Source organism: Bacillus sp. N3378-2at (assembly GCF_033412715.1).
Taxonomy (GTDB): Bacteria; Bacillota; Bacilli; order Bacillales; family Bacillaceae; genus Bacillus; species Bacillus subtilis.
On the sequence record NZ_CP117986.1, the window covers coordinates 3905930 to 3963600 of the forward strand.

General features: G+C 45.2%; 46 protein-coding genes, 22 tRNA genes, 3 rRNA genes, 1 pseudogene and 2 riboswitches (2 of these 74 running past the window's edge). Of the genes and pseudogenes, 58 read left to right on the forward strand and 14 right to left on the reverse strand.

What is annotated here, in order from left to right:
- The 5 genes in view from PUN35_RS20885 to rhaA are tightly spaced (at most 57 nt apart) and all read left to right on the forward strand, a layout consistent with a single transcriptional unit that may run on beyond the window.
- On the forward strand, positions 1-597 hold the 3' portion of the coding sequence (locus tag PUN35_RS20885) for a bifunctional rhamnulose-1-phosphate aldolase/short-chain dehydrogenase (protein WP_014480667.1). 1473 nt of this gene lie to the left of the window's left edge; 597 of the gene's 2070 nt are visible here — the last part of the coding sequence; its start codon lies beyond the left edge, outside the window; its stop codon occupies positions 595-597.
- A 57-nt stretch (positions 598-654) separates the two neighbouring features.
- A complete protein-coding gene (rhaR, locus tag PUN35_RS20890) occupies positions 655-1431 on the forward strand; it encodes a rhamnose catabolism operon transcriptional regulator RhaR (protein WP_009968057.1) in 777 nt (258 codons plus the stop codon).
- A 4-nt stretch (positions 1432-1435) separates the two neighbouring features.
- Positions 1436-2893 (forward strand): rhamnulokinase, encoded by a 1458-nt coding sequence (gene rhaB / locus PUN35_RS20895; RefSeq protein ID WP_003228920.1) that lies wholly within the window; start codon positions 1436-1438, stop codon positions 2891-2893.
- 17 nt (positions 2894-2910) lie between these two features.
- The gene (rhaM, locus tag PUN35_RS20900) at positions 2911-3225 is read left to right on the forward strand and encodes an L-rhamnose mutarotase (protein ID WP_014480666.1); all 315 of its coding nucleotides are present in this window, start codon (positions 2911-2913) and stop codon (positions 3223-3225) included.
- Between the two features lie 25 nt (positions 3226-3250).
- Positions 3251-4525 carry an L-rhamnose isomerase gene (rhaA, locus tag PUN35_RS20905; RefSeq protein ID WP_003228924.1) on the forward strand — a complete coding sequence of 425 codons (1275 nt, stop codon included), beginning with the start codon at positions 3251-3253 and terminating at the stop codon, positions 4523-4525.
- Positions 4526-4565: 40 nt separating this feature from the next.
- Here rhaA and iolU read toward each other — a convergent pair whose 3' ends face one another.
- On the reverse strand, positions 4566-5552 hold the full coding sequence (iolU, locus tag PUN35_RS20910; protein WP_003228926.1) for a scyllo-inositol 2-dehydrogenase: 987 nt from the start codon (positions 5550-5552) through the stop codon (positions 4566-4568).
- Between the two features lie 181 nt (positions 5553-5733).
- Here iolU and PUN35_RS20915 point away from each other — a divergent pair, with 181 nt between their 5' ends.
- The 3 genes from PUN35_RS20915 (at position 5734) to PUN35_RS20925 (ending at position 8002) form a co-directional block, all read left to right on the forward strand.
- Positions 5734-6900, forward strand: coding sequence for an AI-2E family transporter (locus PUN35_RS20915; RefSeq protein WP_014480665.1), 1167 nt, complete (start codon positions 5734-5736; stop codon positions 6898-6900).
- 92 nt (positions 6901-6992) lie between these two features.
- Entirely contained in the window at positions 6993-7823 is an 831-nt protein-coding gene (locus PUN35_RS20920) for an undecaprenyl-diphosphate phosphatase (protein WP_014477785.1), read from the forward strand.
- Positions 7824-7929: 106 nt separating this feature from the next.
- Positions 7930-8002: transfer RNA gene (locus PUN35_RS20925), tRNA-Ala, on the forward strand.
- A gap of 105 nt (positions 8003-8107) precedes the next feature.
- Here PUN35_RS20925 and cdoA read toward each other — a convergent pair.
- Positions 8108-8593 (reverse strand): cysteine dioxygenase, encoded by a 486-nt coding sequence (cdoA, locus tag PUN35_RS20930; protein ID WP_014480664.1) that lies wholly within the window; start codon positions 8591-8593, stop codon positions 8108-8110.
- A gap of 501 nt (positions 8594-9094) precedes the next feature.
- Here cdoA and PUN35_RS20935 point away from each other — a divergent pair.
- The 3 genes from PUN35_RS20935 (at position 9095) to PUN35_RS20945 (ending at position 12011) form a co-directional block, all read left to right on the forward strand.
- Positions 9095-10630, forward strand: a complete 1536-nt coding sequence (locus PUN35_RS20935; RefSeq protein ID WP_014480663.1) for an MFS transporter — start codon at positions 9095-9097, stop codon at positions 10628-10630.
- Between the two features lie 160 nt (positions 10631-10790).
- Positions 10791-11639 carry an exo-glucosaminidase LytG gene (lytG, locus tag PUN35_RS20940; protein ID WP_003228938.1) on the forward strand — a complete coding sequence of 283 codons (849 nt, stop codon included), beginning with the start codon at positions 10791-10793 and terminating at the stop codon, positions 11637-11639.
- A 108-nt stretch (positions 11640-11747) separates the two neighbouring features.
- Entirely contained in the window at positions 11748-12011 is a 264-nt protein-coding gene (locus tag PUN35_RS20945; RefSeq protein ID WP_003222348.1) for a YiaA/YiaB family inner membrane protein, read from the forward strand.
- A 36-nt stretch (positions 12012-12047) separates the two neighbouring features.
- Here the strand turns inward: PUN35_RS20945 and ktrB are convergent, their stop codons facing one another.
- The 4 genes from ktrB to gbsR all read right to left on the reverse strand — a co-directional run bounded on the left by ktrB (position 12048) and on the right by gbsR (position 15711).
- On the reverse strand, positions 12048-13385 hold the full coding sequence (ktrB, locus tag PUN35_RS20950; RefSeq protein ID WP_014480662.1) for a Ktr system potassium transporter KtrB: 1338 nt from the start codon (positions 13383-13385) through the stop codon (positions 12048-12050).
- Positions 13386-13391: 6 nt separating this feature from the next.
- Entirely contained in the window at positions 13392-14060 is a 669-nt protein-coding gene (ktrA, locus tag PUN35_RS20955; RefSeq protein ID WP_003228942.1) for a potassium uptake protein KtrA, read from the reverse strand.
- 73 nt (positions 14061-14133) lie between these two features.
- Positions 14134-14282, reverse strand: a riboswitch (cyclic di-AMP (ydaO/yuaA leader).
- A 144-nt stretch (positions 14283-14426) separates the two neighbouring features.
- Entirely contained in the window at positions 14427-14972 is a 546-nt protein-coding gene (gene bslA / locus PUN35_RS20960) for a biofilm surface layer hydrophobin BslA (RefSeq protein WP_003243556.1), read from the reverse strand.
- A 196-nt stretch (positions 14973-15168) separates the two neighbouring features.
- Positions 15169-15711, reverse strand: coding sequence for a transcriptional regulator GbsR (gbsR, locus tag PUN35_RS20965; RefSeq protein WP_014480661.1), 543 nt, complete (start codon positions 15709-15711; stop codon positions 15169-15171).
- A 198-nt stretch (positions 15712-15909) separates the two neighbouring features.
- On the opposite strand from gbsR, the gene betB reads away from it, so the two are divergent.
- From betB to PUN35_RS20980, 3 genes are all read left to right on the forward strand, one after another.
- Positions 15910-17382: a betaine-aldehyde dehydrogenase gene (gene betB, locus PUN35_RS20970; RefSeq protein WP_014480660.1), complete on the forward strand. Its 1473-nt coding sequence runs from the start codon at positions 15910-15912 to the stop codon at positions 17380-17382.
- 16 nt (positions 17383-17398) lie between these two features.
- Positions 17399-18607 (forward strand): choline dehydrogenase, encoded by a 1209-nt coding sequence (gbsB, locus tag PUN35_RS20975; RefSeq protein ID WP_003243227.1) that lies wholly within the window; start codon positions 17399-17401, stop codon positions 18605-18607.
- 87 nt (positions 18608-18694) lie between these two features.
- The gene (locus tag PUN35_RS20980) at positions 18695-19273 is read left to right on the forward strand and encodes an MOSC domain-containing protein (RefSeq protein WP_014480659.1); all 579 of its coding nucleotides are present in this window, start codon (positions 18695-18697) and stop codon (positions 19271-19273) included.
- Positions 19274-19278: 5 nt separating this feature from the next.
- On the opposite strand, the gene PUN35_RS20985 is transcribed toward PUN35_RS20980, so the two are convergent.
- On the reverse strand, positions 19279-19767 hold the full coding sequence (locus tag PUN35_RS20985) for a DinB family protein (RefSeq protein ID WP_033881498.1): 489 nt from the start codon (positions 19765-19767) through the stop codon (positions 19279-19281).
- Positions 19768-19934: 167 nt separating this feature from the next.
- Between PUN35_RS20985 and PUN35_RS20990 the strand changes: the two genes are divergently transcribed.
- From PUN35_RS20990 to PUN35_RS21000, 3 genes are read left to right on the forward strand one after another with little or no spacing between them, the layout of a single operon-like run.
- Positions 19935-20459 (forward strand): NfeD family membrane protein, encoded by a 525-nt coding sequence (locus PUN35_RS20990; RefSeq protein ID WP_032727091.1) that lies wholly within the window; start codon positions 19935-19937, stop codon positions 20457-20459.
- A 20-nt stretch (positions 20460-20479) separates the two neighbouring features.
- The gene (gene floT / locus PUN35_RS20995; protein ID WP_014480656.1) at positions 20480-22009 is read left to right on the forward strand and encodes a flotillin lipid rafts scaffold protein FloT; all 1530 of its coding nucleotides are present in this window, start codon (positions 20480-20482) and stop codon (positions 22007-22009) included.
- Between the two features lie 17 nt (positions 22010-22026).
- Positions 22027-22548: a GNAT family N-acetyltransferase gene (locus tag PUN35_RS21000; RefSeq protein ID WP_014480655.1), complete on the forward strand. Its 522-nt coding sequence runs from the start codon at positions 22027-22029 to the stop codon at positions 22546-22548.
- Positions 22549-22589: 41 nt separating this feature from the next.
- On the opposite strand, the gene thiT is transcribed toward PUN35_RS21000, so the two are convergent.
- Positions 22590-23168 carry an energy-coupled thiamine transporter ThiT gene (gene thiT / locus PUN35_RS21005; protein ID WP_003228966.1) on the reverse strand — a complete coding sequence of 193 codons (579 nt, stop codon included), beginning with the start codon at positions 23166-23168 and terminating at the stop codon, positions 22590-22592.
- A gap of 99 nt (positions 23169-23267) precedes the next feature.
- A riboswitch (TPP riboswitch) is annotated at positions 23268-23369 on the reverse strand.
- A gap of 466 nt (positions 23370-23835) precedes the next feature.
- Between thiT and PUN35_RS21010 the strand changes: the two genes are divergently transcribed.
- The 29 genes from PUN35_RS21010 (at position 23836) to glgP (ending at position 38747) form a co-directional block, all read left to right on the forward strand.
- Positions 23836-25385 (forward strand): 16S ribosomal RNA (locus PUN35_RS21010).
- Between the two features lie 170 nt (positions 25386-25555).
- Positions 25556-28483: ribosomal RNA gene (locus PUN35_RS21015) — 23S ribosomal RNA — on the forward strand.
- Positions 28484-28537: 54 nt separating this feature from the next.
- A 5S ribosomal RNA gene (gene rrf / locus PUN35_RS21020) occupies positions 28538-28653 on the forward strand.
- Together the 16S, 23S and 5S rRNA genes with 21 tRNA genes alongside form the textbook arrangement of a ribosomal RNA operon.
- A gap of 22 nt (positions 28654-28675) precedes the next feature.
- A tRNA-Val gene (locus PUN35_RS21025) sits at positions 28676-28751 on the forward strand.
- 32 nt (positions 28752-28783) lie between these two features.
- A tRNA-Thr gene (locus PUN35_RS21030) sits at positions 28784-28859 on the forward strand.
- 37 nt (positions 28860-28896) lie between these two features.
- Positions 28897-28972 (forward strand) — tRNA-Lys (locus tag PUN35_RS21035).
- A 10-nt stretch (positions 28973-28982) separates the two neighbouring features.
- Positions 28983-29069 (forward strand) — tRNA-Leu (locus tag PUN35_RS21040).
- A 5-nt stretch (positions 29070-29074) separates the two neighbouring features.
- Positions 29075-29149, forward strand: a tRNA-Gly gene (locus PUN35_RS21045).
- Positions 29150-29163: 14 nt separating this feature from the next.
- Positions 29164-29249 (forward strand) — tRNA-Leu (locus tag PUN35_RS21050).
- Between the two features lie 9 nt (positions 29250-29258).
- A tRNA-Arg gene (locus PUN35_RS21055) sits at positions 29259-29335 on the forward strand.
- 15 nt (positions 29336-29350) lie between these two features.
- Positions 29351-29427 (forward strand) — tRNA-Pro (locus PUN35_RS21060).
- Between the two features lie 5 nt (positions 29428-29432).
- Positions 29433-29505: transfer RNA gene (locus PUN35_RS21065), tRNA-Ala, on the forward strand.
- A gap of 19 nt (positions 29506-29524) precedes the next feature.
- A tRNA-Met gene (locus PUN35_RS21070) sits at positions 29525-29601 on the forward strand.
- A 2-nt stretch (positions 29602-29603) separates the two neighbouring features.
- Positions 29604-29680, forward strand: a tRNA-Ile gene (locus tag PUN35_RS21075).
- A gap of 6 nt (positions 29681-29686) precedes the next feature.
- Positions 29687-29779: transfer RNA gene (locus PUN35_RS21080), tRNA-Ser, on the forward strand.
- 17 nt (positions 29780-29796) lie between these two features.
- Positions 29797-29873, forward strand: a tRNA-Met gene (locus PUN35_RS21085).
- Positions 29874-29884: 11 nt separating this feature from the next.
- A tRNA-Asp gene (locus tag PUN35_RS21090) sits at positions 29885-29961 on the forward strand.
- Positions 29962-29973: 12 nt separating this feature from the next.
- Positions 29974-30049 (forward strand) — tRNA-Phe (locus PUN35_RS21095).
- 25 nt (positions 30050-30074) lie between these two features.
- Positions 30075-30150: transfer RNA gene (locus PUN35_RS21100), tRNA-His, on the forward strand.
- Between the two features lie 10 nt (positions 30151-30160).
- A tRNA-Gly gene (locus tag PUN35_RS21105) sits at positions 30161-30234 on the forward strand.
- A gap of 15 nt (positions 30235-30249) precedes the next feature.
- Positions 30250-30326: transfer RNA gene (locus PUN35_RS21110), tRNA-Ile, on the forward strand.
- A 12-nt stretch (positions 30327-30338) separates the two neighbouring features.
- Positions 30339-30413: transfer RNA gene (locus PUN35_RS21115), tRNA-Asn, on the forward strand.
- Between the two features lie 3 nt (positions 30414-30416).
- Positions 30417-30507, forward strand: a tRNA-Ser gene (locus PUN35_RS21120).
- Between the two features lie 25 nt (positions 30508-30532).
- Positions 30533-30604: transfer RNA gene (locus PUN35_RS21125), tRNA-Glu, on the forward strand.
- Between the two features lie 231 nt (positions 30605-30835).
- On the forward strand, positions 30836-32719 hold the full coding sequence (gene glgB, locus PUN35_RS21130) for a 1,4-alpha-glucan branching enzyme (RefSeq protein WP_014480654.1): 1884 nt from the start codon (positions 30836-30838) through the stop codon (positions 32717-32719).
- On the forward strand, positions 32716-33858 hold the full coding sequence (locus tag PUN35_RS21135; RefSeq protein ID WP_003229018.1) for a glucose-1-phosphate adenylyltransferase: 1143 nt from the start codon (positions 32716-32718) through the stop codon (positions 33856-33858). Before glgB ends, PUN35_RS21135 begins: the two co-directional genes overlap by 4 nt.
- A gap of 23 nt (positions 33859-33881) precedes the next feature.
- Positions 33882-34913: a glucose-1-phosphate adenylyltransferase subunit GlgD gene (glgD, locus tag PUN35_RS21140; RefSeq protein WP_004398841.1), complete on the forward strand. Its 1032-nt coding sequence runs from the start codon at positions 33882-33884 to the stop codon at positions 34911-34913.
- Positions 34910-36364, forward strand: coding sequence for a glycogen synthase GlgA (gene glgA / locus PUN35_RS21145; RefSeq protein WP_014480653.1), 1455 nt, complete (start codon positions 34910-34912; stop codon positions 36362-36364). Before glgD ends, glgA begins: the two co-directional genes overlap by 4 nt.
- Positions 36351-38747, forward strand: coding sequence for a glycogen phosphorylase GlgP (glgP, locus tag PUN35_RS21150; protein WP_014480652.1), 2397 nt, complete (start codon positions 36351-36353; stop codon positions 38745-38747). Before glgA ends, glgP begins: the two co-directional genes overlap by 14 nt.
- Positions 38748-38777: 30 nt before the next feature.
- Here glgP and PUN35_RS21155 read toward each other — a convergent pair whose 3' ends face one another.
- Positions 38778-39245, reverse strand: a complete 468-nt coding sequence (locus PUN35_RS21155) for a TspO/MBR family protein (protein WP_014480651.1) — start codon at positions 39243-39245, stop codon at positions 38778-38780.
- Positions 39246-39324: 79 nt separating this feature from the next.
- Complete coding sequence (gene cotI / locus PUN35_RS21160) at positions 39325-40398, reverse strand: spore coat kinase CotI (RefSeq protein WP_072592554.1); 1074 nt, start codon at positions 40396-40398, stop codon at positions 39325-39327.
- Positions 40399-40587: 189 nt separating this feature from the next.
- On the opposite strand from cotI, the gene cotSA reads away from it, so the two are divergent.
- From cotSA to PUN35_RS21175, 3 genes are read left to right on the forward strand one after another with little or no spacing between them, the layout of a single operon-like run.
- The gene (gene cotSA / locus PUN35_RS21165; RefSeq protein ID WP_014480649.1) at positions 40588-41721 is read left to right on the forward strand and encodes a spore coat protein CotSA; all 1134 of its coding nucleotides are present in this window, start codon (positions 40588-40590) and stop codon (positions 41719-41721) included.
- A 14-nt stretch (positions 41722-41735) separates the two neighbouring features.
- Positions 41736-42791 carry a spore coat putative kinase CotS gene (gene cotS, locus PUN35_RS21170; RefSeq protein ID WP_014480648.1) on the forward strand — a complete coding sequence of 352 codons (1056 nt, stop codon included), beginning with the start codon at positions 41736-41738 and terminating at the stop codon, positions 42789-42791.
- 1 nt (position 42792) lies between these two features.
- Positions 42793-43221, forward strand: coding sequence for a hypothetical protein (locus PUN35_RS21175; RefSeq protein WP_014480647.1), 429 nt, complete (start codon positions 42793-42795; stop codon positions 43219-43221).
- A gap of 73 nt (positions 43222-43294) precedes the next feature.
- Here the strand turns inward: PUN35_RS21175 and PUN35_RS21180 are convergent.
- The 3 genes and pseudogenes from PUN35_RS21180 to PUN35_RS21190 all read right to left on the reverse strand — a co-directional run bounded on the left by PUN35_RS21180 (position 43295) and on the right by PUN35_RS21190 (position 46753).
- Positions 43295-44517, reverse strand: a pseudogene (locus PUN35_RS21180) (glycosyltransferase family 4 protein).
- A 2-nt stretch (positions 44518-44519) separates the two neighbouring features.
- Positions 44520-45470, reverse strand: coding sequence for an NAD-dependent epimerase/dehydratase family protein (locus PUN35_RS21185; protein ID WP_014480645.1), 951 nt, complete (start codon positions 45468-45470; stop codon positions 44520-44522).
- Positions 45467-46753, reverse strand: coding sequence for a UDP-glucose dehydrogenase family protein (locus PUN35_RS21190; protein WP_014480644.1), 1287 nt, complete (start codon positions 46751-46753; stop codon positions 45467-45469). The genes PUN35_RS21185 and PUN35_RS21190 overlap by 4 nt, the downstream gene beginning before the upstream one ends.
- Positions 46754-46924: 171 nt before the next feature.
- Here PUN35_RS21190 and PUN35_RS21195 point away from each other — a divergent pair, with 171 nt between their 5' ends.
- Entirely contained in the window at positions 46925-47743 is an 819-nt protein-coding gene (locus tag PUN35_RS21195) for a UTP--glucose-1-phosphate uridylyltransferase (protein ID WP_014480643.1), read from the forward strand.
- 8 nt (positions 47744-47751) lie between these two features.
- On the opposite strand, the gene PUN35_RS21200 is transcribed toward PUN35_RS21195, so the two are convergent.
- Positions 47752-48471, reverse strand: a complete 720-nt coding sequence (locus PUN35_RS21200; protein WP_003229046.1) for a yteA family sporulation protein — start codon at positions 48469-48471, stop codon at positions 47752-47754.
- A gap of 289 nt (positions 48472-48760) precedes the next feature.
- Between PUN35_RS21200 and PUN35_RS21205 the strand changes: the two genes are divergently transcribed.
- The 8 genes from PUN35_RS21205 to mntB form a co-directional block, all read left to right on the forward strand.
- Complete coding sequence (locus PUN35_RS21205) at positions 48761-50176, forward strand: isochorismate synthase (protein WP_015251378.1); 1416 nt, start codon at positions 48761-48763, stop codon at positions 50174-50176.
- Positions 50173-51912 carry a 2-succinyl-5-enolpyruvyl-6-hydroxy-3-cyclohexene-1-carboxylic-acid synthase gene (gene menD, locus PUN35_RS21210; protein ID WP_014480640.1) on the forward strand — a complete coding sequence of 580 codons (1740 nt, stop codon included), beginning with the start codon at positions 50173-50175 and terminating at the stop codon, positions 51910-51912. The genes PUN35_RS21205 and menD overlap by 4 nt, the downstream gene beginning before the upstream one ends.
- Positions 51900-52724, forward strand: coding sequence for a 2-succinyl-6-hydroxy-2,4-cyclohexadiene-1-carboxylate synthase (gene menH, locus PUN35_RS21215; protein WP_014480639.1), 825 nt, complete (start codon positions 51900-51902; stop codon positions 52722-52724). Before menD ends, menH begins: the two co-directional genes overlap by 13 nt.
- Before the next feature lie 34 nt (positions 52725-52758).
- Entirely contained in the window at positions 52759-53574 is an 816-nt protein-coding gene (gene menB, locus PUN35_RS21220; protein ID WP_003229054.1) for a 1,4-dihydroxy-2-naphthoyl-CoA synthase, read from the forward strand.
- Between the two features lie 90 nt (positions 53575-53664).
- Entirely contained in the window at positions 53665-55125 is a 1461-nt protein-coding gene (locus PUN35_RS21225; RefSeq protein WP_014480638.1) for an o-succinylbenzoate--CoA ligase, read from the forward strand.
- Positions 55122-56237 carry an o-succinylbenzoate synthase gene (gene menC, locus PUN35_RS21230; RefSeq protein WP_014480637.1) on the forward strand — a complete coding sequence of 372 codons (1116 nt, stop codon included), beginning with the start codon at positions 55122-55124 and terminating at the stop codon, positions 56235-56237. Before PUN35_RS21225 ends, menC begins: the two co-directional genes overlap by 4 nt.
- A gap of 279 nt (positions 56238-56516) precedes the next feature.
- Positions 56517-57437 carry a manganese ABC transporter substrate-binding protein/adhesin MntA gene (mntA, locus tag PUN35_RS21235; protein WP_014480636.1) on the forward strand — a complete coding sequence of 307 codons (921 nt, stop codon included), beginning with the start codon at positions 56517-56519 and terminating at the stop codon, positions 57435-57437.
- Positions 57438-57455: 18 nt separating this feature from the next.
- A protein-coding gene (gene mntB / locus PUN35_RS21240; protein ID WP_014480635.1) for a manganese ABC transporter ATP-binding protein MntB crosses the window boundary here: on the forward strand, positions 57456-57671 show its 5' portion. Its footprint extends 537 nt past the window's final position; only the first 216 of its 753 coding nucleotides appear in the window; its start codon is at positions 57456-57458; its stop codon lies off the right edge, out of view.

Consider the following 57671-nt stretch of genomic DNA (forward strand, 5'->3'; position numbering starts at 1 on the left):
GACGTACAATCAGCTTTTGAACGAGCGGCGCTTGCTTACGGCGGCATTGATATCGTCGTCAATAATGCCGGGCTGGCCACATCAAGCCCATTTGACGAAACAAGTCTAAAAGAATGGAATCTTAATATGAATGTTTTAGGAACAGGCTATTTCCTTGTAGCCCGTGAAGCGTTTAAACAGATGAAACACCAAAATAGAGGCGGAAGCATGGTATTTGTCGGATCGAAAAATTCGGTTTATGCGGGCAAAAACGCCTCTGCCTACAGCTCGGTTAAGGCGCTTGAAACCCATTTAGCAAGATGCATTGCTGCAGAAGGTGGAGAATTCGGCATTAGGGTCAACTCTGTTTTGCCTGATGCGGTTCTTCAAGGATCGGCAATCTGGGGTTCAAGCTGGCGGGAGGAACGAGCCGCGGCGTACGGGATTGAACCAGATCAGCTGGAGGAACATTACCGGAAACGGACAGCATTGCTCGTCAATATTTACCCGGAGGATATTGCCGAAGCCATTGCATTCTTCGCTTCTTCTAAAGCCGAAAAAACAACGGGCTGCATGATCACGGTAGACGGCGGCGTCCCTGCTGCTTTTACGCGTTAGAAATATGCTATGATAAAAAATAAAAGACGGACTACGATATGAGGAAGGGCGTTACCGATGCTAGTAGCAGAACGGCAGCAAAAAATAGTGGAAATAGTAAATATGCGTTCAAGCATCCGCGTTTCCGAATTAAGTGACATATTTTCAGTCACAGAGGAAACCATTCGGCGTGATCTTGAAAAGCTTGAAAAAGAACATAAACTGAGCCGGAGCCACGGAGGAGCGGTCAGTATTCAGCAGAAGGAATCAGAAATTCATTTTTCTGAACGGGAAATCACGAATGTCATCGAAAAAAAAGCCATCGCTCACGAAGCGGCCAAATATGTAAAAAGCGGAGACCGAATTATTCTCGATGCAAGCACAACTGCCTGGTACATGGCGAAAATACTCCCTGACATTGAGCTCACCGTGATTACAAACTCAATGAAAGCAGCTATTGAACTCAGCAATAAAGAAAACATATCAGTCATTTCAACAGGCGGCATTTTGCTGGAAAAATCATTATCGTTTGCCGGCCCGTTAGCAGAGCGTTCACTTGAGACCTATCATGTCAATAAAACCTTTCTGTCATGTAAGGGATTTGACGTACACAACGGGATGAGTGATTCAAATGAGTGGCAGGCGCTGCTCAAAAAACGGATGATCGAAAGGTCGGACCAGACCATTTTGATGGCCGATTCAAGCAAATGGGGGAACCGCGAGTTTTCACATATTGCCTCGCTGCAAGATGTCAGCCGCCTTATTACGGATTCTGGACTTGATCCGGCATCGGTAAAAGCTCTTGAGGACAAAAAGGTGAAGGTGACAGCTGTTCCTCTTTCGAAGAGAGGGTGAAAGGATGATTTATACTGCCATTGATATAGGCGCATCAAGCGGGAGAATCATGGTAGGTGAACTGAATGAAGGGAAGCTTGACATACAAGAGATTCACAGGTTCGCTAACGGTTTCAGTCAAAGAGACGGGCATTGCTTTTGGGATATTGATCATTTGCTAAAACAAATCCTGCAAGGACTGCAAAAAGTAAAGACGCTTGGGTATGAACACTGCACCGTAGGCATTGATACATGGGCAGTTGATTATGTCTTACTGGACGAAAAAGGCGATCGGTTGCGGGAAGCAATCTCCTACCGTGATAGAAGAACAGATCACACAATAGACAAACTGGAACATACCCTCTCAAAAGCCGCAATTTATCAAAAAACAGGAATACAATTTCAGCCTTTCAACACGATCTATCAATTGTATGAGGAAGACCGTGAGCTGCTGATAAAGACAGACAAAATTATGATGATTCCTGATTATTTAGGCTATTGTTTAACCGGAAAAGCTGTAACGGAAATCACAAATGCGTCCACAACACAGCTTTTAAACGCCTCAACGGGAAATCTTGATCCTGAATTGCTTGAAGCCGTGTCCGTTCAGGAACAGCAATTTGCCCCGCTGACTGAACCGGGGTGTGAACTCGGGAAGCTAAGAAATGAGTGGTTCCCGGATTATGATCTCCCGGCGTGCAAGGTGATGACAGTCGCAACACATGATACGGCCTCGGCCGTCATTGCAGCGCCAGGAATAAATGATGGCTGGGCGTATATCAGCAGCGGAACATGGTCGTTAATCGGGGTTGAAAACAAAACACCGATAATAACTGATCTTGCTTTAGAAAACAACTATACAAATGAACGCGGCGCAAACAACACCATTCGCTTTCTCAAAAACATTATCGGCATGTGGGTGATACAAGAAGTCAGACAACAGTTACAAGCAGATTACTCTTTCCAGCAGCTTGCAGAAGAAGCCAAAAAAACAGAACCATTCCAGCAATTTATAAACTTAAATGATAAACGTTTCCTGAATCCAGAAAACATGATAAAGGAAATACAACATTATTGCAGACAAACCCGCCAAAAGACTCCTCGCACTGCAGGCGAACTTGCCTGCTGCATCTACAGCAATTTAGCCATCATCTATGCGATAGCCATCAAAGAGCTCGAAACAATCACAGAAAAACCGATCGAGCAATTTCATATCATCGGCGGCGGAGCCCGGAATGATTTCTTAAATCAATTAACGGCAGACATGAGTGGAAAAGCGGTATATGCAGGGCCGATAGAGGCAACTGCCACCGGAAATCTTTTGATGCAAATGATTGCTGCCAAAGAAGTCAAAGACATAAAAGAAGCCCGGCAAGTCGTCAGAAATTCCTTTCCGATCAAAGTGTTTACACCTAAAGACATTGACAGAAGCACGATCATTCAGTCATTTCAGCAAACTGTTTTGAAAGCGCTATCTAAATGATGAAGAGGTGAAAAGGTTTGAAAAGAAAAGCCAGTATCATGTTTGTCCATCAAGACAAGTACGAAGAATACAAACAGCGGCATGATGACATTTGGCCTGAGATGGCAGAAGCACTCAAAGCTCATGGAGCACACCATTATTCCATTTTTCTAGACGAGGAAACAGGCAGGCTTTTTGCATATTTAGAAATAGAGGATGAAGAGAAATGGAGAAAGATGGCGGACACGGAAGTTTGCCGAAGATGGTGGAAATCGATGGCGCCATTAATGAAAACAAATTCGGATTTCAGTCCTGTTTCGATAGATCTAAAGGAAGTTTTTTATTTGGATTAAAAAACTGATAAAGGGAGAGAGCCGTATGACCATAAAAGCCAATTATGACAGTGCAAAACAGGCATATGAAAAATGGGGAATTGATGTTGAAGAGGCGCTTCGGCAATTAGAGCAAGTGCCCATTTCGATCCATTGCTGGCAGGGTGACGACATTGAAGGCTTTGAAGTAAATAAGGGCGAGCTTTCAGGCGGAATTGACGTGACTGGCAATTATCCCGGAAAAGCGCAAACTCCTGAAGAATTAAGAAGAGATTTGGAGAAGGCTCTTTCTCTCATTCCTGGAAAGCACCGCGTAAACCTGCATGCGATATACGCAGAAACAAACAGGGAAGCGGTAGAACGTGACGAATTGAAGCCGCAGCATTTTGAAAACTGGGTGAAATGGGCAAAAAACCTTGGTCTCGGTTTAGATTTTAATCCAACCTTGTTTTCGCATGAGAAAGCGGCTGACGGACTCACCCTTTCACACCCTGATCCCGACATCAGAGAATTTTGGATCAGGCATTGCATCGCTTGCCGCCGTATCGGGGAATACTTCGGGAAAGAATTAGGAACACCTTGCTTGACGAATATTTGGATTCCCGACGGCTATAAGGATATCCCGAGTGATAGGCTGACACCGCGTAAAAGACTAAAAGAATCACTGGATCGGATCTTCGCAGAGGAGATCAGTGAACATCACAATCTTGATTCAATCGAGAGCAAGCTGTTCGGGCTTGGCTCCGAATCATATGTTGTCGGATCTCATGAATTTTATTTAGCTTATGCTTTGACGAATCATAAGCTTTGTTTACTTGATACAGGCCATTTCCATCCGACTGAGACGGTATCAAACAAGATCTCGTCCATGCTGCTTTACACAGACAAGCTTGCCTTGCACGTATCGCGGCCTGTTCGTTGGGATAGCGACCATGTAGTGGTTTTGGATGATGAATTGAGAGAAATCGCTCTTGAAATTGTACGAAATCATGCTCTTGAGAAGGTCGCCATCGGTCTGGATTTTTTCGATGCCAGCATTAACCGTGTAGCCGCCTGGACCATCGGAACGAGAAATATGATCAAAGCTTTATTGTATGCCCTGCTTCTCCCGAACGGATATTTAAAACAATTGCAGGAAGAGGGCCGCTATACAGAAAGGCTGGCCCTGATGGAGGAATTCAAAACATATCCTTTCGGAGCCATCTGGGATTCCTACTGTGAGCAAATGGGCGTTCCGGTAAAAGAGGCATGGCTTCATGACATCAAAGAATATGAGCAACAGGTGCTTTTAAAAAGGAAGGCATCTTCTCCGATTGCCTAATAAAAAATCCGCCGCGGCATTTGCACGCGGGCGGATTTTTTTAAGCTTGATCAGCAGGGTATACAATCCCCATTTGCTTTCTTGCTTCTTCCATAATCTTTGCGGTGGTCAAAGACCGTTCAAATGTATTTTCTTCAGATTCCAGCTTATTCTCTTTTATGAGCGTGACAAATTCTTCTGCTTCATAGAACATCGCTGGTTTAGGATCAGGGATCGCGATGTTTTCAAGGCGGCCGTCCCGGTAGCGGATTTCAACACGTTCAGGCCGGTGAATCGTATCGATTACAATCGTCCCGTCTTCACCCTGGATTTCAGCCGGGGCATAGGAAGTAGAGATTTTGGAATGCATCAGAACAGCTTCGAACCCGTCGTAAGACAGAATGACAGTTCCTTCTCCGTCCACTCCGGAGGATAAAGCATATCCGTTTGCTTTTACATCCTTCGGCGCGCCAAACAACACAACAGCCGGATAAATACAATAGACGCCAATATCCATTAATGACCCATTGGAAAGCTCAGGCTGAAACGCATTCAAAACAGTTCCGCTTCTGAACGCGTCATATCGTGAGGAATACTGGCAGTAGCTTGCGGTAAATCTGCGGACAGTGCCGATTTTATGCAGGTGTTTTTTCAGCTCTTTGAAATTCGGCAGGAAAGTGGTCTTCATTGCTTCCATGAGAACAACGCCGTTTGCCTTAGCCGCTGAGATCATCTCTTCTGTTTCTTTTGTATTCGAAGCAAACGGCTTCTCACAAAGCACATGCTTGCCATGGTTCATAAAGAGAACGGCTTGTTCCTTGTGAAGAGCGTTCGGGCTCGCTATGTATACGGCATCAAAGCAATCGCTCGCCGCCATTTCCTGAAGGTCTGAGAAGGCATGCGCAGCGTTGTGTTTAGCAGCAAACTCGCCAGCGCGTTCAGCCGATCTTGAATAAACAGCAGTCAGCTGAAAATCTTCGATATCCGCTGCTGACTCAAGAAAGCGGTCTGTAATCCAGTTGGTTCCTATTATTGCAAAACGTATCACTCGTATCGCTCCTTTTGCATGATATAGCTAAATTATAGCTTAAAAAGAACAAAATCACATGATAGATATAAATAGAATGTTAAAACCGTGAAAGCTTTTCCAGCAATTAACGGTTTTTATTTTTCATTATAGGGACGATAGTGTACAATTTAATTAAACTATGTATGACGGAGGAACGATAGTGGAGACGTTGCAAACATGGAGCGGCAGATTCAAGCGATTCTTCTTGGACAATAAGTTTGTTTTATTTTTGCTTGTGCTGCTGCTGATTGGTTTAAATATTCTAGTATTTACAAAAACATCATTTATTTTCACCCCGATTATTGTTCTTCTCAAAACGATATCACTTCCGATTATTTTGACAGGCATTGTTTTTTATCTGTTAAACCCGGTCGTCGATTTCCTTGAGAGAAGAAGAATAAGAAGAATCTATTCTATATTGCTGCTATATCTATTGGTTATCGGGCTGATCACGATCACAATCGTGTCGATCATTCCCTTCTTAAAAGAACAAATTATGAGTTTAATCGACAACATCCCAAGATATGTGGATATCGTTGAAAATCAGACGAAACAGCTGATCGGCAGCAACTTCGTCAATCAGGCCCAGCAAACGACGAACATCAATATATCTGATCTCGCAACAAAGGTTTCAGATCAGGCAGCGACAATTGTGAACAGTACCTTTACCGGCGTTGGGAATTTTATCGGCGCCCTGACTGAGATTATCATTTCAATCGTTACGGTTCCGTTTATCCTTTTCTATTTGTTAAAGGACGGAAAAAAATTGCCGGTCTACATACTGAAGTTTGTTCCGACGCAATTGAAAGAACAGACATACACAGTCTTAAGCGAAATGAATCATCGGTTAAGCTCTTATATCAGAGGCCAGATCATTGTCAGCTTCTGTATCGGGTTTTTGCTGTTTATCGGTTATTTGATTATCGGGCTGGATTATGCTTCATTGCTTGCAGTCATTGCGGCTTGCACAAGCATCGTTCCATATTTAGGGCCAACGATTGCCATTACGCCTGCGATTATCATTGCCATAGTGACATCGCCGCTCATGCTGCTTAAGCTGGTGATCGTTTGGACGATTGTTCAGCTGATTGAAGGGAAGCTGATCTCTCCGCAAATTATGGGAAAAAACCTTCACATCCATCCGATTACGATTATTTTTCTGCTGTTAACAGCCGGCAAGCTGTTCGGCGTTGTTGGAATCATTCTTGCGATTCCCGGCTATGCGGTTGCCAAAGTCATTACGACACATTTATTTGACTGGTTTAAAATGCGGTCACATTTATACGATGAAGAAAAAAATGAAAATACGCCGGGGCATAAAGTGTGATTTTCGTTTATAGTTATATAAGACGGGCTTTCCATTTATGGGAAGCTCCCGTTATGTAAAAAAATAAATGTCTAATGGGGAGAATCAAAATCATGACTCTATGGGAATTGTTTGTAGCCGCCATTTTAGGAATCGTAGAAGGATTAACAGAGTACGCGCCGGTTTCTTCGACAGGACATATGATTATAGTAGACGACATCTGGCTTAAATCAAGTAATCTGATGTCAGAAGAAGCTGCTAACTCATTCAAGGTGGTTATTCAGCTAGGCTCCATTTTAGCAGTAGCTATCGTGTTTAAAGACCGAATTTTAAATTTACTGGGCTTGAAAAAAAATATTACAAGCGACCAGGAGCAGGGACATAAATTAAGCATTGCCCAAATTGCCGTCGGACTCGTGCCTGCAGCTGTTCTCGGCTTTTTGTTTGAAGATTACATTGATGAATATTTATTTTCCGTTAAAACTGTGGCCATCGGTTTAATTGCCGGGGCAATCCTCATGCTTTTTGCTGACTGGGTCAATAAACGGAAAACAGCGACAGACACACTCGACCGCATTTCCTATAAACAGGCGATAGCCGTCGGCTTATTCCAATGTCTTGCCCTTTGGCCGGGTTTCTCGCGTTCTGGTTCAACCATATCCGGAGGTGTTATTCTCGGATTAAACCACCGAGCTGCAGCCGACTTTACGTTTATTATGGCGATGCCGATCATGATGGGAGCCAGCTTTCTAAGCCTCGTGAAGCATTGGGACAGCTTAAGCTCGGATCTGATGCCATTTTTCATCGTCGGCTTTATCTGTGCCTTTGTTGTCGCACTGTTTGTCGTCCGTTTCTTCTTAAGGCTGATTAACAAAATCAAACTTGTCCCATTTGCAATCTATCGAATTATTCTCGGTGTGATTTTACTTTTGATCATGATGTAAGTCGAAAATAAGGCTCTTTTACGAGCCTTATTTTTTCTGTCAATTCAAGAGGAAACAGCTTGTTTTTCAAAATAAAATCATCTATAATAAACATGACATTACATACGGGGCCATAGCTCAGCTGGGAGAGCGCTACGCTGGCAGCGTAGAGGTCAGGGGTTCGAGCCCCCTTGGCTCCATACCTGTAAACCCTTATTCTATAAGGGTTTTTTTGTTTTGAGGAAAAGATTCATTCTCTGAATCCTCCAGTTGAGCGAAGTCAAAGTGAGCAGTTTATCTGTCAATCATGAATTTTCCAATACCTCCTTTTGTTCCTCAAAGACCGTCATGTCTTCCAAAGGAGGGGAGTAGACATGAAGAGACACCATTCGTTCGGATGTGGGATTAGACATTTTGTGAATTAAACCTTTGGTTGAAATAAGGCATTCTCCTTCGTGGACAAAGTATGAATTGGAGAGTTCTGCGTGTTCGCCGGCTGAGCGATAAATAGAATTAAGAAGCTTTCCTTCTAACACCATTGCACAACCAATGGATTGACCATGATCGTGGACTGTTGTCTCCTTGTTTGGCGGAATGTTAATCACGATAATTTCCAATTCATTATTTCGATAGATGGTATTTCGGCCGTAAGCGTACTGGTCTGGTTCCTTAATATACGGTTGACTCAATTTTGCTGCGTTTGGAATTTGTTTTAAAGACGTTGCTAAATCTTTAACCGGTGGATTTTTCAAGCCGCTAAAAATGTCTTGGATACACTCATACAGTTCCATTCGTTTTGCCTCCCGGAATATTTAGAATTTCCTTACATTGGTATTTCATAGGTTAATTCATGGTATTTACCCATATACAATTTAGAGGCGGCAAATGCCCAGTGAACACAAAAAAATGTGCGGCCAAAATGTTGTCTTATCACCAACTTATTCGAGTTTATTAGTTGGAATAGTGGGTTGAAAGGATTAAAACGGCCTGATTTAATTCGCTTGAGGGAACGAGCAGGGATTCATAAGTGCAGTTCTAGACACAATATCGGGGAAAAGCTTTCAAGCTTTCTATGTTGTGCTTGAAATTTACTCCATTGACAAAACACAATCGATTTGAAATAATATTTGATTATATGCTCATTTATTCACATAATTATAATAAAATAATATCATTTCCCCTGAAAGGGATAATATTAGAATGAAAGCTAATGGTATGCAAAATCTATTAGCTTCTTTTGTTTTCAAAAAATGATGTGTTTCGCATGGATTCATATAGGAAGGAATGACAACATGAAGACAAAACACTATTGGGTGATTTCTTTGCTCGCCGTCTTAGCGGTCGGGCCGGGATTGATGTCTAACACGGCATTGTCGTCAGTTCAAGGCCTTGTTCAGAAAGCGGTTGGAACAAGTGTCTTCACATCAGTAAATCCGATATTGATCGGCAATATGGCCTTTGCCTTGTTAGTTCCGGCAGGACCGCTGCTGAGGAAAAAATTCGGTGCGCGTCCCGTCTATCTGGCTTCATTACCTGTCTTTATACTAGGCTCACTGCTCATCGCATGTTCAGGCGATATTGCATGGATGGCGGCAGGGCGCTTTTTACAGGGGGCGGCAACAGGCGTCATGCTGATGATTATGATTCCAATGCTTGTACTGTCATTCCCGATTGAACGCAGGAACTATGCACTGCTTGTGCTGATCGGGGGATTCTATGGTTCTGTTATCATCGGCACAATCCTCGGAACCATTGCAACAAGCTGCGGGCATTGGAGATGGCTGTTTTTCATCTTTGGCACCTTGTCCCTGATCGGTGTCGCGGTGAGCTATTTCTTTCTTCATGACGAGCATCACGGGGCGTCGGATCAAGAACAGCCGCTTGATCATGCGGAAATTCTTTTATCTGTTTTCCTTGCCGCAGCCTCAGCGGTTTCATTCATTTTTCTGCAAAAATGGGGGCTGTCATCGGGTTATGTATGGATTGGTTTCGGGGTGACGTTATGTTTGCTCATTGGTCTATTGATTGTGGAATATAAAGTGAAAAACCCATTCATATCTATTAAACTGATGCTGCTGCCAAAACCGGTGCTTGGCTTATTGATCATAGCTGCAGGGACGATAACGGTAGCTGTCAGCCTGTCTGCTTTTCAAGGCTTGCTCCGTCAAATGTATGATATTTCTCAGGAGCATCTCATTCTTTTACACTTGACTCTTTTAATCGGAGTGGCGATCGCGGCCATTTTGAGCGCTCTGTTTTATGATAAAGTCGGACCAGGGATGCTCGGTATTATCGGCGGACTCATTCTCGTCTTTGTGAATTTTCAATGGCTGCATATGCAGGATCGATCATCTCTTTATATGTTCGCGGCACTGTTTATCATGCTTGCAGCGGGAACAGGCCTGACAGTCGCCGCAGGGCTGATGGGAGCTGCCATGGGAGGCCCGCTGCCTGATTTGGTCAAGAGAATGACAGCTGTTCAGTTTTTAAGATTGTTTGTCTATATGGGAGTTCCTATTCTCATCGGCTTTTTCACGAAAAAAGATGCTGCCAGACAAAGCGGTTCGGTACAGGATTCTATGATGACTGCTTATCATGATCTCTTCTTCATTTCTTTTATCCTTAGCGTGCTGCTCGTCTGCCTGTCATTTTGTATGAATGCCACTGGAATGGGGCACAAGCTGGCACATAAACCACATGATAAAGCGAAAACAGCTTCGGAAAAACCGGCCGTTTCAGCAGAAGGTTTGTCGAAGGCAACTGTCAAATCTTATAAAGTAATAAATGATACGGAATATCGTAATGCACTCAGAAATTTACAAAAATAGAAACATGGTAAAAACCTTTTCATTGAGCGAAAAGGTTTTTATTTTGCAATCTTTTCCCAACTTTATCCCTAAAGAATTGAAAAATATTAGAAGTGCAAGTAAAATTCTAAAAGGTAGATTCTTTTACATTCGTAATCTTTTAATTCGAAGGAAGGTTTTCATGGCCCGTAAAAAACTTAAAAAACGTAAACTCTTGATTTCACTATTTTTCCTTGTATCGATTCCGCTAGCTCTGTTTGTTTTAGCGACAACTTTATCAAAACCGATTGAAATATCCAAAGAAACTGAAGAAATCGATGAACAGCAAGTATTTATAGACAGTCTGTCCGGACATGCCCAAATTTTGTATGAAAAATACCATGTTCTCCCCAGCATCACAATTGCTCAGGCCATTCTCGAATCGGACTGGGGGAACAGTGAACTGGCTGCTAAGGCCAACAACCTTTTTGGCGTAAAAGGGAATTATAAAGGCCATCATGTCACGATGGAAACGGACGAAGTTGAAAAAGGGAAAAGAAAAACCATTCGCGCGAAGTTTCGAAAATACAGCACGTTTTTTGAATCTATGGATGATCACGCCCAATTGTTCGTCCGTGGCACATCGTGGAATAAAAAGAAGTATAAACCGGTGCTTGAGGCAGGGAATTATAAGGAAGCGGCAACCGCCCTGCAAACATCAGGATATGCTACAGACCCTGACTACGCTGACAAAATCAGCGCTATTGTGGAAAAATACGATTTAGATGAGTACGATGAGGTAAATCCATCCCTCAAATCTGTGGATTTAAACGCCTCTATTAAAGACAGTGCCGTTCAAGACGTATGGTCCAAGCCCTCTACTGATGATCGGTCCATAAGGCTTACCTCTGCCCAATCTTACGTCGGCAAAGACATAAAGGTTGTGTCTAAAAAACAGAAAGGCCAGTCTGTATGGTACCAATTCCAAATCAATGATAAACTTATCGGCTGGATTGATGATTCAGCTGTTGAAATAAAGGAGGCAACCTAAGCCCTTTTTACTGGTATTTTTAATTCTTTGTTCCATTACGGGGAATTTGAGGTATAATATTCCACGGAAGTTATCACTTTTTAACTATGCTTTCGGGAGGGAACAAAGGTGCAGAAATATAGACGCAGAAACACGGTTGCCTTTACAGTATTAGCTTATTTTACTTTTTTTGCGGGAGTATTTTTGTTTAGTATCGGACTCTATAATGCTGATAACCTGGAACTCAATGAAAAAGGTTATTACATCGCTGTTATGATACTTGTAGCAGTTGGTGCGATTCTTACACAAAAAGTGACCCGTGATAATGCGGAGGATAACGAAATCATCGCGGAACAGGAAAAAAGACAAAATCAATCTCATATCGAATCATAAAAAAATCCGGCGACTGCACGCCGGATTTTTTTGATATCACCCTGTAAACACTTCGCCATCAGGGTAACGGATATTTGATTGCTCTGTTTTTGCGAATGAAAACACGAACGTTAAAGGACCAATTCTTCCGATAAACATGATGACAATAATGATACACTTGCCAGCTGTTGTCAGTTCAGGAGTAAGCCCCATCGTAAGGCCGACAGTTCCGAATGCGGAAAAGGTTTCAAACACAATTTGAAGAAATGGCGCTTGTTCTGTGATCGTCAGGGCGAAAATCCCTAAAAACACGATGAACAAACTGGTGACGCTCACAGCTAAAGCTTTAATGATAATCGGATATTTGATAGAACGGCGGAAAATAACCGTTTCTTTTTTACCTCTCAAGTAAGCAATAACAGATGTTAAAATCACGATGAACGTAGTCAGCTTAATGCCGCTCGCCGTTGATGCGCTTCCTGCTCCGATAAACATCAATAATAAAGTAAATACAATTGTTCCTTCTCTCATGCTTCCAAAATCTAGAGAATTGAAGCCTGCGGTTCTCGGCGTCACTGCCTGAAAATAGGACGCCCACAGTTTATCCACTATATGCAGGTGGCCGAGCGTCCCAGGGTTGCTGTATTCTAAAATAAAGACCGTAAGCATAGCAATCGCATTCAACATCAGCGTTCCTGTAAGCATGAGCTTTGTATGTAAAGAAAAAGCTTTAAAACGCCGATTTTTCATCACATCAAACAGAACCGTAAATCCGATCCCTCCTGTAACAAATAAGAAAGTAATCACGAGGTTTACTGTAGGATCGCCAACGTAGCTCATCAAATTATCAGGCCACAACGAAAACCCGGCATTGTTAAAAGCAGATATTGCGTGAAACAAACTTGCAAACAAGCCGGATGACCAGCCGTACTGAGGTACAAGCCGGATGGATAAAATGAGTGCTGCTATCAATTCAATACTGATCGAAAACAGAAATAGGACTTTGACAAGGCCAATGACACCGCCGATTGTCGGCTGGTTTAAGGCTTCCTGGACGAGCATTCGTTCTTTTAATCCGATTTTTTTTCCTAATATCATGACGATCAAGACCGCAAACGTCATAAATCCAAGCCCGCCAATCTGAATCAGCCCCATAATAACTGTTTGCCCGAATACCGTAAATTGAGTACCGGTATCGACAACAGCAAGCCCTGTAACAGTTGTAGCGGAAGCCGCAGTAAAAAGAGCATCTATCCATGACAATGGCTTCGTAGTGGAAATCGGAAGCATTAATAGGACAGCCCCGATGATAATGGTAAGGAAAAAACCAATGGCAAGCACTTGAGGCGGTGTAAACCGAACCCATTTGATCACTTTATCCTTTTGAAGTGTCACCTTTGTCTACATCCCTTCGTTTTCAAAACGTTTAATATCCTTTTTGTGGCCCATGATCACCAGGCAATCTTGCTCGTGAATGATGTCTTCAGGCGCGGGGGAAAGACAGATATCTCCATGATGTTTAATGGCCAGGATCGTGCAGCCGTACTTTGCTCTTACATTCAGGTCAATAATCGATTTTGAATCAAGCTTGCGCGTAGCCAGCAGCTCGACAATACTGTATTCATCAGATAGATCAATGTAATTCAAAACATTTTCGTCTGAAAGGCTTTGTGCGATTTTAACTCCCATATCTTTTTCAGGATGAATAATCCGGTCAGCGCCGATTTTTTCAAGCACCTTGTGATGATAATAGTTTTGAGCCTTCACCCAAATATTTGGAATATCAAGCTCCTTTAATAATAGGGTGGTCAGCGTACTCGCTTGAATATTTGCTCCGATGGCAACAATCACATATTCAAAATTGCGTATTCCTAATGAAAGCAATTCGTTTTCTTCGGTGGCGTTGGCAATTACCGCATGAGTGGCGTAAGAAGCATATGCATTGACCTTTTCTTCGTTGATATCAACCGCAAGGACCTCATGCCCCATTCTATGAAGTTCTTTACAAATGCTGCCGCCAAACCGGCCCAGACCGATCACGGCAAATTGCTTATTTTTAATTCTTCCCAATGTTCATATCTCCCTTAGTGAATTAACGTTTCTGAAGCAAAAAAGACCATTGCAAAGAATGGCCAAATAATAGACCTCCTCTCTGTATACGCCTACGAGGTTAGCTGTCGGATTAGGGATTCAGAGTACCCCCTCTTACTTAGTAAGATTCACCCCAAGGCTGTTAATAAAACAGCCAATCGTTGGTTCCCCCGTTCGTGTTTGATTAAGCGGTAAAAGAGACTGTATGAAATTGAACACTCAAGAATTTACTCCTGTTTCTAGTGTTTGTCAATTTAAATTTTAAACCAGAAAAAAGATAACGGGGATTAGAGAAAAAGGGGAGGGTAAAACGCAAAAAAGACCGGCGTTAACCGGTCTTTTACATTAGTTGCAACCGCAAGGCTGAGTCGGAGGAGTGCTGCGCTTAGCCACGTCAATGCTGGCTTCTGCGTAAAATTTATTTCCGATGCTTAATGATTTATTCTCTGCACGGAAAGTGTATGTACCAGCGGCAGGAAGTGTTTTGTTATTCAGTTTTAATTTAAATTCGCCAGCTCCTAACAAATCAAGTGCCAAAGGAACTCTTACTGTTTTCCCGTTATTGAGGATCTGTGTTGTACGCAAGGCATTTCCGTTCAGTGTGTCTTTCGTGTTTGCAGTAAATCCGCTTGGCAATGTAAACTCCATAACGCCAAGGCTGAGAAGCGTGTTTGGACGGTAAGTCAATTCGATATCTGAGAAAGACCATTCCGTTTTGCTGGCGCCAGTGATTGTTGCGAACAATGAAGCTGTAGACTGTGTTCTCATAGTAGATTCAGTATGAGCTTTAGTTGATGTAGATTCAGCCGCGAAAGAAGCTGTAGGTGCAGAAACGAGTAACCCGAGACTTAATGCACTAATTGCCAAAGAAGATAATAATTTGCGTTTCATAACAAAATTCCCCCTAAAAAATGATAAATTAAACAGGCCTGCCCGCTTTTCACCTCCTCTGAAGGCCAAATACAAATTTTACCTACATAAAATTACCATCAAATATTTTGGAAGTAAATGGGGCGTTTTTCCCGTATTTTTCAAATTTGTAGTAGTTACATCAAAAAAACGCCTGGTTTCCCAGGCGTTTTCTGCTTTACTTTGTTTCGATCGGTATAAATTTAAAAATTTCTCCGGTCTGCACCGATTCAGCAAGCCGTTTCAGCCAGTCATAGTAAGCTTTAGAGCTTTCCAGCTGATCATATAACTGCAGTGCTTCATTTTTGATATCCTCATCGAGATCTTCCTTGCATAAAACCTTTTGTAAATCAGCTTGAGCTTCCTCGATCGCTGCTACATTCACTTGAACCTCCCGCTCCCATTTAGGTGGAAAGAAATTTGTGAAAAATTTAAAGAAATCCTTCTCAGCCACAAATGTATGCTTACGGATGCCCCGGTGAAATGTTTTTTTCACTACATTTAAGTCTTGAAGCTTTTTGACGCCTGTGCTCATGCTTGGTTTGCTCATTTGCAACTCCTCACGCATTTCGTCAAGCGTCATCTCATCCCTCATATACATCGTCCCATATAAAATCCCGACACTGCGGGTAATTCCGTAAAGATCCATCGTTTCAGCAATGGAGTCAATAACAAGATCCCGAGCCTGTTCTATAGCTGCAAATTCTGGATTTTCATCCATACTGACCCTCTTTTCCTTTAGAAAATTAAATTCGTTAAGTTATTTCTTTATGTTCTTTATCTTAACGAAACATGAGGAAAAGTCAAAAAGAAAAATCAAAATGGGACTTTGACAGTTTAAAAACCATATGTTAGATTAAGGTTGTTAAAAACATTAAATTTTTATTTAACAAACTTTATTTACGTCAAGGAGGCTTATATGAGTCAAACATTATTCATTGACGGAGAATGGATCAGTGCCGAAAAAGAACAGATCCGCAGTATTATCAACCCATTTAATCAAGAAGAAATTGCAACTGTAAGCGAGGGAGGGCGAGAGGACGCCATCAAAGCAATCGCAGCCGCACGCAGAGCATTTGACAAAGGAGAATGGTCATCGCTATCCGGGCTTGAACGCGGAAAAATTGTTCTGAAAATTGCGGAATTAATCAGACGTGATCTTGAGGAGCTGGCTGAGCTTGAATCTCTTGATACAGGAAAAACACTCGAAGAAAGCAAGGCCGATATGGACGATATCGCCAATGTTTTTCAATATTACGCCGGCTTGGCAGACAAAGATGGCGGAGAGATCGTTTCATCTCCGATTCCTGATTCAGAAAGCAAAATTATTAGAGAGCCAATCGGGGTTTGCGGCCAGATCACTCCATGGAATTATCCGCTCCTTCAAGCGAGCTGGAAAATCGCCCCTGCACTGGCTGCAGGAAACACAATCGTCATGAAGCCGAGTGAGATTACGCCGCTGACGACAATCAAAGTCTTTAAGCTGATGGAAGAAGCCGGTGTACCAAAAGGTGTCGCAAATCTTGTCCTTGGACCGGGAGCCACAGTGGGCGACGAGCTTGCCGTAAACAAAGACGTCGATTTGATTTCGTTTACGGGCGGAATTGAAACAGGCAAAAAAATCATGCGGGCGGCAAGCGGAAACGTCAAAAAAATCGCCCTTGAACTTGGCGGGAAAAACCCAAATATTGTTTTCAAGGACGCGGATTTAGAAGTTGCGGTTGATCAGGCCTTAAACGCTGTATTTTTCCACGCCGGCCAAGTATGCTCTGCAGGTTCCCGCTTGCTTGTTGAGGATGCCATTCATGATCAATTTTTGGCGGAGCTGGTCAAACGGGCAAAACGCATAAAACTCGGAAACGGTTTTCATGCTGAGACAGAAAGCGGTCCGCTTATTTCGGCGGAGCACAGGGCAAAGGTAGAAAAATATGTAGAGATCGGAATAGAGGAAGGCGCGAAGCTGGAGACAGGAGGCAAACGCCCGGAAGACCCTGCGCTTCAAAACGGCTTTTTCTATGAACCTACTATTTTCTCAAACTGTAATTCTGACATGAGAATCGTTCAGGAAGAGGTTTTCGGTCCGGTATTGACAGTCGAAACCTTCAGCTCTGAAGAAGAGGTAATCGAGCTTGCGAATGATACCATCTATGGCTTGGCTGGAGCGGTATGGTCAAAAGACATTGAAAAGTGCGAACGGGTAGCAGCCCGCTTGAGAATGGGAACCGTTTGGATCAACGATTTTCATCCGTACTTTGCACAAGCGCCATGGGGCGGATATAAGCAATCCGGGTTCGGACGCGAGCTTGGAAAAATAGGCCTTGAAGAATACACAGAAGTCAAACATGTATACCGCAATACAAAACCGGCAGCGGTTAACTGGTTCAATTCATAAGAGGGGGAGATTGATGATGACATTAAATATGAAGGTAGAAAGCATGCAGAAATTCCACACATTTGAAATTCCGACTGTGATTAAGCATGGAATCGGAGCCATCAAGCATACGGGTGAGGAAGTAGCTGCACTGGGCGTTTCAAAAGCGCTCCTTGTCACAGACCCAGGGATTTATAAAGCCGGTGTTGCTGATCCTGTAATCGAATCACTTAAAGAAGCAGGCATTGAAGTGGTGCTCTTTAATAAAGTTGAGCCAAACCCGCCTGTCCGTCTGGTGAATGAAGGATCTGAGCTTTACAAAAAAGAGAACTGTAATGGTTTGGTGGCAGTCGGAGGCGGAAGCTCCATGGATACAGCAAAAGCAATCGGAGTAGAAGCGACTCACGAAGGAAGCGTGCTTGATTATGAAGCGGCAGATGGGAAAAAACCGCTGGAAAACCGCATTCCTCCGCTGACGACAATTCCCACTACAGCTGGAACAGGATCAGAAGTAACCCAATGGGCGGTTATCACAGATGAAGAAAGAGAATTCAAATTCAACACGGGCGGTCCGCTGATTGCAGCGCACTTGACCATCATTGATCCTGAGCTTCATGTTTCAATGCCTCCGCATGTAACAGCTATGACGGGAATTGATGCGCTCGCCCATGCCATTGAGTGCTATACAATGAAATTTGCACAGCCAATCACGGATGCGGTTGCCTTAATGGCGATTGAGTATGCCGCTCATTACATTAAGAGGGCATTTGCTGACGGAGAGGATCTGGAAGCAAGGTACGGAATGGCGCAGGCTGCGATGCTTGCCGGTCTTTCTTACGGAAGTGAATCAGCGGGCGCGGCTCATGCGATGAGCCAAACGCTTGGCGGTATTATCCCAGTCGCTCACGGCCAATGTGTAGCGGCGATGATGGGCCCTGTCATGGAATACAACTGGAAGGGCTATCCTGAGAAGTTTGCGCGTATTGCGAAAGCGTTCGGTATTGATACAAGCAAGATGACAACAGAAGAAGCTGCGAAAGCATCTGTCAATTGGATGTATGATCTGGTCGAAGATTTAGAAGTGCCGACTTTAGAAGAGCAGGGAGTATCACCTGATATGATCGAACGCTTGTCTAAAGAAGCTATGAAAGATCCGCAAACCTTCGGAAACCCTAGAGATTTAAATGAAAAAGCATACAACTGGATCTACAAGCGCTGCTTTAACCTTACGCCTAAAACGGTATAATCAAAATCCCGCTCCTTTACAGAGCGGGATTTTTTGGGATAATGAAGCATAGGTGGAAATTTTAGATAAGAAGGAAGGTGCCAGCTGATGTGGAAGCGGATGACTGCAAAAGCGGAAGGCTTATATATCGCAGAAACAGAAAGCTTCGTAACAAAGCAAATGGACAAGCTTGATTTTGATTATGGCGGCATCCCCGGCGACTTGCATTTTGGCCTGACCAAAAAAGCGGGAGCCAGAGAACCAATGTTTTCAAGAGGGACTGAAATTTTCAACCGCAGACAAATTTCAATTGTTTCAATAGAGGAATGCAACGAAATCGCTTTAAAAATGGGAGTGCCGAGAATTTTGCCGGAATGGCTCGGGGCGAATGTGGCAGTCAGCGGTATGCCAGATCTTACTTCATTAAAAGAAGGAAGCCGGATTATTTTTCCGAGCGGAGCGGCTCTGCTGTGTGAGGGCGAAAATGATCCGTGTATCCAGCCGGGAGAAGTCATTCAGTCCTATTATCCGGACAAGCCGAAGCTGACGCCGGCTTTCGTCCGCCACGCACTGGGCATTAGAGGGATTGTCTGTATTGTGGAGAGACCTGGTGCTGTTTACACAGGTGATGAAATAGAAGTTCATTCCTATCAGCGAAAAGTCAAACGAAAAGCAGAAAGGGTCTGATGAAATCAGGCCCTTTCTATCTTTTCTTTAATTTCTTTCATTTGGCTGAGGTGCCGTTTTTCATGATGGCCGATAAAATCGATCCACTGTCTGACAGTCAGCTCTTGAAACACAGGATGCGGAAGCACTCTTTCAAAATCTTCTTCTTTCAGAGAGGCAATCGCAGCAGTCAGCTGCTCTCTTACCACATCAAGCTCACGTTTCATTTGGCTGCCTGAAATAAAATCATGCGCAGGCTCAAGATGACTCGGGGCTTTCCGTTTATTATTTCTGTCCTGTGCGACCTCAAGCGATTTTTCTTCAATTTCTTTAATCGGAGCGTCCTTTACACGTTCCTTCAACATTTTTTGTGCGGTCATATCGATTTTTTTCAAATGGTCAAGAACTTCCCGTATGCTCCATTCTTCAGCAGAAGGCTTTTGATTCAGCTTTTCGTCAGAAAGTCCTTTCAATTCGTTCCACGTTTCTAATCTGGCTTCATTAAAGATACTCATCATATCTCCTCCTAAAATGACATTACCATATATATAAGCAATTATCATTTATAAAGCACTTCAAATAGGTTATTTGTCTTAAAATTTTGAAACCTTTCCCGTGGTGTCTCGTATAAATGGTAACGGCGGCCGTTCATCAATGCATTGATGAAGAAAGGATGAGGAAATTGGAGTTATTTGGAGTACCTATACAAACAATTTATCTTTATACGCTTATTATTGCGGGCAGCCTTACGCTGTTATTCCTGTTTTTCGGAGATGTATTTGCAGGGCTGTCAGAAGGCATTCCGTTTCTTAATCCGACATTAGTGCTCTCATTTTTCACATGTTTTTCAGCGGGCGGATATATAGGTGAACTCGTATTGCCTCTGTCAAGCTTGCTGATTGCGCTTTTATCTTGCATCCTTTCGATCATGCTGGTGGTATTGCTTCACATCTTTGTGCTGGTGCCATTATCATCTGCAGAAGAATCATTGGCATATAGAGAAGATGATCTCAGAGGAAGACTCGGTAAAGTGATTACAGCTGTGCCGGTTGACGGATTTGGTGAAGTGGTCATAGAAGGGATAGGCGGGACCATTTCAAAGTCAGCGGTCAGTTTTGATAATCAGCAGATCAGTTACGGGACAACGGTGTTAGTCGTAGATATTAACAACGGAGTTCTTTCGGTTACTCCGCATGAACCCATTTAATATACAAGGAGGAATTTGATATGACAATGCCGATTATAATGATCATCGGAGTTGTATTCTTTTTATTAATTGCACTAATAGCTGTGTTTATTACGAAGTATCGTACAGCAGGGCCTGATGAAGCGTTAATTGTAACGGGGAGCTATCTGGGCAATAAAAATGTTCATGTCGATGAAGGCGGCAACCGTATTAAAATCGTCCGCGGCGGAGGAACCTTTGTCCTTCCCGTCTTCCAGCAGGCAGAGCCGCTAAGCCTATTATCAAGCAAACTCGATGTTTCGACACCTGAAGTCTATACAGAACAAGGAGTGCCAGTAATGGCCGATGGAACTGCGATTATTAAAATCGGCGGTTCTATAGGAGAAATCGCTACAGCGGCCGAACAATTTTTAGGGAAATCAAAAGACGACCGTGAGCAGGAAGCGCGGGAGGTTTTAGAAGGCCACCTTCGTTCCATTCTCGGCTCAATGACAGTAGAAGAAATCTATAAAAACAGAGAAAAATTCTCTCAAGAGGTGCAGCGTGTCGCTTCACAGGATCTCGCGAAAATGGGGCTGGTAATCGTCTCGTTTACCATTAAAGATGTTCGTGATAAAAACGGTTATCTTGAATCATTAGGGAAACCGAGAATTGCCCAAGTAAAACGCGATGCTGATATCGCAACAGCAGAGGCTGATAAAGAAACCCGAATTAAGCGGGCAGAAGCCGATAAAGACGCAAAAAAATCAGAACTTGAACGGGCGACGGAAATCGCTGAAGCTGAAAAACTCAATCAGCTCAAAATGGCTGAATTCCGCAGAGAACAAGATACGGCAAAAGCGAATGCCGACCAAGCATATGATTTAGAGACTGCCAGAGCGCGCCAGCAAGTCACAGAGCAGGAAATGCAGGTTAAAATTATCGAACGCCAAAAACAAATAGAGCTAGAAGAAAAAGAAATTCTTCGCCGTGAACGTCAATACGACTCAGAGGTAAAGAAAAAAGCCGATGCAGACCGTTATTCTGTTGAGCAGTCCGCAGCAGCTGAGAAAGCCAAACAGCTCGCGGAAGCCGATGCCAAGAAGTACAGTATTGAAGCAATGGCAAAGGCTGAGGCGGAAAAAGTAAGAATTGACGGGCTAGCAAAAGCAGAAGCGGAAAAAGCGAAAGGAGAGACAGAGGCAGAGGTTATCCGCCTGAAAGGTCTTGCAGAAGCGGAAGCAAAAGAGAAAATTGCGGCTGCCTTTGAACAGTACGGGCAGGCGGCGATTTTCGATATGATTGTCAAAATGCTTCCGGAATACGCGAAACAAGCAGCGGCGCCTCTTTCAAATATTGATAAAATCACCGTTGTCGATACAGGAGGAAGCGGTGAATCAAGCGGAGCAAACAAAGTAACCAGCTATGCGACGAACTTAATGTCAAGTCTGCAAGAAAGTTTAAAAGCATCCTCAGGAATTGATGTAAAAGAAATGCTTGAGAACTTTTCAGGAAAAGGAAACGTAAAACAAAGCATTAATGAATTAACAAATGAAATCAAAGAAGCCAAAACGGTCCAAAAATCAGAGTAAGGAAAGGGCAGAACCGTATGGTAACTGTACGTGAAGCGAAGTTAGAGGATATAAAGGACATTGCAAAAGTGCATGTAGACAGCTGGAGGACAACATACCACGAAATTATCCCGATTGATTATTTAAACAGCCTGAACTATAAGGAATTTGAAGACAAATGGAAAAGTCGCTCGTTAAAAGGAGTATTTGTTGCTCAGGACGAAATGGATTCAGTATTCGGCTTTGCTTCATTTGGACCTATTCGCTCTGAACAAGAAGGCTATGACGGCGAGTTATACGCTATTTATCTTCTGGAAGAGCGCCAGCGGCAAGGTGCAGGCAGGGCGCTCTTAGCAAAAGGAGCGGAGTATTTGCTTCAACATGGCTTTTCAAGTATGTTTGTTTGGGTTATTGAGCAGAATCCCTCGATTATATTTTATCAGGCCTATTCACCTGAAAGAGTAGCGGAGGACAACTTTGAAATTGCCGGAGTAAGGCTGAAAGAAGTAGGTCTTGGCTGGCCGGATCTTTCAGCTTTAAAAACACTTCTTAACAGATAACGAACAATCCCCCAGCGGAATTCGCTGGGGGATTGTTACTTTTACGCTTTGTCACTTTTAAGCAGACGGGGTGCTGTCATAAATAATAAACATAGGACAATTGCACAAATAATGAATGAAGGAACCATGTAAGTCGCATTATAAGTTAAAGAATAAATCCATACCGGTGTTCCTTTTGGAGCAAAGCTGCCGAAAAACACAGCTCCTGAAATGACATGCGCGGCATAGCGCAGCAAACTGCCGATAAAAACTGCGCTGACCACTGAAACAATCAATTTCCCTTTTGTTTTTGATACAGCGGCTTTACGGACAGAAGAAGCGAAACAGCCGCTTATGCCGATTGCTGCGAAAGCGACAATGTAATCTAACAATAGCTGTACAGGATGTTGAGCAAACAAGTTTCCGATTGCTATTTGTACTAGACCTGTCAACAAACCTGTAGTAAGACCTGCTTTGACACCCCAGCGAAACGAAATTAAAAAGATCGGAATCATCATGATGGAGACCGAGCCTCCTTGAGGCATGCTAAGAAACATTCCTGAGACAATGTCTAAAATAACGGCTGCCGCTGTCATAATGGCAATTTCAATAAGGCGAACCAGTTGCTTAGATTGATTCATATCTATCTCCTTCCATTGACAGACAACCAAAAGGACAACAAAAAAGCAGCACGCGGAAGGATGAGAAAAGTTCCACGCACTGCTTTACGATCTGCAATTCATTTGACTTTGCCACATCCCTACGCCAGCGTTAACTAACAGGTTCAAAGGGTCAGAACGAAACCGCTCACTCTCAGCTTTAATGCTCCCCTTGTGGTCATCAGTATTTAGTTCGTTTCTACTATACAAGAAAACGAAAAAAACAACAAGATCACATGACTGATGTATATGTTCTTTTAAGAAACTTATATGATACACACGCTTTAGAAATCATGGCGAGGATTATAGTTTATTTGTTTTATAGATTTTTTTAAAAAAACTATTGCAATAAATAAATACAGGTGTTATATTATTAAACGTCGCTGATGCACAGCGGACACAAACTAGATGCTTCAAAACAACTTGAAAAAAGTTGTTGACAAAAAAGAAGCTGAATGTTATATTAGTAAAGCTGCTTCATTGAGAAGTAACGAAATGATCTTTGAAAACTAAACAAGACAAAACGTACCTGTTAATTCAGTTTTTAAAAATCGCACTGCGATGTGCGTAGTCAGTCAAACTAGGGCCTGCACGACGCAGGTCACACAGGTGTCGCCGCAGGATGCGGTGAACTTAACCTGTGATCCATTTATCGGAGAGTTTGATCCTGGCTCAGGACGAACGCTGGCGGCGTGCCTAATACATGCAAGTCGAGCGGACAGATGGGAGCTTGCTCCCTGATGTTAGCGGCGGACGGGTGAGTAACACGTGGGTAACCTGCCTGTAAGACTGGGATAACTCCGGGAAACCGGGGCTAATACCGGATGGTTGTTTGAACCGCATGGTTCAAACATAAAAGGTGGCTTCGGCTACCACTTACAGATGGACCCGCGGCGCATTAGCTAGTTGGTGAGGTAACGGCTCACCAAGGCAACGATGCGTAGCCGACCTGAGAGGGTGATCGGCCACACTGGGACTGAGACACGGCCCAGACTCCTACGGGAGGCAGCAGTAGGGAATCTTCCGCAATGGACGAAAGTCTGACGGAGCAACGCCGCGTGAGTGATGAAGGTTTTCGGATCGTAAAGCTCTGTTGTTAGGGAAGAACAAGTACCGTTCGAACAGGGCGGTACCTTGACGGTACCTAACCAGAAAGCCACGGCTAACTACGTGCCAGCAGCCGCGGTAATACGTAGGTGGCAAGTGTTGTCCGGAATTATTGGGCGTAAAGGGCTCGCGGGCGGTTTCTTAAGTCTGATGTGAAAGCCCCCGGCTCAACCGGGGAGGGTCATTGGAAACTGGGGAACTTGAGTGCAGAAGAGGAGAGTGGAATTCCACGTGTAGCGGTGAAATGCGTAGAGATGTGGAGGAACACCAGTGGCGAAGGCGACTCTCTGGTCTGTAACTGACGCTGAGGAGCGAAAGCGTGGGGAGCGAACAGGATTAGATACCCTGGTAGTCCACGCCGTAAACGATGAGTGCTAAGTGTTAGGGGGTTTCCGCCCCTTAGTGCTGCAGCTAACGCATTAAGCACTCCGCCTGGGGAGTACGGTCGCAAGACTGAAACTCAAAGGAATTGACGGGGGCCCGCACAAGCGGTGGAGCATGTGGTTTAATTCGAAGCAACGCGAAGAACCTTACCAGGTCTTGACATCCTCTGACAATCCTAGAGATAGGACGTCCCCTTCGGGGGCAGAGTGACAGGTGGTGCATGGTTGTCGTCAGCTCGTGTCGTGAGATGTTGGGTTAAGTCCCGCAACGAGCGCAACCCTTGATCTTAGTTGCCAGCATTCAGTTGGGCACTCTAAGGTGACTGCCGGTGACAAACCGGAGGAAGGTGGGGATGACGTCAAATCATCATGCCCCTTATGACCTGGGCTACACACGTGCTACAATGGACAGAACAAAGGGCAGCGAAACCGCGAGGTTAAGCCAATCCCACAAATCTGTTCTCAGTTCGGATCGCAGTCTGCAACTCGACTGCGTGAAGCTGGAATCGCTAGTAATCGCGGATCAGCATGCCGCGGTGAATACGTTCCCGGGCCTTGTACACACCGCCCGTCACACCACGAGAGTTTGTAACACCCGAAGTCGGTGAGGTAACCTTTTAGGAGCCAGCCGCCGAAGGTGGGACAGATGATTGGGGTGAAGTCGTAACAAGGTAGCCGTATCGGAAGGTGCGGCTGGATCACCTCCTTTCTAAGGATATTATACGGAATATAAGACCTTGGGTCTTATAAACAGAACGTTCCCTGTCTTGTTTAGTTTTGAAGGATCATTCCTTCGAAACGTGTTCTTTGAAAACTAGATAACAGTAGACATCACATTCAATTAGTAACACAAGATATCACATAGTGATTCTTTTTAACGGTTAAGTTAGAAAGGGCGCACGGTGGATGCCTTGGCACTAGGAGCCGATGAAGGACGGGACGAACACCGATATGCTTCGGGGAGCTGTAAGCAAGCTTTGATCCGGAGATTTCCGAATGGGGAAACCCACCACTCGTAATGGAGTGGTATCCATATCTGAATTCATAGGATATGAGAAGGCAGACCCGGGGAACTGAAACATCTAAGTACCCGGAGGAAGAGAAAGCAAATGCGATTCCCTGAGTAGCGGCGAGCGAAACGGGATTAGCCCAAACCAAGAGGCTTGCCTCTTGGGGTTGTAGGACACTCTGTACGGAGTTACAAAGGAACGAGGTAGATGAAGAGGTCTGGAAAGGCCCGCCATAGGAGGTAACAGCCCTGTAGTCAAAACTTCGTTCTCTCCTGAGTGGATCCTGAGTACGGCGGAACACGTGAAATTCCGTCGGAATCCGGGAGGACCATCTCCCAAGGCTAAATACTCCCTAGTGACCGATAGTGAACCAGTACCGTGAGGGAAAGGTGAAAAGCACCCCGGAAGGGGAGTGAAAGAGATCCTGAAACCGTGTGCCTACAAGTAGTCAGAGCCCGTTAACGGGTGATGGCGTGCCTTTTGTAGAATGAACCGGCGAGTTACGATCCCGTGCAAGGTTAAGCAGAAGATGCGGAGCCGCAGCGAAAGCGAGTCTGAATAGGGCGCATGAGTACGTGGTCGTAGACCCGAAACCAGGTGATCTACCCATGTCCAGGGTGAAGTTCAGGTAACACTGAATGGAGGCCCGAACCCACGCACGTTGAAAAGTGCGGGGATGAGGTGTGGGTAGGGGTGAAATGCCAATCGAACCTGGAGATAGCTGGTTCTCTCCGAAATAGCTTTAGGGCTAGCCTCAAGGTAAGAGTCTTGGAGGTAGAGCACTGATTGGACTAGGGGCCCCTACCGGGTTACCGAATTCAGTCAAACTCCGAATGCCAATGACTTATCCTTGGGAGTCAGACTGCGAGTGATAAGATCCGTAGTCGAAAGGGAAACAGCCCAGACCGCCAGCTAAGGTCCCAAAGTATACGTTAAGTGGAAAAGGATGTGGAGTTGCTTAGACAACCAGGATGTTGGCTTAGAAGCAGCCACCATTTAAAGAGTGCGTAATAGCTCACTGGTCGAGTGACTCTGCGCCGAAAATGTACCGGGGCTAAACGTATCACCGAAGCTGCGGACTGTTCTTCGAACAGTGGTAGGAGAGCGTTCTAAGGGCTGTGAAGCCAGACCGGAAGGACTGGTGGAGCGCTTAGAAGTGAGAATGCCGGTATGAGTAGCGAAAGAGGGGTGAGAATCCCCTCCACCGAATGCCTAAGGTTTCCTGAGGAAGGCTCGTCCGCTCAGGGTTAGTCGGGACCTAAGCCGAGGCCGAAAGGCGTAGGCGATGGACAACAGGTTGATATTCCTGTACCACCTCCTCACCATTTGAGCAATGGGGGGACGCAGGAGGATAGGGTAAGCGCGGTATTGGATATCCGCGTCCAAGCAGTTAGGCTGGGAAATAGGCAAATCCGTTTCCCATAAGGCTGAGCTGTGATGGCGAGCGAAATATAGTAGCGAAGTTCCTGATTCCACACTGCCAAGAAAAGCCTCTAGCGAGGTGAGAGGTGCCCGTACCGCAAACCGACACAGGTAGGCGAGGAGAGAATCCTAAGGTGATCGAGAGAACTCTCGTTAAGGAACTCGGCAAAATGACCCCGTAACTTCGGGAGAAGGGGTGCTCTGTTAGGGTGCAAGCCCGAGAGAGCCGCAGTGAATAGGCCCAGGCGACTGTTTAGCAAAAACACAGGTCTCTGCGAAGCCGTAAGGCGAAGTATAGGGGCTGACGCCTGCCCGGTGCTGGAAGGTTAAGAGGAGCGCTTAGCGTAAGCGAAGGTGCGAATTGAAGCCCCAGTAAACGGCGGCCGTAACTATAACGGTCCTAAGGTAGCGAAATTCCTTGTCGGGTAAGTTCCGACCCGCACGAAAGGCGCAACGATCTGGGCACTGTCTCAACGAGAGACTCGGTGAAATTATAGTACCTGTGAAGATGCAGGTTACCCGCGACAGGACGGAAAGACCCCGTGGAGCTTTACTGCAGCCTGATATTGAATGTTGGTACAGCTTGTACAGGATAGGTAGGAGCCTTGGAAACCGGAGCGCCAGCTTCGGTGGAGGCATCGGTGGGATACTACCCTGGCTGTATTGACCTTCTAACCCGCCGCCCTTATCGGGCGGGGAGACAGTGTCAGGTGGGCAGTTTGACTGGGGCGGTCGCCTCCTAAAAGGTAACGGAGGCGCCCAAAGGTTCCCTCAGAATGGTTGGAAATCATTCGCAGAGTGTAAAGGCACAAGGGAGCTTGACTGCGAGACCTACAAGTCGAGCAGGGACGAAAGTCGGGCTTAGTGATCCGGTGGTTCCGCATGGAAGGGCCATCGCTCAACGGATAAAAGCTACCCCGGGGATAACAGGCTTATCTCCCCCAAGAGTCCACATCGACGGGGAGGTTTGGCACCTCGATGTCGGCTCATCGCATCCTGGGGCTGTAGTCGGTCCCAAGGGTTGGGCTGTTCGCCCATTAAAGCGGTACGCGAGCTGGGTTCAGAACGTCGTGAGACAGTTCGGTCCCTATCCGTCGCGGGCGCAGGAAATTTGAGAGGAGCTGTCCTTAGTACGAGAGGACCGGGATGGACGCACCGCTGGTGTACCAGTTGTTCTGCCAAGGGCATCGCTGGGTAGCTATGTGCGGACGGGATAAGTGCTGAAAGCATCTAAGCATGAAGCCCCCCTCAAGATGAGATTTCCCATTTCGCAAGGAAGTAAGATCCCTGAAAGATGATCAGGTTGATAGGTCTGAGGTGGAAGTGTGGCGACACATGGAGCTGACAGATACTAATCGATCGAGGACTTAACCACATTTTGAATGATGTCACACCTGTTATCTAGTTTTGAGAGAACACTCTCAATTTGTTTGGTGGCGATAGCGAAGAGGTCACACCCGTTCCCATACCGAACACGGAAGTTAAGCTCTTCAGCGCCGAGGGTAGTCGGGGGTTTCCCCCTGTGAGAGTAGGACGCCGCCAAGCAATTGCACGTTAGTGCAAGTATGGAGGATTAGCTCAGCTGGGAGAGCATCTGCCTTACAAGCAGAGGGTCGGCGGTTCGAGCCCGTCATCCTCCACCATTTTTCATTATACATATCGGTTTTACATATATGCCGGTGTAGCTCAATTGGTAGAGCAACTGACTTGTAATCAGTAGGTTGGGGGTTCAAGTCCTCTTGCCGGCACCACTTTTATATGATATAATATTCAAGTCTATTGTAAGAAGAGCCATTAGCTCAGTTGGTAGAGCATCTGACTTTTAATCAGAGGGTCGAAGGTTCGAGTCCTTCATGGCTCACCATTTACATGTTGCGGATGTGGCGGAATTGGCAGACGCGCTAGAATCAGGCTCTAGTGTCTTTACAGACGTGGGGGTTCAAGTCCCTTCATCCGCACCATTTCTGCGGAAGTAGTTCAGTGGTAGAACACCACCTTGCCAAGGTGGGGGTCGCGGGTTCGAATCCCGTCTTCCGCTCCAACTATACCATCCACGCCGGGGTGGTGGAATTGGCAGACACACAGGACTTAAAATCCTGCGGTAGGTGACTACCGTGCCGGTTCAAGTCCGGCCCTCGGCATTAAGTTTTGCGCCCGTAGCTCAATTGGATAGAGCGTTTGACTACGGATCAAAAGGTTAGGGGTTCGACTCCTCTCGGGCGCGCCATGATCTATATGAAATCGGGAAGTAGCTCAGCTTGGTAGAGCACATGGTTTGGGACCATGGGGTCGCAGGTTCGAATCCTGTCTTCCCGACCATTCTTGGGGCCTTAGCTCAGCTGGGAGAGCGCCTGCTTTGCACGCAGGAGGTCAGCGGTTCGATCCCGCTAGGCTCCACTTGATTTCAAAAATATTTGGCGGTGTAGCTCAGCTGGCTAGAGCGTACGGTTCATACCCGTGAGGTCGGGGGTTCGATCCCCTCCGCCGCTACCAATGGACCTTTAGCTCAGTTGGTTAGAGCAGACGGCTCATAACCGTCCGGTCGTAGGTTCGAGTCCTACAAGGTCCACCACTATACGGAGGAATACCCAAGTCTGGCTGAAGGGATCGGTCTTGAAAACCGACAGGGGTGTCAAAGCCCGCGGGGGTTCGAATCCCTCTTCCTCCGCCATACATATTCCTAATCATCGCGGGGTGGAGCAGTTCGGTAGCTCGTCGGGCTCATAACCCGAAGGTCGCAGGTTCAAATCCTGCCCCCGCAACCAAATTTTAAAATGGTCCGGTAGTTCAGTTGGTTAGAATGCCTGCCTGTCACGCAGGAGGTCGCGGGTTCGAGTCCCGTCCGGACCGCCATTTAAATACTTAGGCTCGGTAGCTCAGTTGGTAGAGCAACGGACTGAAAATCCGTGTGTCGGCGGTTCGATTCCGTCCCGAGCCACCATTTATCAATTTATCAATATATTTTGGCGGTTGTGGCGAAGTGGTTAACGCACCAGATTGTGGCTCTGGCATTCGTGGGTTCGATTCCCATCAATCGCCCCAAATAAAAATTGCGGGTGTAGTTTAGTGGTAAAACCTCAGCCTTCCAAGCTGATGTCGTGGGTTCGATTCCCATCACCCGCTCCATTTCTATATCGTCATGGGCCTGTAGCTCAGCTGGTTAGAGCGCACGCCTGATAAGCGTGAGGTCGATGGTTCGAGTCCATTCAGGCCCACCATGACTTTTGTATTCCACAGTAGCTCAGTGGTAGAGCTATCGGCTGTTAACCGATCGGTCGCAGGTTCGAATCCTGCCTGTGGAGCCAAATGGAGAAGTACTCAAGTGGCTGAAGAGGCGCCCCTGCTAAGGGTGTAGGTCGTGTAAGCGGCGCGAGGGTTCAAATCCCTCCTTCTCCGCCATATGATTACAGATATAATAATTTTCGGCCCGTTGGTCAAGCGGTTAAGACACCGCCCTTTCACGGCGGTAACACGGGTTCGAATCCCGTACGGGTCATCCAGAAGCCTTGCATATCCTGCAAGGTTTTTTTGTTTTTTAAATCATGATATGTCTTAGATTTTGTTCTTTATTTTAAAAACAGACTACAAAAATCTCCATATATTTCGTTTTTCTTCAGAAAATGAAGTTAATTGTCTATAAGTATAAGCGCTTTCAGCAAAGGGCTTTTTTTTATTTCTTCGAATAAATACTATAAATGAAAACTATGATGTCAGAAAGGATGATTACATGGCCGCTGCCAGCCCGACAGCACATGATGTTTATCTTTTTCACGAAGGCAGTCTGTTTAAAAGCTATCAGCTGTTTGGCTCGCATTACCGCGAGCTGAATGGCAAAAGCGGATATGAATTCTGTGTGTGGGCGCCTCATGCGTCGGAAGTACGAGTGGCTGGAGATTTTAACAGCTGGTCTGGAGAAGAGCATGTGATGCACAGAGTGAATGATAATGGCATTTGGACGTTATTTATTCCAGGTATAGGAGAAAAGGAACGATATAAATATGAAATCGTGACGAATAACGGTGAGATCAGGCTGAAGGCAGATCCATACGCTATTTATTCAGAAGTCAGACCAAACACAGCGTCACTTACTTACGATTTGGAAGGATACAGCTGGCAAGATCAAAAATGGCAAAAGAAACAGAAGGCTAAGACGCTGTATGAAAAACCTGTTTTCATTTATGAACTGCATCTTGGGTCTTGGAAGAAGCATTCTGATGGCAGGCATTATTCCTATATAGAATTAAGTCAGACGCTTATCCCTTATATCAAGGAGCATGGGTTTACCCATATTGAACTGCTTCCGGTGTATGAGCATCCATATGATCGTTCATGGGGGTACCAAGGAACGGGGTATTACAGCCCGACAAGCAGGTTTGGCACGCCGCATGATCTGATGAAGTTTGTTGATGAATGTCATCAACAAAATATCGGAGTCATTTTGGATTGGGTCCCCGGACATTTTTGTAAAGATGCACATGGCCTTTATATGTTTGATGGAGAACCGCTTTATGAATACAAAGAAGAACGTGATCGGGAGAACTGGTTATGGGGCACGGCAAACTTTGACCTGGGAAAACCGGAAGTTCATAGTTTTTTAATTTCGAATGCGTTGTACTGGGCGGAATTCTATCATATAGATGGATTTAGGGTTGATGCAGTGGCTAATATCTTGTATTGGCCAAATCAGGATGAACGCCACACGAATCCATATGCTGTTGAGTTTTTAAAAAAACTCAATCAAACCATGAGAGAGGCATATCCTTATGTGATGATGATTGCGGAAGATTCTACAGAATGGCCTCAAGTGACAGGTGCCGTTGAGGAAGGGGGGCTTGGTTTTCATTATAAATGGAATATGGGATGGATGAATGACGTACTGAAATACATGGAGACGCCGCCCGAAGAAAGGCGGCATTGTCATCAGCTTATCTCTTTTTCATTACTATATGCGTTTAGTGAACATTTTGTATTGCCGTTTTCTCATGATGAAGTCGTATACGGAAAAAAATCACTTCTTAATAAAATGCCTGGCGACTACTGGCAGAAGTTTGCCCAGTATCGGCTTTTGCTGGGCTATATGACAGTGCATCCCGGAAAGAAATTGATCTTTATGGGATCAGAGTTTGCCCAATTTGATGAATGGAAAGATACAGAACAGCTTGATTGGTTTTTGGACTCCTTCCCCATGCATCAGAAAGCCAGCGTTTTTACGCAAGACCTTCTCCGCTTTTACCAAAAAAGCAAAATCCTTTATGAGCATGACCATCGTGCACAATCATTTGAATGGATTGATGTCCATAATGACGAACAATCAATCTTTTCTTTTATTCGTTATGGCAAAAAGCACGGTGAGGCGCTTGTCATCATTTGTAATTTTACACCCGTGGTCTATCATCAATATGATGTTGGAGTTCCTTTTTTTACTCAATACATTGAAGTGCTTAACAGTGACAGTGAAACATATGGAGGGTCAGGGCAAATCAACAAAAAGCCGTTATCGGCTAAAAAGGGAGCACTTCATCATAAGCCGTGTTATATCACGATGACCATCCCCCCTTACGGCATCTCGATTTTACGGGCGGTTAAAAAAAGAGGAGAGATAAAAAGATGAAAAAACAATGTGTAGCCATGCTCCTTGCCGGCGGAAAGGGCAGCCGTCTCAGCGGATTAACAAAAAATATGGCCAAACCGGCTGTATCTTTCGGGGGAAAATACAGGATTATTGATTTTACCCTAAGCAACTGTTCTAATTCAGGCATAGACACAGTCGGGATTTTAACGCAATATCAGCCGCTTGAACTGAATTCCTATATTGGGATCGGCAGTGCATGGGACCTGGATAGATATAATGGCGGCGTGACGGTTTTACCCCCTTATGCCGAGTCATCAGAAGTCAAATGGTATAAAGGGACGGCAAGCGCCATTTATGAAAATCTCAATTATTTGAATCAGTATGATCCTGAGTATGTACTGATTTTATCAGGAGATCACATATACAAAATGGACTACGGCAAAATGCTTGATTATCACATTGAAAAGAAAGCAGATGTGACCATCTCTGTCATCGAAGTGGGCTGGGAGGAAGCAAGCCGATTCGGCATCATGAAGGCCAATCCAGATGGGACGATCACACATTTTGATGAAAAGCCCAAATTCCCTAAGAGCAATCTTGCCTCAATGGGAATTTATATATTCAATTGGCCGCTTTTGAAACAGTATCTTGAGATGGACGATCAAAACCCTTATTCTAGCCACGACTTCGGCAAAGACATTATTCCTCTGCTTTTGGAGGAGAAAAAGAAGCTTTCTGCTTATCCGTTCAAGGGATATTGGAAGGATGTCGGAACGGTGCAGAGCTTGTGGGAAGCCAATATGGATTTGTTAAAAGAGGACTCGGAGCTGAAGCTGTTTGAACGCAAATGGAAAATTTACTCCGTCAATCCAAATCAGCCTCCGCAATTTATTTCATCTGATGCGCAGGTTCAAGATTCGCTTGTGAACGAAGGTTGTGTTGTATATGGAAATGTGTCTCACTCCGTTCTTTTTCAAGGTGTGACTGTCGGTAAGCATACGACTGTTACATCATCCGTCATAATGCCGGATGTGACGATTGGGGAGCATGTAGTCATTGAAAATGCCATCGTTCCTAATGGGATGGTGCTGCCGGATGGCGCAGTGATTCGCTCCGAAAAAGACATTGAAGAGGTGCTGCTCGTTTCAGAGGAATTTGTAGAAAAAGAATTGATTTAATTACTGAAGAGGGGGCAGAGTCAGTGTTCAATAATCAAATGTTAGGTGTTATAGATGAAACCACATATAAGCATTCTCTTCAGGATTTAACAGCACAGCGGTCGCTCGGGGCGATCCCTTTTGCCGGCAGGTACCGACTGATTGATTTTATGCTTTCCAACATGGTGAATGCGGATATTAGGAGTGTTGCAATTTTTCCGAAGTATCGTTACCGTTCGCTCATGGATCACCTTGGGGCGGGTAAAGAATGGGATTTGCATCGGAAAAAGGACGGCCTCTTTTTTTTCCCGTCTCCCCATCTTCATCACGAATACGATGAATTCGGTTCCTTTCGCCAGTTTTCGGACCATCTAGATTACTTCCACAGAAGCACTCAGCAATATGCTGTAATCTCCAACAGCCATACCGTATGCAACATTCAATTTCAATATGTGCTGAAACGCCATCAGGAGGTTGGCTGCGACGTCACCGAGGTATTTCAGGACGGCCAGTCGCTGCAAATCTATATCATGTCAACAACGCTTTTAAAGGATCTGATCTACGGACATAGTGAAAAAGGCTATAAAACCATTCAGGAGGCTGTTGAAAAGGAATCTTCCGCCCTGACCATTTGCCCTTATGAATATTCAGGTTATGCCGCTGTCATTGATTCGGTGGAAAAATATTATACCCACAGTATGGAGCTCATTCAGCCTCGTTTTTGGCAGCAGGTGTTTTTGCCGCAGCAGCCGATCTATACAAAAGTGAAGGATGAGCCGCCTACGAAATACGGAAAGCACAGCACTGTCAAAAATTCTTTGGTGGCAAACGGCTGTGTGCTTGAAGGAGAGGTTGAAAACTGCATTTTGTTCAGGGCGGTCCATGTCGGAAAGGGAACAAAGCTGAAAAACTGTATTATTATGCAAAAAACGCAGATTGGAGAGGATTGTCTTCTTGAGCAGGTCATTTCGGATAAGGACGTTAAAATCGGCAAGGCGACGGAAGCTGCAGGAACAGCTGAGCAGCCGCTTGTATTAAGAAAAGGTTTGGTGCAAGGAGAGCTGATGAATTCTTGAAGATATTACTTGCTGTGTCAGAATGCACCCCATTTGTTAAATCAGGAGGTCTTGCCGATGTAGCAGGCGCTCTGCCAAAGGCACTTGCGCGATTAGGCAATGCAGTAGCTGTGATGCTGCCGAAGTACAGCCAAATACCTGAACCGTGGAAAAAGCGTATGAAAAAAAAGGCTGAGTGTACGGTAGCTGTCGGCTGGCGTCAGCAATATTGCGGAATTGAACATATGGCCGAAGACGATGTGAATTATTACTTCATCGACAATGAGTACTATTTCAACAGGGATTCGTTGTACGGGCATTATGATGACGGTGAGCGGTTTGCCTATTTTTCAAGAGCTGTGCTGGAGGCTGCCAAAGTTGTGAATGTTCCAGCCGATATTGTTCATACTCACGATTGGCATACAGCGATGGTCAATTATTTGCTGAAAGAGGAGTACAGAAAACATCCTTTTTATGAACGGATGAAAAGCGTGCTCACGATCCACAACCTGCAGTTTCAAGGCATATTCCCTCCTGATGTCACACATGACTTGCTGGGTCTTGAGATGGATCATTTTCATTATGAAAGGTTAGAATGCAATAGTTTTGTTAATTTTATGAAGGCGGGCATCATTGCGGCTGATCATGTGACGACTGTGAGCCCCACTTACAGAAATGAAATCTTGACGCCGTATTATGGTGAGCAGCTGGAGCAGGTTTTGCAATATAGGGAAGATGATGTAACCGGCATATTAAATGGCATTGATGATACGTTCTATCAGCCGAAAAGCGACCCTTATATAGAGGCGCAATACGATTCAGGGGATCTTGCATGCAAGCTGGAAAACAAAACGAAGCTTCAGCGGCGGATGGGGCTTCCAGAGAAAAACGATATTCCGCTGATCAGTATGGTGACAAGGCTCACTAAACAAAAGGGGCTTGATCTGGTCCGCAGAATTATGCACGAACTTCTTGAGGAGCAAGACATACAGCTGGTTGTGCTGGGCACAGGAGAACGTGAATTTGAAGATTATTTCCGGTATGCAGAATTTGCTTTTCATGAGAAGTGCCGGGCTTATATCGGATTTGATGAGCCGCTAGCCCATCAAATTTATGCGGGCTCTGATATGTTTTTGATGCCGTCGAAATTTGAGCCGTGCGGTTTGGGGCAGCTCATTGCTCTTCAATATGGCGCCATTCCGATTGTCAGGGAAACGGGCGGTCTTTACGACACTGTCCGTGCCTATCAGGAGGAAGAGGGAACGGGCAATGGCTTTACGTTTTCCGCCTTTAATGCGCATGATTTGAAATTTACGATTGAACGAGCGCTGGCGTTTTATCGCCAACAGGATGTATGGAAGAGCATCGTGAAGACCGCTATGAATGCAGATTACAGCTGGGGGAAGTCGGCTAAAGAGTATCAGCGTATTTTCGAGCAGGTGACAAGGAGTGGACGGGATGTTCTCGAGTAAAGAACGCTTTGCAGACTTATTTTTAAAGCGTCTGGAAATGACGTGCGGAAAAAGCTTTAAAGATTCTGTCAAGCTGGATCAATATAAAACGTTGGGCAATATGGTCAGAGAGTATATCAGCGCTAATTGGATCGAGACGAATGAAAAAAGCAGATCAAATTCCGGGAAGCAGACATATTATTTATCAATCGAATTTCTGCTCGGTCAGCTCCTTGAGCAAAACTTAATGAATCTTGGTGTTCGTGATGTTGTAGAAGCTGGTTTAAAGGAAATCGGCATCAATTTAGAGGAGATCCTTCAGATAGAGAACGATGCAGGTCTCGGCAATGGCGGACTTGGGCGCTTGGCCGCTTGCTTTTTAGATTCGCTTGCTTCGTTGAACCTGCCTGGGCACGGGATGGGCATACGTTATAAGCATGGTTTGTTTGAGCAAAAAATTGTAGACGGGCATCAGGTGGAGCTGCCTGAGCAATGGCTGAAAAACGGGAACGTATGGGAAGTAAGGAATGCGGATCAAGCAGTGGACGTGCCGTTTTGGGGCGAAGTCCATATGACAGAAAAAAGCGGGCGCCTGCATTTTCGCCACGAACAAGCGACAATTGTTACCGCTGTTCCTTATGATATCCCGATTATCGGCTATGAAACAGGCACTGTCAACACGTTAAGGCTTTGGAACGCCGAGCCCTATGCGCATTATCACGGCGGTAATATTTTGTCTTATAAGCGAGAAACAGAAGCGGTTTCTGAATTCTTATATCCCGATGACACCCATGATGAGGGAAAAATTTTACGGCTGAAGCAGCAGTATTTTTTAGTATGCGCAAGCTTAAAAAGCATTGTGAACAATTACCGAAAAACACATAAATCTTTATCCGGCCTGCATAAAGAAGTGAGCATTCATATTAATGACACTCACCCTGCGCTTGCGGTGCCTGAGCTGATGCGGATTTTGCTCGATGAAGAGAACATGAGCTGGGAAGAAGCTTGGCATATCACTGTACATACGATTTCTTATACAAATCATACAACATTGTCAGAAGCGCTCGAGAAATGGCCGATTCATTTGTTTAAGCCGCTGCTCCCGCGAATGTACATGATTATTGAAGAGATCAATGAGAGGTTTTGCCGCGCAGTTTGGGAAAAGTATCCGGGAGACTGGAAAAGGATAGAGGACATGGCGATTACAGCGCATGGTGTTGTCAAAATGGCTCATCTGGCCATAGTAGGCAGTTACAGTGTAAATGGCGTTGCAAAAATACATTCCGATATATTAAAGGAAAGGGAGATGCGTGACTTTCACCTGCTGTTCCCGAATCGTTTTAACAATAAGACGAATGGAATTGCCCACAGGCGCTGGCTGTTAAAAGCGAATCCAGGCTTGTCTGCCATCATTACAGAGGCGATCGGCGATGAATGGGTCAAGCAGCCGGAATCACTGATCCGTTTAGAACCGTACGCCACTGATCCTGCATTTATTGAACAGTTTCAAAACAACAAAAGCAAGAAAAAACAAGAGCTTGCCGATTTGATTTTTTGCACGGCCGGGGTGGTTGTGAACCCTGACAGCATATTCGACGTACAGGTGAAACGGCTTCATGCATATAAACGGCAGCTGCTGAATGTTCTTCACATTATGTATTTGTATAACCGGCTCAAGGAGGACGCCGGGTTTTCAATCTACCCGCAAACCTTTATTTTCGGGGCAAAGGCTTCACCAAGCTATTATTATGCCAAGAAAATCATTAAGCTGATCCATTCTGTCGCAGAAAAAGTCAATTATGATCCGGCAGTCAAACAGCTGATCAAAGTTGTTTTTTTAGAAAATTATAGAGTTTCTATGGCTGAGCGAATTTTTACGGCATCAGACGTAAGTGAGCAAATTTCAACCGCAAGCAAGGAAGCGTCTGGTACAGGGAATATGAAGTTTATGATGAACGGGGCTTTGACGATCGGCACGCATGACGGCGCAAATATCGAGATCCTTGAGCGGGTGGGCCCTGATTGTATTTACACGTTCGGCTTAAAGGCGGATGAAGTTCTATCGTATCAGGAAAACGGCGGCTATAGATCGAGGGAATATTATCAGCATGACAGAAGAATCAGGCAGGTAGCGGATCAGTTGATCAATGGTTTTTTTGAAGGAGAGGCAGATGAATTTGAATCGATCTTTGACTCGCTGCTTCCGCATAATGATGAGTATTTTGTGCTGAAGGATTTCAGCTCATATGCAGATGCGCAGGAGCGAATTCAAGCTGATTATCGGGAGCGAAGGAAATGGTCTGAGCGTTCGATTGTAAACATTGCTCATTCTGGATATTTCTCCAGCGACCGCACGATCCGGGAATATGCGAAGGACATTTGGGGCATCAAGCCGATGATGTGAAAAAGCCGCTGTATAAGCGGCTTTTTTTGTTCACAGATTCATTGAATTGATTGTAAAGGATAAGAACGTCGCAAATGCACTCCATAAATAATAAGGCAAAAGAAGATAGCTTGCGGCTCTGTTGTATTTTTTGGCAATGATCAGTAATACGATTGCTGTGATGGCGACAAGCAGGCAGTCAAGCGATGCAGCCAGCAGATTTTTTTGCGTAAACTGGAAATAGCTGAAGGCTTGATTGAGCACGTAATTTATCAAAAGTGTAAACCGAAAGCTTTTCGCACCTTTAAATGAAAACGCAGCATATACAATGGCTGCTGAAAGGGAGATCAGGGCAAACAGGGTGGCCCAAATGATGCCGATCGCAGTTACGCTTGGCGTCCAGTCCGGTTTTTTCAATGAATTGTACCATTCTTGGTCCACAGGAAACAGGTAGCCTGCGGCTGAAAACAGCGCATATGTAATTACAAAAACGGCTAAAGCGCCGACAATCTTTTTCATATTTGCAACCTCCGCATGTATTTAATTACCCTTTATCTTATAAAGATCAAACCCCCGATATGCGGGGGAAATGATGGTCTTAAATAAGCTGCCGCAATGCGTTTGCTTTAATGCGTTCATATTCAAAAGCTGATTCTAATTCTTCCTTCGGTAAAGCCGACTTGCGGACGTATTTTTCGCGAATGACATCGTAAAGCTCGTAAGGAAACAGCATATCAATAAACATGACTTGTTTTTGTTCTTCAGTTAATGGGGCTCTGGATTCGTATGCGTTCAGCATGACATGAAATGTTTCTTCATCCCAAACGCCCGTCGTATCCAAAAGCGGAATAATCATTTTGCGCAAATCGCGAATAGGCAGATCGAATGAAACGGTATCTAAGTCAATGACCCAAATCTGTTCATTTTCCCCTAAGAGTGTATTTCCGGTTCCGTAATCCTGGTGGCAAAGGTTAGGGCTTTTTTTCAGCTGTTCAGTCCATGGAACATAGGTCGACTGCAAAAGCCGGTCTTTGATGCGCAGCCCGTCTTCAATAAAGCCATCTATCTCCTGAAGATAAAACTGTGAGAAAGGATCTTCTTTTTCCGCCTCCGCCATCAGCTTCCACGTTTCCATCTGTTTGCATCGTTTCGTGTAGTGATTCGGCCAGCGACCTAATTTGGTAAATACGGGAACGCCATTTGGCGGCTGATATCCGACGGAAGCTGTATGAAAATCAGCAAGGCCTTTCATGATAAACTCCAAGTCCTGCTTTACAGTCAGCTCAAACGGCCTTCCTTCGATCCAGTCATATACGACAAATAGAAATGAGCCGTGCTTGGAATATAGGCTGCCTTTTTTGTTTGGGAGTATGCCAGGAACATTCATGCCTTTTTTTGCTAAATAGTCCTGCGCGAAAATGGAAAACAACGCTTTCTTTTCTGGCCTGTGTATTCGTTTTAGACAAAGCGCGCCGGAGTCTGTGTGGACCTTCCAGACAAGCGCCATCTGATTTCCCTGAATGACGTCTATTTTTTCAGCCTGCACATCCCATCCTTGAAGCACATTTTCAGCCAGCTCCGTTAATTTTTTTGCATCTTCTGCTGATAAAGGAAGCTCTGATGAATTCCCCTCCTCAATGACTTCATGGTTTTCTGCCATTAAAGGACACATCCTTACCTGTTTTACTCCTACCTTATGAATCAAAAGGAAAAAATGATTGAGATATTTGACTATATTTAATAGATGAATATGGTTGTTTACCCGTTTTGTTTTTAGGGCAGTCCCATTCCGCACAAGTTGGTTGTTCAGCCGTATCATGATTCTAACTAGTTAAAAATCATGCAGGAATGGAGGCTATGTATGAAAATAGCACTGATCGCCACAGAGAAGCTTCCTGTCCCATCGGTTCGAGGAGGCGCCATTCAAATCTACCTAGAAGCGGTTGCCCCTTTAATTGCCAAAAAACATGAGGTGACTGTGTTTTCTATTAAAGATCCGAATCTCGCTGATAGAGAGAAGGTAGACGGTGTCCATTATGTACATTTGGATGAAGACCGTTATGAAGAAGCCGTTGGAGAAGAGCTGAAAAAGAGCCGTTTTGATCTTGTGCATGTTTGTAATCGCCCAAGCTGGGTTCCGAAATTGAAGAAAAAGGCGCCGGATGCTGTTTTTATTTTAAGCGTTCACAATGAAATGTTCGCTTACGATAAAATCAGCCAGGCGGAAGGCGAGATTTGCATCGACTCCGTAGCGCAGATTGTTACGGTCAGCGATTATATCGGACAGACGATCACAAGCCGTTTTCCGTCAGCACGATCAAAAACAAAAACGGTGTATTCCGGTGTGGATTTAAAAGCGTACCATCCCCGCTGGACGAATGAAGGACAGCGGGCTCGCGAAGAGATGCGAAGCGAGCTGGGGCTTCACGGCAAAAAAATCGTCTTGTTTGTCGGCCGGCTTAGCAAAGTCAAAGGCCCGCACATATTATTGCAGGCTTTGCCGGACATCATTGAGGAGCACCCCGATGTCATGATGGTGTTTATCGGGTCAAAATGGTTCGGAGATAATGAATTAAATAACTATGTCAAACATCTTCATACCCTTGGTGCGATGCAAAAGGATCATGTCACATTTATTCAATTTGTGAAGCCAAAGGACATTCCGCGCCTTTATACCATGTCAGATGTATTTGTATGCTCTTCGCAATGGCAGGAGCCTTTAGCAAGGGTGCATTATGAAGCGATGGCTGCGGGACTTCCTATTATTACAAGCAATCGGGGAGGCAATCCAGAGGTCATAGAGGAAGGGAAAAACGGCTACATCATTCATGACTTTGAAAATCCTAAACAATATGCCGAACGTATCAATGATTTGCTGAGCAGCTCGGAAAAGCGGGAACGGCTTGGGAAATACAGCCGCCGCGAGGCAGAAAACAAATTCGGCTGGCAGAGGGTGGCTGAAAATCTGCTCAGCGTCTATGAAAAGAACAGATAGAAGGGGTGAACAGAGTGTACCAAAAAGAGCATGAAGAACAGATTGTGTCCGAAATTCTCAGCTATTATCCGTTTCATATCGACCATGTGGCGCTGAAATCGAACAAAAGCGGACGCAAAATCTGGGAAGTCGAAACTGATCATGGCCCAAAGCTGCTAAAAGAAGCGCAAATGAAACCGGAGCGGATGCTTTTTATCACTCAGGCACACGCCCATTTACAAGAGCAAGGGCTGCCGATAGCGCCGATTCATCAAACAAAAAATGGCGGTAGCTGCTTGGGCACGGATCAGGTTTCTTACAGCTTATATGACAAAGTGACAGGAAAAGAAATGATTTACTATGATGCAGAGCAAATGAAAAAAGTCATGTCATTTGCCGGCCATTTTCATCATGCCTCAAAAGGATATGTTTGCACAGATGAAAGCAAGAAGAGAAGCAGGCTGGGAAAATGGCATAAATTGTACCGATGGAAGCTGCAGGAACTTGAAGGGAATATGCAGATCGCGGCATCCTATCCTGATGACGTATTTTCGCAAACTTTCTTAAAACATGCTGATAAAATGCTGGCAAGAGGAAAAGAAGCTCTTCAGGCGCTTGATGACTCAGAATACGAAACCTGGACAAAAGAAACGCTCGAGCATGGCGGATTCTGTTTTCAAGATTTTACATTGGCACGTTTGACAGAGATCGAAGGGGAGCCTTTTTTAAAGGAGCTTCACTCGATTACCTACGATTTGCCGTCAAGAGACCTTCGTATTCTGCTGAATAAAGTGATGGTTAAGCTTTCTGTATGGGATACTGATTTCATGGTTGCACTGCTTGCGGCCTATGACGCAGTGTATCCGCTCACAGAAAAACAGTACGAGGTACTTTGGATAGATCTCGCGTTTCCGCATTTGTTCTGTGCAATCGGGCACAAATATTATTTGAAGCAAAAGAAAACGTGGTCAGATGAGAAGTATAACTGGGCGCTGCAAAACATGATTTCTGTTGAAGGATCTAAAGATTCGTTTTTGGATAATCTGCCGGAACTGTATAAAAAGATAAAAGCGTATCGGGAGGCGAATTGACATGAGGTCATCGAGACAAAAAGCCTCTATTTCTAAACTGGATCTCGACCAATTCGTATTTACACCGCCTGGACCGATGGGGTGGCAGGCTCATGACTCAATCCCAGCTGAGAAGGGAGAAGAGGAGAAGCATTTAGATATGGGCAGCATTCGAGAGCTCCCTCACATCAATGCATCGAAAGAATATCAAGAAGAAACGAAGGAAAAGGAAACAGATCACAAAATCGTCGATGATGAAGAAGAAACAAAATTCGAAACCACTCCGGAGCCTGAGGAGGAGCGTGATTCGAAACGCTCAGCGCCCCCATATGAAGAAGAGGATGAAGAAGAACCAGACGTAGCAGAGGAAGCTAGAGTGGAAATCATTATTCTTCCAAGTGAATCTAAACCAGCTCCATGGTTTTCTCAAACCGTAAAGCGCAAGGCATAAAGTCATATTTATGCCTTTTTTCATGTTCTCTGCAGCAAAAAAACAGCCCGTTTTGCAACACGAGCTGTAGGTTTTATGTTTTTGCTTTCACAAAAAGCTATTGATAGATGATAAATCAAAATTTCGCGTCAGAAAAGGCGGCGGAAATTGTTTGTTTTTCGGGGTCAGAACGGATTGGTAAACAGTATTGAGCCTTTTGGCAGCATGGGTAAAGGTAAATAAAGCTTCTACATGCTTTCGGGCGTTTTTTGTCATTTTGTTCATTAATTCTTGATCTGTAAAGGCTCTGTCAATTGCTTTTGCAAATGAAGAAGGTTTGTTGTATCTGTCGATGACAAGGCCAGTGACTTCGTGTTTTACGACTTCACCGTTTCCGCCCCGGTTTGTGGTAATTAAGGGCGTGCCGGCCGCCATTGCTTCATAATTCACACGGGCGAGGGGTTCGTTCCACTGAGAGCTGCACACAAATACATCTGCCATCAGAAATAGGTTTGGGATGTCGTCTGCGGGAATGAATTTTGTAAAGATTATGTGGTCTCTGTATGGCAGCGCCAGCGTGCGCAGATAGGTGACATATTGGTTTTCGCTGTCATCGCTGAACCACTTCCCGCCTGCTATGACCAGTACAGCATCAGGGTGCTGCTGCAAAATCCGTCTCATGCTGTGAATGAGAAGGTGAGGTCCTTTTGTCGGGCTTAAGCGGCCGGCGAATAAAATAACTTTTTTATCTTCAATACCGTATTTTTTCCGGTATGTTTTTCTGACAGCCGAGCCTTTCATCGTCCAGACGGGCGGATAAGAGTTTAAATCAACGCCGGAATACACAACTTTTGTGATGTCCTCGGCTTCAGGGAAACGTTCAATGACGGTTTGTTTAATAAATTCGCTCACAGTTGTGATCATGGAGACATTGTCGAGTACTTCTTTTCCTTGCGCGAAGGTCATTTTTTTTTCTGAAAACATTTCGTTATGCAGGCTCAGAACGATCTTGCTGTTTGGTGAGGCTTTTTTATATAAAGAGACATTTAAAGGCCTGTTGAACACATGAATGAGATCAAAGGAAGAGGCTCGCAGCTCTTCGGCTACCGCCTCGCGGTAATGTTCTTTTGGCAGACGGATATAATGTACGCCGTCTTTTGTTTCTCTTTTTGGGAGCGATGGATCTTCTATTGAAAAAATGGTCAGGTCGTACCTGCTGCTGAAATAGGGCGTGACACCGTCAATCATCATTTGAATAGCGCCGCCGCGTACTGCGGGCGCCGGCAGCTTTTCTGTACAGATAAAGGCAAGCTTCATTTTTATTCCCCCTGATACAGCGACGATAAATAGGTGATTTCGTTGGTCAAGCCATCCTTTAAGGATGTGGCGGGATTATAATGCAAGAGCTGTTTTGCTTTTGAAATATCCGCCCACGTGTTGCGCGGTTCCCCTGCTATTTTGTCCGAAAAGTGCAGTGTTGCTTTTCTGCCGGAAATATCCTCAATGAGGGAGACAACCTTTATGACTGAGGCACGCTCTGCGCCGCCGATATTTACTGTTTCACCAATAAGGCGGGGTTTCCCAAGAACAGCGGTGATGCCTTTGACACAGTCGCCGATATAAGTGAAATCTCTTGACTGCTGCCCATCACCGAAGATGGTAAGCGGCTTTTGCTGAAGGTGCTGCTTAATGAGCCGGTGAAAAGCCATATCCGGCCGCTGTCTTGGCCCGTATACGGTAAAAAAACGGAGAATCACAATTGGAATGCCAAAACTCTGTTGATACACATGGCAAAGCTTTTCTCCCGTAAGCTTTGTTACCCCGTACGGAGATAAAGGAGAAAGCGACGTGTTTTCACTGACTTTTCCTTGTTTTTCGCCATAGACGGAAGAGGTGGATGCAAAGACGAACGTTTGAATAGAATGTTCCCGGCACGCCTCGAGGAGCCTTTGGAGCGCTTGGATATTATGTGCGGCATATGGGTGAAAATGATTGCCCCAGCTTGAGCGGACACCCGGTATGGCCGCCAAATGAAAGATGACGTCCACTCCTTCCAGTAAGGGAGCAAGATCCGCTGTCAGCAGATTTTCCTTTATGAACGTAAATCGCTTTTCTTGCAGCAGGTTTTTAAGGTTTTTTAATTTCAAGGAAAATGGAGTAGGACCGATAAAGTCATCGATTCCAATAACGTTATGTTTCTTATCTTTTAGTAATTCTTCGCAGAGGTGGGAGCCGATAAAGCCCGCTGCTCCTGTGACGAGTATTTTCATGGACGGCCAACTCCCGTACAGATCAGGCCGCAAGCCTCGATCAGTTCTTTTTTTAGTACGTTGCGCCCGTCAATCACAAGACGCCCTTTCATGATATCTGCAGCCTTTTTCCAATCAAACGCTAAAAACTCAGGCCATTCTGTCGCCAAAAATAAAAAGTCACTCTCTTCGATCGCATCAAAAGCTTGAGAATGCTGAGTTACATGTTGCCGCAAATGTTCTGGAAGTACAGCTTCAGGATCATATGCATGAACATCACATCCCAGCTCCGCCAGCCTTTCCATCAGTCTGACAGCCTGAGAATTCCGGATGTCATCAGTATTCGGTTTGAAGGAAATGCCGAGTACAGCCGCTTTCTTGCCTTGAAGTGTTTCGAAGAATGACTGTATTTTTTTGATATACAGGCCAAGCTGGGTGTCATTAATGTGCTGCACGGCCCGGAGCAGGAAGGTCTCCGTGTTTTTTTCCTGGGCAGCAAATTGCAGCGCCTGCAGATCCTTTGGAAAACAAGAGCCTCCGTATCCGATGCCTGCCTGCAAAAAGTGCTTCCCGATCCTTGGGTCTAGACCGATAGCGCGGGAAATATCTGAGATATCTGATTGATAGGCTTCACATATGCGGGCCATTTCGTTAATAAACGAAATTTTGGCCGCTAAAAAGAAATTGTTGGCATATTTGATCAGCTCTGCTCCCGCTAAGCTTGTAACGATAAAAGGGGTATCAATGTGTTTGTAAATGGATTTGACGATGGCTGCCGATACGTGATCTTCTTCCTGAACACCGATGACTGTTTTGTCAGGATGCAGCATGTCATATAAGGCATTGCCTTCCCGCAGAAACTCCGGATTGGATACGACATTAAAGAGGTTTCTAGACACTCCGGAGGCAATCAGCTGTTTTGCTATGTTTTCATTTGTCCCGGGCGGAACAGTGCTTTTCGTAATAATGGTTTTATACGATCGGATTGACTCGCTTAAATCACCGATGACGGACTGCAGGGCTTTCGTATCAGCTGATCCGTCCGAACGCGGCGGGGTTCCGACTGCGATAAAAATAACGGGACATTCCTCCATGCTCGATTTCACTTCAGAAGAAAACGAGAGATTGCCGCAACGAAGTATTGCATCTGAAAGCCCAGGCTCATAAAAGGGAATGACTCCTTTTTTCAGCTGCCCGATTTTTTTGACGTCTTTGTCTGTGCATATCATGTCATGTCCGATGGATGCCAGTGCCGCTGATAGGGTTAAACCGACATACCCGGCGCCAACCACACAAATTTTCATCACCTGAGCTCCTTTACAAGATTACTGGTCATATATCAATATCCTATTAAAAAAGGGCTGGTTCGTGATTCCGCTTTCTGCCCAGTTGCTTCCGCCTAATTTCAGATGTACAAACATCGGGATGCGCTCTTGGAATATCATGTAATAAACATGAGCTGAGGGGAAAATGACATGATAAAAAAAGCGATCATTCCTGCAGGCGGATTCGGCACGAGAAATCTGCCGGTGACGAAGGTGATTCCGAAAGAAATGTTTCCGGTAGGGTCTAAGCCTGTGATTCATTATCTTGTTGAAGAATTAAAGGAGTCAGGCATTGAGGACATTTTGATGGTTGTATCGAGCCATAAAAATCTGATTGTCGACTATTTTGATTCCTCTTTGGCACTTGAGGCTTTTTTGGCCTCTAAGAATAAACTGCATTTGCTTAATGAGCATCCCATTCCGGATATACGGATTCACTATGTGCGCCAGCCTTATGCAAAGGGTCTTGGTGACGCCATTTGTTTCGGAAAGCAATTTGCAGGCGGAGAGCCTTTTGCAGTCGTTTTGCCAGATGATCTGATTTTTTCCGCCAATCAGCCGGCTTTGGGGCAGCTGATTGAAGCGTATACGAAATATCAGTCCAGTGTAATCGGCTTAAAAGAAACAAAAACGGAGGATTTACATCATTACGGGGTGATAAAAGGGGAGCCTGTTGAAAAAGGGCTTTATCGCATCCAGGATATTGTGGAAAAGCCTAAACAAAACCCTCCGTCTCATTTTGCCGCAGCAGGGCGTTATATTTTCACACCGGATATTTTTAATGAGCTGGAGGCATTAGAAGCTGACAGCGGAGGAGAAGTGCAGGTAACGGATGCGATAAAAGCTTCGCTCGGGGCATGTGCCGTATACGGGAAATTGCTAGAGGGCGAGCGGTATGATATCGGCCTGCAAAAGGATTATCTGAAGCTGATTTACGATATGCTGAAAACGGAAAAGAACCCCCAATAATCGGGGGTTCAATCAGCGTGGAGATCGCCGAATGTGGTCATGATTCCCTCTTCGTCAAGTTCTTCTTCATAGCGCTCATGGGCTCTGCTTTGATAAACGGTAATTTCTTTTCCAGTGATATCTGTAGCGATGAAATTTTCGTAAGACTCCGTATTGCCGATATTCTCTTCGGCATTCATCGTCATATCGTCATAGCTTAGCGGAGGGTTTTCCATATCCTGCGGCGTTTGTGAGTTACCATATTTTTCGACATCCTGATAGGAATCCTCACTGTCATATGGCGCTCTGATTTCTTCATCATCATCAAATTCAAATTGCCCGAATGGTGTTTCTTCTTCAATCGGACGGTCCTTGGAAACCACGTCCTGTGACGAATACTCCGCGAGGGTTGTGGCAGTCGGAAGCGCTTCAAGTCGTTCGAACGGGATTTCCTTTCCGCTGACTTCACAAATGCCATACGTACCGTTTTCTATCGCCTTCAATGAATGCTCAATGTCCCGAAGGTGCTCTCGCTCATGCAAGTCTAGAGCGATGTCTTTCTCACGCTCGTAAAGTTCTGTCGCCTGATCGCCGGGATGGTTGTCGTATGCCGAAAGCTCACCCCACGAATCATAAGGAAATGCTGAGTTAAGCTGAAAATGATCATTGTCTTTGAAACGGTTTAAGATATCTTTTTTCGTTTGTTCCAGTTCATTTTTTAAATGCTGAAGCTGTTCTTTCGTAAGCAATGTGATCGCCTCGTTTCTCTGTGATGCATACCTTTAGTATGAACAGATCGCCTGAGAACTTTCATAAATGGCGGGTGGAGGAATATAGGAGGTTTTCCTTTTATGGTAAGCGGATACAACCTTTGCTATCAGTGGAGAAAGAAATTTAAGCTTTGTTTCTTTTTCATTTCTGAAATTAGGTTTATAATAGGTAAGGCAGGCCATTTGGACTGCATGATCTGTGTTTGACACAAAGGAGACACAGGTGTATGGTATTAAAAGCATTTTAAGGATTATGGAGGAATGTCTCATGGTGACAACGGTGCAGCGTACGTTCCGAAAGGAAGTTCTACATGCATTACATAAAGCCAAAGAAGTCAACCATGCTGTCTTAATAAGCTATTCGAGACAAATCGAGTCTCTTGACCCTCTATCATTTTTCAATTACGGAGCAAAAAAATATACAGGCAATCGATTTTTTTGGTCAGATCCTGAAAGTGAATTGACAATAGTCGGTCTTGGCAAAGAAGCGGTTTTCCAGACAAATCAAAAAAACAGCGAGCGGTATCGTGAGGTTTTTGAACAATGGGAGCGCTTTAAAAAGACGGCTTTTCATATTTATGAAGAAGAAAAGCTGCAGCATTCTGCAGTGGGACCTGTGTTATTCGGAGGATTTTCTTTTGACCCTTGCGAAGAAAGAGGTTCACAATGGGACCATTTCTCGGAAGGGGATTTCTTTGTGCCTGCGCTTATGCTGACGATGACTGCTGAAGGCCCGTTCTTAACAGTTAACAGATGGGTAAGCGGAGGAGAAGACGCAGAAGCTGTTTTAGAAGGCTTAAAAGCTTTTGCGGCGGAATTTATGGTTCCTGATTTCAAGCAAGAAGATCAGGCTGTGATTGCAGCAGCCGAAGAGCTGGATAAGGATGATTGGCTGAAAGCAATCGAAACGGCCACAAGCCAAATTAAAGAGAAACAATATGATAAGGTTGTTCTTGCCCGAGAGCTGCTGCTCACGTTTGACGGTCCAATCCAAATTGAACCGGTGCTTAAAACGCTTCTGGACGATCAGCAGACAAGCTATGTTTTTGCAATTGAACAAGAAGGCAAAACCTTTGTCGGCGCGTCTCCGGAAAGACTGATCAAAAGAGACGGCGGCACTGTCATGTCTTCCTGTCTGGCAGGCTCCATTAAACGAGGCGTGAATGAAGAAGACGACCGCCGGATAGGCCTTGAATTATTAAACGATGAGAAAAACCTGCTTGAGCATGATATTGTGGTAGGTATGATTCATAATGCTTTTGTATCAAGCTGTTCAGAGGTTGAAAAGCCTGATGGACCTGTTTTGTACAAAACAAAAAGCGTTCAGCACCTGTTTACGCCGATTGTCGGACAGCTGCGCGAGTCTGCTTCAATTTTTGACTTAATTGAGAAGCTGCATCCCACTCCGGCGCTCGGGGGAGCACCTCAGGAAAAAGCTGTTGACGTGATCAGGGAGATTGAACCGATGTCTCGCGGCTGGTATGCTGCCCCTATCGGCTGGATTGACAGCCAGGATAACGGGGAATTCGCGGTAGCCATTCGTTCAGGGCTGATCGAAGGAAGCACTGCAAGGCTGTTTGCCGGGTGCGGTATTGTGGAAGACTCGGAACCAATCTCGGAATATGAAGAAACACAGATTAAATTGAAGCCGATGATCTCTGCATTAGGAGGTGAGAGGCGTTGACAGTCAACCCGATTACTCATTACATCGGAAGTTTTATTGATGAATTCGCCCTTTCCGGAATTACGGACGCCGTCGTTTGTCCGGGCTCAAGATCTACACCGCTGGCTGTTCTTTGTGCTGCGCATCCCGATATCAGCGTCCATGTCCAAATTGATGAAAGATCTGCCGGGTTTTTTGCCTTAGGTTTGGCAAAAGCGAAGCAGCGTCCCGTACTATTGATCTGTACATCTGGAACAGCCGCGGCTAACTTTTATCCGGCTGTGGTTGAAGCCCATTATTCAAGGGTGCCTATTATTGTGTTAACTGCTGATCGGCCTCATGAGCTGCGCGAAGTAGGCGCACCGCAGGCTATTAATCAGCACTTCTTATTCGGTAACTTTGTTAAGTTTTTCACAGACTCTGCTCTTCCTGAAGAGTCTCCGCAAATGCTGAGATACATCCGAACGCTGGCAAGCCGCGCTGCCGGAGAAGCACAAAAGCGCCCAATGGGGCCTGTCCATGTGAATGTGCCGCTGCGCGAACCGCTGATGCCGGATCTTTCAGATGAGCCGTTTGGAAGAATGAGAACAGGCCGTCATGTATCTGTGAAAACGGGTACGCAGTCTGTTGACCGCGAGTCCCTGTCTGATGTGGCTGAGATGCTCGCAGAGGCTGAAAAAGGAATGATCGTCTGCGGAGAGCTCCATAGTGATGTGGATAAGGAAAACATTATTACGCTGTCAAAAGCGCTTCAGTATCCAATTTTAGCGGATCCGCTGTCTAATCTGCGGAATGGTGTTCATGATAAAAGCACTGTTATTGATGCGTATGATTCGTTTTTAAAAGATGATAAGCTGAAGCGGAAACTTCGTCCTGATGTTGTCATTCGGTTTGGACCGATGCCTGTTTCAAAACCGGTTTTCTTATGGCTTAAGGATGATCCGGCGATTCAGCAAATCGTGATTGACGAGGATGGAGGCTGGAGAGATCCGACGCAGGTAAGCGCGCATATGATTCATTGTAATGCGTCTGTTTTTGCTGAGGAGATCATGGCAGGCCTTACTGCTGCCAGATCCTCAGAGTGGCTGGAAAAGTGGCAGTTTGTCAATGGGCGGTTCCGCGAGCATCTGCAAACAATCAGCAGTGAAGATGTTTCGTTTGAAGGCAATCTCTATCGAATCCTTCAGCATCTTGTGCCTGAAAACAGCTCGCTGTTTGTGGGAAACAGCATGCCGATCAGGGATGTTGATACGTTTTTTGAAAAGCAGGACCGCCCTTTCCGGATTTATTCAAACCGGGGAGCAAACGGGATAGACGGTGTCGTCTCCTCTGCCATGGGGGTATGTGAAGGAACAAAAGCGCCTGTTACCCTTGTGATTGGAGATTTATCTTTTTATCACGATTTAAACGGCCTGCTGGCGGCCAAAAAGCTGGGTATTCCTCTTACTGTGATTCTTGTCAATAATGACGGAGGAGGGATTTTCTCCTTTTTGCCGCAGGCTTCTGAAAAGACACACTTTGAAGATTTGTTCGGCACACCGACAGGGCTCGATTTCAAGCATGCCGCTGCACTTTACGGCGGAACGTATTCATGCCCGGCTTCTTGGGATGAATTCAAAACAGCTTACGCGCCGCAGGCAGACAAGCCCGGACTCCATTTGATTGAAATCAAAACGGATCGCCAATCAAGAGTCCAGCTTCATCGCGATATGCTGAATGAGGCTGTGCGGGAAGTGAAAAAACAATGGGAACTGTAAACATAACGGTATCAGATGGTATCCGATATGCAGTGGCAGACGAGGGACCGAATGCTTCCGAAGCCGTCGTCTGTCTGCACGGGTTTACCGGCAGCAAACAATCATGGACTTTTCTTGATGAGATGCTGTCTGATTCACGTTTGATCAAAATTGATTGTTTAGGGCATGGGGAAACCGATGCCCCGCTGAATGGGAAAAGATACAGCACAAGCCGGCAAGTTTCTGACCTTGCCGAGATTTTGAATCAATTAAAACTTCACAAAGTGAAATTGATTGGGTATTCTATGGGAGGAAGGCTTGCTTACTCTTTTGCGATGACATATCCCGAGCGGGTATCGGCACTTGTGCTTGAAAGCACGACGCCGGGGCTCAAAACACTTGGGGAACGGCGGGAACGAATTATGCGGGACCGGAAGCTTGCTGATTTTATTTTAAGAGACGGGCTCAAAGCGTTTGTTGCGTATTGGGAGAATATCCCTTTGTTTTCATCTCAGCAGAGGCTGGCTGAAGATATTCGGCACAGGATACGATCGGGCCGTCTGCGGAACAATAAGATCGGGCTTGCGAACAGTTTAACCGGCATGGGCACCGGTTCACAGCCTTCCTTCTGGAGCCGTGTAGAGGAAATAGATGTTCCTGTGCTTCTGATCTGCGGGGAGTGGGACGAAAAATTTTGCGCCATCAATCAAGAGGTGCATAAGATGCTTCCTTCTAGTAGAATAGAGATTGTTCCAAAAGCAGGACATACGGTCCATGTGGAACAGCCGCGATTGTTTGGTAAAATAGTGAGTGAGTTTTTGACAAGCATCTGACTCATTCACATAGAGAATAAAAGGAGGTCATCATATGGCTGAATGGAAAACAAAACGGACATACGATGAGATATTGTATGAAACGTATAATGGCATTGCAAAAATAACAATCAACCGACCTGAGGTACATAATGCGTTTACCCCTAAAACGGTTGCTGAAATGATTGATGCGTTTGCTGACGCAAGAGACGACCAAAACGTTGGGGTTATCGTGCTTGCCGGTGCAGGGGACAAGGCATTTTGTTCTGGCGGAGACCAAAAAGTGCGCGGCCACGGTGGATATGTAGGAGACGACCAGATCCCGCGTCTTAACGTATTGGATCTTCAGCGTTTAATCCGCGTCATCCCGAAACCGGTTGTTGCGATGGTGTCCGGATATGCGATTGGCGGAGGCCATGTGCTTCACATCGTATGTGACTTGACAATTGCTGCGGACAACGCAATTTTTGGACAAACAGGCCCTAAAGTTGGAAGCTTCGATGCAGGTTACGGTTCTGGCTACCTGGCTCGAATTGTAGGACATAAAAAAGCACGTGAAATCTGGTACCTATGCCGTCAGTACAACGCACAGGAAGCACTGGACATGGGTCTTGTCAACACAGTCGTTCCTTTGGAACAGCTTGAAGAAGAAACGATTAAATGGTGTGAAGAAATGCTTGAAAAAAGCCCGACCGCACTGCGCTTTCTTAAAGCTGCGTTTAACGCGGACACAGACGGACTTGCTGGAATTCAGCAGTTTGCAGGGGATGCTACCCTTCTTTACTACACAACAGATGAAGCAAAAGAAGGCCGTGATTCCTTTAAGGAAAAACGCAAACCTGATTTCGGACAGTTCCCTCGTTTCCCGTGATCAGCAATACTTAGTAAACCAACAGCTTGAGACTTTGCGGTCCAAGCTGTTTTCTTTTCAATACAGACATTTTACCTCGGAGATGATGACATGCTGACAGAACAGCCCAACTGGCTCATGCAGCGGGCACAGCTGACACCTGAGAGAATCGCTCTCATCTATAGAGACCAAACCGTGACATTTGCAGAATTATTTGCCGCGTCTAAGCGAATGGCGGCACAGCTTGCCGCTCATTCGGTTCGAAAAGGGGATACTGCGGCTATTTTGCTCCAAAACCGTGCAGAAATGGTATACGCCGTTCACGCTTGTTTTTTGCTTGGTGTTAAGGCGGTGCTTTTGAATACGAAGCTGTCAACACATGAAAGGCTGTTTCAGCTGGAGGATTCCGAATCCGGCTTTTTACTGACAGATTCAAACTTTGACAAGAAAGAGTATGAACACATCGTTCAAACGATTGATGTGGATGAACTGATGAAAGAAGCAGCACAGGAAATTGAGATCCAAGCTTATATGCAAATGGATGCAACGGCAACGCTGATGTATACGTCGGGTACGACAGGAAAGCCCAAGGGAGTTCAGCAAACGTTCGGAAACCACTATTTCAGTGCGGTGTCGTCCGCGCTTAATTTGGGTATAACAGAACAAGACCGCTGGCTTATCGCATTGCCGCTCTTTCATATCAGCGGCTTGTCCGCATTATTTAAATCTGTGATCTATGGAATGACTGTCGTGCTTCACCAGCGTTTTTCCGTAAGCGATGTGCTGGATTCTATCAACAGGCATGAAGTGACAATGATATCTGCGGTGCAGACTATGCTGGCCAGTCTTTTGGAAGAAACAAGCCGCTGCCCTGAATCCATCAGATGCATTCTTCTCGGCGGCGGCCCTGCACCGCTGCCATTGCTTGAGGAATGCCGTGAGAAAGGATTCCCTGTCTTTCAGTCATATGGAATGACAGAAACATGCTCGCAAATTGTTACCCTGTCGCCGGAATTCAGTATGGAAAAGCTCGGATCTGCGGGGAAACCGCTGTTTTCGTGTGAAATCAAAATAGAGCGGGACGGACAGGTTTGTGAACCGTTTGAACACGGTGAAATCATGGTCAAAGGCCCGAATGTCATGAAAAGCTATTTTAACCGGGAGAGCGCAAACGAAGCCTCTTTTCAAAATGGCTGGCTGAAAACAGGTGATCTTGGTTATTTGGACAATGAAGGCTTTTTATATGTATTAGACAGACGCTCAGATCTGATCATATCCGGCGGAGAAAACATTTATCCGGCCGAAGTGGAGTCAGTGCTGCTTTCACATCCCGCTGTGGCCGAAGCCGGGGTTTCAGGGGCTGAGGACAAAAAATGGGGGAAAGTGCCTCACGCCTATCTTGTCCTTCACAAACCTGTGAGCGCAGGAGAATTGACTGACTACTGTAAAGAACGCTTGGCGAAGTATAAAATTCCGGCGAAATTCTTTGTGCTTGACCGCCTGCCGCGCAATGCGTCTAATAAGCTCTTGCGAAATCAGCTGAAGGATGCGCGTAAAGGAGAACTGCTATGATCGAAATAGAAAAAATCACGCTTTACCATTTGAGCATGAACTTAAAGAAACCGTTTAAAAACAGTATCGAAACGCTTCAAGAGCGTAAATTTCTGATCGTGGAAGCCATTGATACAACAGGTGTCACAGGCTGGGGAGAAGTTTCCGCTTTCTCTTCGCCTTGGTACACCGAGGAAACCATTGGAACATGTTTGCATATGCTAAAAGATTTTTTTATCCCAAATGTGGTCGGCCGTGAATTCAATCACCCTTCAGAAGTGCCGGACAGCCTGGCGCGTTATAAAGGAAACCGGATGGCAAAAGCGGGACTTGAATCGGCTGTATGGGATATCTATGCCAAAAAGAAGGGCGTATCCCTTGCTGAGGCATTGGGCGGAACAAGAGATAAAGTCCCTGCCGGGGTGGTAGTCGGCCTGGCGCCTCTTGACGATATGCTGAAGGAAATTGAGAGCTATCAAAAAGAAGGTTATCAAAGAATAAAAATTAAAATTCAGCCTGGGCAGGATGTGGAATTGGTCAAGGCCATCCGCAGCCGATTCCCAAACATCCCGCTCATGGCTGATGCCAATTCATCCTATGAGCTGAAGGATATCAGCCGTTTAAAGGAGCTTGATGACTATCATTTAATGATGATTGAGCAGCCGCTCCAAGCTGACGATATCGTTGACCACCGCCACCTGCAGAAACATTTGAAAACGGCCATTTGCCTTGATGAGAGCATTTGTTCAGTTGATGATGCGAGACGGGCAATTGAGCTAGGAAGCTGCAAAATTATTAATATAAAACCTTCTCGTGTCGGCGGCTTAACAGAAGCCTTAAAAATTCATGATTTATGCAAAGAGCATCATATGCAGGTTTGGTGCGGCGGAATGCTGGAAACAGGCATATCAAGAGCGCAGAACGTGGCGCTTGCTTCACTGCCTCAATTCACAATACCTGGCGATATATCTTCATCCTCACGCTATTGGGATGAAGATATTGTAACCCCTGATATTCGTATTGATAATGGATTTATTTCTGTGTCAAAACAGCCTGGTTTAGGGGTTGAGGTAAACCAAGATATTATGCGAAAATATGTGACCAAAATGGATGTTTTCACACAGCATGGTTAAGAAAAAAGCATTTTGCTATTTTGAATAAATGACACTGTGCTGTTACAGTAAAAGTGTTCGTTGAATACATCCCTTCTCGTTTGGACCGGCTGCTGACCCAGCCGGTTTTTTTATGTAAATCAGCTTGACAAAAATGGTCAAACGCGATAATTTTGCACAAAGGAAACTTTTTGTCCTGTGTAAATAAAACATGCTTTTGGCTAATTTAATGTCACATGTCTAAGAACTGACAACATAAGATAAAACAATCGGACATTGATGGCAAAGAGGAGGAGAAATATGAGACGAGGGCTGATGGCAGCAGTACTTTTTGCGACCTTTGCTTTAACGGGATGCGGAACGGATTCAGCCGGAAAAAGCGCTGATCAGCAATTACAAGTGACAGCGACAACATCTCAAATTGCCGATGCAGCAGAAAACATCGGAGGTAAGCATGTAAAAGTCACCTCTTTAATGGGACCGGGGGTTGATCCGCACCTTTACAAAGCTTCCCAAGGTGACACGAAAAAATTAATGTCTGCCGATGTTGTTCTGTACAGCGGGTTGCATTTGGAAGGGAAAATGGAGGATGTGCTCCAAAAAATCGGCGAACAACAACAATCGGCGGCAGTAGCTGAGGCCATTCCGAAAAATAAGCTTATTCCTGCGGGGGAAGGCAAGACGTTTGATCCCCACGTCTGGTTCAGCATTCCGTTATGGATCTATGCGGTGGATGAAATTGAAGCGCAATTCAGCAAAGCAATGCCTCAGCACGCAGATGCCTTTCGGAAAAATGCCAAAGAGTACAAAGAAGATTTGCAATATTTAGATAAGTGGTCGCGTAAAGAGATCGCACATATTCCGGAGAAAAGCCGTGTGCTTGTGACTGCTCATGATGCGTTTGCGTACTTTGGGAATGAGTATGGATTTAAGGTAAAAGGCCTGCAGGGACTCAGCACAGATTCGGACTATGGATTAAGGGATGTTCAGGAGCTGGTTGATCTTCTGACAGAAAAACAAATAAAAGCTGTGTTCGTAGAAAGCAGTGTATCTGAAAAATCAATCAATGCAGTGGTGGAAGGCGCTAAAGAAAAAGGCCATACAGTCACAATCGGCGGTCAGCTTTATTCGGATGCCATGGGTGAAAAGGGCACAAAAGAAGGCACATACGAAGGAATGTTCCGCCACAATATCAACACGATTACTAAAGCGCTTAAATAAAGAAAAGAGGTGGAGGATATGTTCCCTGTTGAGCTTGATAATGTGACGGTTGCTTATCATAAAAAGCCTGTACTGCAGGACATTTCGCTGCAGGTGCCTGAAGGAAAACTTATTGGCATTATCGGCCCAAACGGCGCGGGAAAATCAACCTTGATCAAAACGATTCTCGGTCTTGTGCCCAGAGCTTCCGGAGACATCTCTATTTACGGCAAAGACTATAAGGATCAGCGGACC

What these genes read in the sequence shown, in the direction of transcription:
- rhaR (WP_009968057.1), top strand. Translation starts at nt 655, where the DNA reads ATGCTAGTAGCAGAACGGCAGCAAAAAATAGTGGAAATAGTAAATATG.
- rhaB (WP_003228920.1), top strand. Translation starts at nt 1,436, where the DNA reads ATGATTTATACTGCCATTGATATAGGCGCATCAAGCGGGAGAATCATG.
- rhaA (WP_003228924.1), top strand. Translation starts at nt 3,251, where the DNA reads ATGACCATAAAAGCCAATTATGACAGTGCAAAACAGGCATATGAAAAA.
- PUN35_RS20920 (WP_014477785.1), top strand. Translation starts at nt 6,993, where the DNA reads ATGACTCTATGGGAATTGTTTGTAGCCGCCATTTTAGGAATCGTAGAA.
- cdoA (WP_014480664.1), bottom strand. Translation starts at nt 8,593, where the DNA reads ATGGAACTGTATGAGTGTATCCAAGACATTTTTAGCGGCTTGAAAAAT.
- PUN35_RS20935 (WP_014480663.1), top strand. Translation starts at nt 9,095, where the DNA reads ATGAAGACAAAACACTATTGGGTGATTTCTTTGCTCGCCGTCTTAGCG.
- lytG (WP_003228938.1), top strand. Translation starts at nt 10,791, where the DNA reads ATGGCCCGTAAAAAACTTAAAAAACGTAAACTCTTGATTTCACTATTT.
- bslA (WP_003243556.1), bottom strand. Translation starts at nt 14,972, where the DNA reads ATGAAACGCAAATTATTATCTTCTTTGGCAATTAGTGCATTAAGTCTC.
- gbsR (WP_014480661.1), bottom strand. Translation starts at nt 15,711, where the DNA reads ATGGATGAAAATCCAGAATTTGCAGCTATAGAACAGGCTCGGGATCTT.
- betB (WP_014480660.1), top strand. Translation starts at nt 15,910, where the DNA reads ATGAGTCAAACATTATTCATTGACGGAGAATGGATCAGTGCCGAAAAA.
- gbsB (WP_003243227.1), top strand. Translation starts at nt 17,399, where the DNA reads ATGACATTAAATATGAAGGTAGAAAGCATGCAGAAATTCCACACATTT.
- PUN35_RS20980 (WP_014480659.1), top strand. Translation starts at nt 18,695, where the DNA reads ATGTGGAAGCGGATGACTGCAAAAGCGGAAGGCTTATATATCGCAGAA.
- PUN35_RS20985 (WP_033881498.1), bottom strand. Translation starts at nt 19,767, where the DNA reads ATGAGTATCTTTAATGAAGCCAGATTAGAAACGTGGAACGAATTGAAA.
- floT (WP_014480656.1), top strand. Translation starts at nt 20,480, where the DNA reads ATGACAATGCCGATTATAATGATCATCGGAGTTGTATTCTTTTTATTA.
- PUN35_RS21000 (WP_014480655.1), top strand. Translation starts at nt 22,027, where the DNA reads ATGGTAACTGTACGTGAAGCGAAGTTAGAGGATATAAAGGACATTGCA.
- thiT (WP_003228966.1), bottom strand. Translation starts at nt 23,168, where the DNA reads ATGAATCAATCTAAGCAACTGGTTCGCCTTATTGAAATTGCCATTATG.
- glgB (WP_014480654.1), top strand. Translation starts at nt 30,836, where the DNA reads ATGGCCGCTGCCAGCCCGACAGCACATGATGTTTATCTTTTTCACGAA.
- PUN35_RS21135 (WP_003229018.1), top strand. Translation starts at nt 32,716, where the DNA reads ATGAAAAAACAATGTGTAGCCATGCTCCTTGCCGGCGGAAAGGGCAGC.
- glgP (WP_014480652.1), top strand. Translation starts at nt 36,351, where the DNA reads ATGTTCTCGAGTAAAGAACGCTTTGCAGACTTATTTTTAAAGCGTCTG.
- PUN35_RS21155 (WP_014480651.1), bottom strand. Translation starts at nt 39,245, where the DNA reads ATGAAAAAGATTGTCGGCGCTTTAGCCGTTTTTGTAATTACATATGCG.
- cotI (WP_072592554.1), bottom strand. Translation starts at nt 40,398, where the DNA reads ATGTGTCCTTTAATGGCAGAAAACCATGAAGTCATTGAGGAGGGGAAT.
- cotSA (WP_014480649.1), top strand. Translation starts at nt 40,588, where the DNA reads ATGAAAATAGCACTGATCGCCACAGAGAAGCTTCCTGTCCCATCGGTT.
- PUN35_RS21175 (WP_014480647.1), top strand. Translation starts at nt 42,793, where the DNA reads ATGAGGTCATCGAGACAAAAAGCCTCTATTTCTAAACTGGATCTCGAC.
- PUN35_RS21185 (WP_014480645.1), bottom strand. Translation starts at nt 45,470, where the DNA reads ATGAAAATACTCGTCACAGGAGCAGCGGGCTTTATCGGCTCCCACCTC.
- PUN35_RS21190 (WP_014480644.1), bottom strand. Translation starts at nt 46,753, where the DNA reads ATGAAAATTTGTGTGGTTGGCGCCGGGTATGTCGGTTTAACCCTATCA.
- PUN35_RS21195 (WP_014480643.1), top strand. Translation starts at nt 46,925, where the DNA reads ATGATAAAAAAAGCGATCATTCCTGCAGGCGGATTCGGCACGAGAAAT.
- PUN35_RS21205 (WP_015251378.1), top strand. Translation starts at nt 48,761, where the DNA reads ATGGTGACAACGGTGCAGCGTACGTTCCGAAAGGAAGTTCTACATGCA.
- menH (WP_014480639.1), top strand. Translation starts at nt 51,900, where the DNA reads ATGGGAACTGTAAACATAACGGTATCAGATGGTATCCGATATGCAGTG.
- menB (WP_003229054.1), top strand. Translation starts at nt 52,759, where the DNA reads ATGGCTGAATGGAAAACAAAACGGACATACGATGAGATATTGTATGAA.
- PUN35_RS21225 (WP_014480638.1), top strand. Translation starts at nt 53,665, where the DNA reads ATGCTGACAGAACAGCCCAACTGGCTCATGCAGCGGGCACAGCTGACA.
- menC (WP_014480637.1), top strand. Translation starts at nt 55,122, where the DNA reads ATGATCGAAATAGAAAAAATCACGCTTTACCATTTGAGCATGAACTTA.
- mntA (WP_014480636.1), top strand. Translation starts at nt 56,517, where the DNA reads ATGAGACGAGGGCTGATGGCAGCAGTACTTTTTGCGACCTTTGCTTTA.